Source organism: Streptomyces incanus, assembly GCF_042656345.1.
GTDB lineage: Bacteria > Actinomycetota > Actinomycetes > Streptomycetales > Streptomycetaceae > Streptomyces > Streptomyces incanus.
Genome location: NZ_JBHSPC010000047.1, coordinates 35,191 through 91,627, shown reverse-complemented (window position 1 = coordinate 91,627; position 56,437 = coordinate 35,191). Strand labels below are relative to the sequence as shown.

Here is a 56,437-nt window from a genome sequence, read left to right as displayed (position 1 = left end):
GGCGGCGGACCGGAGCGCCGCCTCGTACAGCTGCTGCTTGCCGCCCGGGAAGTACCGGTACACCAGGGGCCGCGACACCCCGGCGGCCTCCGCCACGTCGTCCAGCGACACCTCGTCGGGCGCGCGGTGGGCGAAGAGGGACAGCGCGGCGTCGAGCAGCTGTCTGCGCCGCTCCTCGACGCCGAGGCGCCGGTAGGCGGGGGTGGGGGCCGGCGGGGTCATGCCCCGCAGCGTAACCGCCCGCCCTCGGCGGCTGCCCGGGCGCCCGCCCCCCGACGCCGGCCGGTGCCCTACGCCGGCAGCCCGGACGACTTCCACAACCGTGGTCCGGTTCCGTGCGGTGCGTTGATGTTGTTCAGGCTGTGTCGGTGTGCGGTTTCGCCGGGTGGCGGTGAGTCGCTCGGTGGGTGCCGGGGGGCGGTGTCCAGGCCAGTAGGCCGGACGACTTCCACAGCCGTCGTCCGGCCCCGCGCAGCACACCGATGTCGTCCAGGAAGTCCGTGAGCCGCTTCGAGCCCTGCTGCATCACGTCCCGCCGGTGCGCGCCGGCCCTGACCTGGGCGACGGCCTCGCGCTTGTCCAGCCCGACGTTCGTGTAGACGTCCGGGTTGATGAACGCCACCGAGAAGACGCGGGCGAACTCACCGGAGGTGACCCGGGTGAACTCCTGCGACCACCTCGGCGCGGTCACCATCTGGCGTCGCAGCTCCTCACGGGCGTAGCGCACATGCCGGGCCTCCTCGACGACGTGGATGCGCGTGACGCCCCGGATCAGCGGCTGGACCCGCTCGTCCGGGAAGGTCAGCCGCTGCATCCAGTCCAGGACCTCCTCGCCGAGCAGGGTCGCCGTGAAGGAACCGGGCGTGGTGGAGACGGTCTTGAACAGCCGTCCGAGGCGCTGGTGCGCCGGGCCCACCGGGTACCACGGGGTGCCGCCGCGGGTGATCAGCCGGGCGAACATCTTGGAGTGCCGGCACTCGTCCTCGATCTCGGTGAGCGCGTACCGCACATGCGCGCTCGTGGCCGCCTTGTCGTAGATGTGCCGCACGAGCAGCTGCATCAGGATCAGCTCGAACCAGATGCCGAGCGAGGCGAGCGCCGCCGCCTCGTGCCGCGACAGCCGGATGCGCTGTTCCTCGCTCATCCGCTTCCACAGCGGGGTGCCGTACAGCGAGACCAGCTCCGGCGGCCAGAACCACAGGCCCTCCTCGAAGGGCGCGTCCCAGTCCAGCTCCTCGTCCGGGTCGAAGGAGTGCTCGGCGGAGGCGTCGAGCAGCCGCTGGGCCACCTGCTCCCGGTCCTTGAGCAGGCCGAGCGCGTCGCGCAGCCCGTCGAGGGCGTCGGTATCCGTCAGAGGCTGGGTCGTCATGGCGGTCTCACCTCAGGGTGCTGCGGGACGGTGTGGGACGGTCCGGTCGGGCGGCGTCAGAGGAACGCACCTGTGTTACCGGCGGTACACCGTTTTATGAGACTGCTTGTCAGCAAGCTCGTCAATCCCCTGCGCGGAACCTGTCGCAGGACGGTCCGCCCGGGGTGGGCGTCAACGACGCGCCCTCCGGATCACCTCATGGAGCGGCGAATCGGTGTGCACCCTGGGTAGGCTGATGGTGCCGGTCGGACTCCAGCACACGAGAGCAATCATGAGCGCCGCACGTGACTCCGAACCGGACGACGACTACGAGTGGCCCCGTCCGCCGCAGGACGGCTGGACGGCGGACGACCTCGACACGCTTCCCAACCTGCCTCCGCACACGGAGCTGACCGACGGGAGCCTCCGTGCCGACAGGTTCAGCATCAGCCACGCATCGCCGAAGACGGCCGCATCGGTGGCGTCCCCCTCCTCGTCCCGCAGTCCGTTCCGGAGCCGCCGGACGAAGCCGTCGGCGGTCTCGGCGTCCGCGTTCACCGGGCGATGTCTACGACGTCAGCACCGCCTCCATCACCGCCCGCGCGATCGGAGCCGCCGTGCCGCCGCCGCTGATCTCCCGGCGGCCGGCCACCGCTTCCTCCACCACGACCGCCACCGCGACCTTCGCCTCCGCGTCCCCGTCACCCTGCGCCCAGGACACGAACCAGGCATATGGCGTACCGGAGTTGCCGATGCCGTGCTGGGCGGTGCCGGTCTTGCCGCCGACCACGGCACCGCGGATCGCGGCGTTCGTGCCCGTGCCCTCCTCCACCACCCCACGCATCAGCTCCCGCATCCGCAGCGCCGTCGACGGGTACATGGCCCGCCGGGACTGCCCCGGGCCGGCCGCCGACACCGTGCCGCCGCCCGCCCGGGTCGTCCGCTCCACCAGATACGGCTCCCGTACGTACCCGTTGTTGGCGACGGCCGCCGCGACCATCGCCATCTGCAGGGGAGTGGCCCGCGTGTTGTACTGACCGATCGACGACAGCGCGAGCTGCGCCCGGTCCATCGTGGTGTCGAAGGTGCTGCGCGCCACCGGGAACGGCACCCGCAGCCCCTCCTCGTTGAAACCGAAGCCCTCCGCCGTGGCCGTCAGGTTCGCCAGGCCCGTGGTCACCCCCAGCTTGGCGAACACGGTGTTGCAGGACCAGATGAACGCCTCCCGCACCGAGGCGTCCGCGCAGCCCCGGGACTCGTTCGTCAGCCGCGTCGTCGTCCCCGGCAGGGTGTAGGGCGCGGGGGAGTCCGTCGGCGCGTCCAGGTCGGTGACCACGCCCGCGTCCAGCGCCGCCGCCGCGGTGACCACCTTGAACGTCGAACCCGGCGGATACGTCTGCCGCACGGCCCGGTTCAGCATCGGTTTGTCCGGATCGGTGTTCAGCCGGGCCCAGGCCTGCCGCGCCGCCGCCCCGTTCCCGGACAGCAGCTCCGGCTCGTACGACGGGACGGACACCAGCGCCAGGATCCGCCCGGTCGACGGCTCCACCGCCGCCACCGCGCCCTTGCGCGAGCGCAGCCCCTCGTACGCGGCCCGCTGGGCGGCCGGGCGGATCGTCGTGACGACGTCGCCGCCCGCGTTGCGGGAGCGGGTGAAGTCGTTCCACAGCGGCAGCGGCTGGAGCAGCGGGTCGGTGCCCGCCAGCAGTCCGTCCTCCGTGTGCTCCAGCAGGGTCGTCCCGTACTCCTGTGAGGCGAAGCCGGTCACCGGCGCGTACAACGGGCCGTCGGTGTAGGTCCGTTCGTAGCGCAGATGCTCCCCGGTGTCCCGCGAGCCGGTGACCGGGCGGCCGTCGACCAGGATGTCGCCGCGCGGCTGGTGGTAACGGGCGATGGTGTCACGACGGTTGGCCGGGTTGTCGTCGTAGGCATCGGCATGCAGCACCTGGACGCGGGTGGCGTTCACCAGCAGGGCGAACAGCAGCAGCGCGCAGAACACGGCGGCACGCCGGATGTACCGCGTCATGAACCCGTACCTCCGTTCGTCCCGCCGGGCAGCGGACGTCCGCCCCCCTGGCGCCATGCCGAATCGCTCAGCCGGACCAGCAGCGCCACGATCGCCCAGTTGGTGACGACCGACGAACCCCCCTGCGCCAGGAACGGCATCGCCATCCCGGTCAGCGGGATCAGTCCCGTCACCCCGCCCGCGATCACGAACACCTGGAGGGCCACGATCGCGGCCAGCCCCACGGCGAGCAGTCGGCCGAACGGGTCGCGCAGCGCGAGGCCGGTCCGGTAGCCGCGCTCCACCAGCAGCCCGTACAGCAGGAAGATTGCGGAGAGCCCGACGAGACCCAGCTCCTCACCGGCCGTGGCCAGGATGAAGTCGGACTTGACCGCGAAGCCGATGAGCACGGAATGCCCGAGCCCCAGCCCCGTGCCGAGCAGCCCGCCCTCCGCGAAGGCGAACAGCGACTGCGCCAGCTGGTTCGGGCCCTCGCCCGCCTCGATCGAGGCGAACGGATTCAGCCAGGTCTCGATCCTGCTGTGCACATGAGGTTCCAGCCGGCCCACGGCCACCGCGCCCAGCGACGCCAGCAGCAGGCCGACGGCGAGCCAGCCGGTACGGCCGGTGGCGACGTACAGCACGACGACGAACAGGCCGAAGAACAGCATCGACGTGCCGAGGTCCCGTTCCAGGACCAGCACGCCCACGCTCACCAGCCACACGGCGACGATCGGTCCGAGCACCCGCCCGGTGGGCAGTTGCAGCCGCCAGAACCGGCGGCCGGCATAGGTGAGCGCGCCGCGGTTCTCCGCCAGGTACGCCGCGAAGAACACCGCGAGCAGCACCTTCGCGAACTCTCCCGGCTGGATGGAGAACCCGGCGACCCGGATCCAGATACGGGCCCCGTTCACCGCGGGGAAGAGGATCGGCGCCGTGAGCAGGGCGAGCGCCGAGGCGGCGCACACGCGGGTGAAGCACCGCAGCACCCGGTGGTCGCGCAGTAGCAGGACGACCGCGATGAACAGCGCCACGCCCAGCGTCGACCACACCAACTGGGTCGGGGCGGCCTCGTCGCCCGGTGTCTCCAGGTCGAGCCGGTAGATCAGCACCAGGCCGAGCCCGTTGAGCAGGACGGCGATGGGGAGCAGGAGCGGGTCGGCCCCGGGTGCCCTGAAGCGCACCGCCAGATGCGCGACCAGCGCGAGCACGCCGAGCCCGGCGCCGTAACCGGCGGCGCCGGGCGGGACGGAGCCGTTCCTGGCGTAGCCGACGGCGCAGTAGCCGTACACCGACAGCAGGACGGCCAGGACGAGGAGGGAGAGTTCGACGCCACGGCGCGGGGGGAGGGGAGCGGTGGGCGTGGGCGGATCAGCCGTCGCCAGGGAGATTCCGGCCTTGCTCATGTTCGGAACCTACCTATATATGACCCTTTGCGTGCTGCGCCCGTCAGCACCAGCGTGGCGCGGGCCCGATGTTGTCGACGTGGCGGGCGGCGCCCCGGGCCCGGGTTCCGCCGTCGGTGACCAGGTACCAGGGCGGGTTGCCCTGGACGCCGTCCCCGCCGACCTTGCGGTGGATCGAGACGACATCGCCTTTGCGGGCGTACCGGATGACCCGTGAACCGCGGTCCGGCGAGGTGCGCAGGGCGAGCGAGGGCGCCGTGATGGCACCCTTGTGCCGGCCGTGGTCGCCGTGGTTGCCGTTGCCGCCTCCGCTGTTGCCGCCGCCACCGTTGTCGCCGTTGCCCCAGTCGCCGCCGCCGTTGCCGCCCTGCCGGCTCCAGCCCGGCTCGTCGTCATCGCCCAGTGTGTCGCTCGCGATGGCGGGGGCGACGGCCGCGAGGGCCAGGGTGCCGGCAGCCGGCGTCATCGGCAGGCGGCGGAGAGGACGGGGACGCGAGGCGAGCAGTGCGTGCCGTGGCATGAAATGCCCCCATATGAGGGCGAAAGGTTGCAAGGTGAATAATCGCCCCATCAGGAGCAGCCCTCCGCCCGCCCGCCTTGGCGCGCCCTCGGAGACGGTCGTCCGGATCACCCCGCGTCGTCGCTGGTGACAGCCCCGTGCTGAGGAAGCGTCAGGACGGCCGACGCGCACACCCCACGGCGTCCCCCCTACTCCGTCAGCTCCTCCAGCAGCCGGGCCGTCGTCAGCCCGGCCCGCAGGTAGTCGACGAACAGGTCGTTGTGCAGGGCCCAGCCCGAGCGGCGGGCCCGGATCAGCCGGATCGCCTCCTCGGCGGAGCTGCCCCGGCGCATCAGCGCGTGCGCGACGACCAGTCCTGAGCGGTTGTACCCGTGATAGCAGCGCACCAGGACCTTGCGTTCTTCGTCCAGCGCCTCGCACGCCGCCTCGGCGAGCCGGATGACCCCCAGGAGCTGGGTCCCGTCGAGCGGCCCGTCCGGGATCGGCCACACATGGTGCTCGACCCCGGGGTCCGGTCCGTGCCCCGGCAGCCGCAGCAGCGTCTGCACAAGATCGAACTCCTGGCGCACGGATGCGAACTCCAGCCGCCCGGTCCGGGCCCTGAACTGGTGCCCGCCCATCCACAGACCGGGCACGATCTCGTCCCACGGAGTGTCCGGTGCCGGTACGTCGGGTTGCTTCCCGCGGGTATGCAACGGCGCCTCCCCAGCATCACGGCCCAATGGCTCTCAAAGGTAGCCGGGTTCTTGCCCCTGGAGCACCCGCCTGTTCCCATGGAAGGTGGGGTGATGGTGCATGAACGGTCTGCGCGTCGTACCGGCCTGGCGGCACGGTCAGGAGCGGCTGTACGTCTGCCTCCCGGACGGCGGGAACATCGCCTGGTACGACCGTGACGCGGCCAGGGTAAACCTGCTCGACGAGGACCGCGAGGCGGAGGTGCTCGAAGCGCTCGGCCCCTTCCTCACCGGCCCGGTCGTGGTCGGCCCGCCCCCGGTCCCCACCCCCGCCGAGCTGGCACGACTCACCCTCCACCCCGACGACGACCTCGCCCCGAACCGTCCCGGCGAGGCCCTCCTGGTCGCGCTCGACCGCGACCCCGGCCCGGCCCACCGCCTTCGCACCGACCCGCGTCACCGGGCACTCGAGGCGGAGCGGACGGTGGGCGAGGCCCTGGACCGCATGGACGGCCTGGGGGTACGCGCCCTGCACTCGATCCCGCTCCCCGGCGGCGACCGCGTCCACCACCTGGTGATCGGCCCCGGCGGGCTGTACGCCGTACACGCCGTGTACGCCCGCAGGCAGCGGGTGACGGTCGCCGACCCGCTGGTCGCCCTCGGCCACCGCGAGCCGCACCCCGTGCTGCGCCGTGTCCGCGCCGACGCCGACCGGGTCTCGTACGCCCTGACCGCGGAGGTCCACCCGGTGCTCGTCCTGGTCGGAGCGGCGCACGTGACGGTGAGGACCCCGCCGCGCGAGGTGCGCGTCCTGACGGACGGCGAGGTGGAGCACTTGGGCGACCTGGGGGGCGTACTGAAACCGGCCGACGTGGAGGCCCTGCACGCGATGGCACGGGACCGGAACACCTGGGTCCGGCTCTGAGCGGGGCGGGATCGGCCGACCGGGCGGGCTGACCGGGCGGGTGGAGCGCGGGCCGGGCGGAGCCGACGGGGCATGCCGAACAGGCCGGGCGGGCTGAGTCGACCGAACGGGGTGGGGCGGGCCGGCCGGGGCGGCCAGGTCCTGGACCCGACGGCGGCCCTGGAGAGCAGCGTCCGCGCCGCCCACGCGTCACGGAGCGGGGAAGCAGGGCGGGGACAAGGGCCGGGGGCGGTGAGTCCGGCGGGGAGATCGAGGTCGCATCTCTCCGGCAGCGCAGGTCCGCCCACCGGACACCCGAGCAGACCGGCGGCAAGAAGTCGACGTCCCCGGCCTCGACGGCGCGCAGAACCCCGGCCAAGAAGACCACCCCGCGCAAACGGTCGGCCTGACCCGGCATCGGGCGACCGCCGGCGCTCGTGGGCGGTTGCCGACGGTCGCCCGCGGTCGCCCGCGGCTGCGGGACAGGGAAACGGCGTTCACCCGTACGGCGGTTGATGGATCCCGGGGCCCGTGTTCCGCGTCTTCCTCCAGGGCTGTGCTTCCATGTGCGTGATCTGTCGGACCTGTGTGCATGTCAGGGACGGCCGGTCGTACGCACATTCACGGACACCGGTGGAGGGCATGACCGAGGACGATTTCGACGCTTTCTACGCGGCCGCGTTCCCCCGTCTGACCGGTCAGCTCTTCGCCTTCACGGGGGACCTGGGCGAGGCTCAGGACGTGGTCCAGGAGGCGTTCGTACGGGCCTGGGACCGGCGCCACAAGCTTCAGGCCGACGGGGCGCCCGAGGCATGGGTACGCACGGTCGCCATGCGTCTCGCGGTCAGCCGCTGGCGCCGCGCGCGACGCTGGCTGGAGCTGGTGCGCCATTCCGCGCTGCCGGAAACGACCCCCGGCCCCGGTCCCGAACGTGCCGCGCTGGTCGCCGCGTTGCGTGAACTGCCCGAGCACCAGCGCATGGCGGTCGTCCTTCACCATCTGTGCGACCTCAGCGTCGAACAGGTAGCCTCCGAGACCGGTGCACCCGTGGGAACGGTCAAGGCCAGGCTGTCCCGGGGGCGGGCGGCACTGGCCAAACAGCTGGCGGTGGACGAGGCCGAGGAGCCGGCCTGGAGGGAGGGTGGCCGTGTCGGATGAACTCGCCGCAGCGTTGCGCGAGTTGGCGGAGGCGCACGAGGTCCCGTCGCCCGTACCGGCCGCCGAGGTCCGCACCCGGGCGCGACGCCGCTCCCGCCGTCGCCGGACCACCCTCCGCCTCGGCCTGGCGACGTCGGTGGCCGGCATGCTGGCGACGATCGGACTCACCGTGCACGCCGAGGAGTCCGGCGAGGACCCGCACACCCCGGCCACCTCGTCCGGCACCGAGGCGATCGGCACGTCGACGTCCAGCCCCCGGGCACCCGAGGCGGCGACCAACCGGTCGGCCGGCACCGAGGAGGCCGTCCTCGACCTGGGCCGCCACACCCTCACGTTCGACGGCCGTGTCATGCGCGTCGACTCGCACTTCTTCGCCACGCTGCTGCCGCCGGACCGCGAACTGACCGTGCGGGCCAAGCACGAGACCATGCTGCTGCGGGGCGACGCGAGGGCCGAGAACCGCTACGAGGCCAAGGTCCCGTACGTGGTGGAACTGCGCACCGGTGACCGGCCGCCGGTCTACGCGGGCGCCCTCGCCTTCGACACCAGATCCCTGGGCGCCCTCGACGCCAGGACGTACTGGCTGGGCCTGAGCGTCAGCGACGCGCGATGGTTCTACACCCGCGTCCGGCAGGGCGAACACGTCGAGATCACCTCCATGGCCGCCCCGACCCCGCCCGCACCGACGCCGAACCCGACCGACGGGGCGAACCCCGAACCCGAAACCGCAACCTCCCGACCACGGACCTGACTGATCACGGACCTGACTGATCACGGACCTGACCGACCGCAGGGCAGGGTCAGCGGATCAGCTGCCGGAGGAACGAGCTCAGAGCGGTGGTGAGTTCGGCGGGTGCGTCGTCGAGGGGCCCGCCTTCCCGGTGCCGTCAGGGGTGGTGACCGGATTTTTCGGTCCCAGCGGTGCCGGGAAGTCGGCCACCCTGCGGATGATGCTCGGCCGCACCGGCCCGGACGCCGGATCTCTCCTCGCGAAGCCGCATGCCCGCGATCACGCCCCACCGGTCGTCATCGCCTGCGAGAGCGGCCCTGCGAACGCGGAATGCCCGCCTGACGAGCGAGGAACACCCGTCCGGCGAACACGGTCCGGCCCACGGCCACGAGGGATCGCGGGCCGGCCTCCGGAACGGGCCGGCTCACTACCCCTTGACCGCACCCGACGTCAGCCCCCGGATGAACGAGCGCTGGAGGGCCAGGAAGGCGAGTACCGACGGCAGCATGGCCAGGAACGCGCCCACGAGCAGCACGCCGATGCCCACCTGGTCGTCCGAGCGCATGGAGCGCAGGGCCAGCGGCAGGGTGTACTGGGCCGGGTCCGTGGCGACCAGCAGGGGGAGCATGTACTGGTCCCAGATCATGGTGAAACCGAAGATGCCGATGACGCCCAGGGCGGGGCGGCACAGGGGCAGCACGACCTGCCAGAAGATGCGGAACTCGCCCGCGCCGTCCAGCTTCGCCGACTCCTCCAGCTCCTTGGGGATCTCCTTCATGAACTCGGTCATGACCAGGATGGAGAAGCCCCACGCCGCCACCGGCACGATCATGCCGGCCAGCGAACCGACCAGGCTGATGTGCAGCACCGGCAGATCCGCCAGCAGGACCGACAGCGGTACGGCCAGCACCTCCTCCGGCAGCATCATCGTCGCCAGGACGACCACCAGCACCGCCGCCGAACCGCGGAAGCGCTTACGGGCCAGGGCGTAGCCGGCTAAGACGCTGACCAGGACCTGCAGGGCCAGGCCACCGCCGACCACGATGAAGGAGTTGAGGAGGTAGTCCAGGACGCCCCGGTCGATCGCCCGTTCCAGGTTGTCGAGCGACAGCCGGTCGGGGAACAGGGTGAACTGCGTCGGGTCCACGGTCGGCGTGAAGGCGCCGATCATCAGTGCCAGCAGCGGCCCCGCGAAGATCGCGAAAAGGACGGTGTACAGGGCGAACCGGGCAACCCGGGCCCATGGTCCGCGTGCCTCCTGCAGGCCGAGCGCGGTCTCGTTCCTCATCGGGCCTTCCTCCTGCGCAGTCGCGCCGCGACGGTCAGCACCAGCAGAACCAGGAACAGCAGGACGGTCCCGGCCGCCGCCACGCCCAGCTCGTTGCGTTCGAGTCCGAGCTTGTACGTGAGCGTCAGCAGCACCTCCGTCGAGCCGTCCGGCCCGCCGTTGGTGAGCAGGAACACCTCGGTGAAGATCCGCAGGCCCCGGATCGCCGCCAGGGTCAGCAGGATCGCGAACACCGGCCGCAGGCCGGGCAGCGTGACGTGCCAGATCCGGCGGAAGCGCGAGGCGCCGTCGACCGCCGACGCCTCGTACAGCACCCGGTCCACGCCGGCCAGCCCCGCCAGGAAGATCATCATGTCGTAGGGGGCGCCCCGCCAGATGCCGACGAAGGCGATGGACGCCAGTGAGCTGTCCGGTGAGTTGAGGAACTCGCTCGGCCCCAGGCCGAAGACGGACAGCACCGAGTTCAGCGCCCCGCCCTCGGCCGGGTAGTACATGACCCGCCACACCTCGGCCACCACCGCCATGGCCGTGACCACCGGCAGGAAGACCGCCGACCGGATGAACCACAGGCTCCGGGTCTGTCCCTCCAGCAGCAGCGCCAGCGCGAGACCGAGCACGATCGACCCGGCGGTGGTCGCCACGGCCAGGACCACGGTGTGCCACACCGCCGCACCGAAGTCGGAACTCCCCGAGATCTCCGCGTAGTTCGCGCCGCCGACGTAGGTGTTGCCGAGGAACGGACGGACCTCCTCGAAGCTCATCCGCACGGCCTGGGCCATGGGGATGAACTTGAAGTACAGGAAGAGCAGCAGGGCCGGGGCCAGGAAGAGCCACGGTGTCGCGGCCCGTCGCAGCCGCACTTTCGCCGGCGGGCCCGCGCGGAGCGGGCGCCGGGTGTCCGGACCCGGTGACGTCCGTGCCTCGGTCACCGTCATTCGTCCTTGGCCCCCTGCTTCTCGAGCTCGGCGTCCAGCGCGTCCGCCAGTTCGCCCATCGCCTTGCCCACGTCGCGCGAGCATGTGGAGACGACGCCGTTCAGGCCCTCGGACGACATCTGCCGGATGGTGGACCAGTTGGGCAGGGCCGGCGCGTTGCGGCCGGACTTGTTGTAGACCTCCTGGAAGGTTTCCCAGCGCGGGTCCTTGCGCTCGGCGGCCCCGTCGACCGTCGTGTTGACCGGCAGCCGGACGATGATGCCGCCGTTGTCGACGCCGAGACCGATCTTCTGGCCGGCCGGGGAGGCGGCGAACTCGGCGTATTCCTGCTGGCCCTTCTCGTTGTCGGAGCCGGCCATCATGTAGACGTTCTCGCCCTCCGCCAGGACGGCCTCGCCGCCGGCGCCCGGCGGCGGCGCGATCACCTCGTACTTGTCCTTGCCGAGTGACCCGTCGAAGCGCGGCAGCATGTAGGGGCCGGTCAGGTAGATGCCGCCCTTGCCGCTCTCGAAGAAGGTGTGCGTGGTCGAGGAGTCGGCGGTACTGGCGCCGGGCTGCGCGACCTTGGAGTCGCAGAACATCGCCTGGAGCTTCTCGACCGCCTCGACCGAAGCGGGCTCGTCGATCGCGGATGCGTAGCCCTTGCCCTGTTCCCTGACGAAGTCGCCGCCCTCGGACCACAGCATGGTCGAGAACCACCAGGTCAGATAGCCACGGGTGGTGCTCCCGGGTATGACCATGCCGGCGGTGTCGTTCTTGCCGTTGCCGTCCGGGTCGTCGTCGGTGAACTTCACGGCCAGTTCGGTGAGTTCGTCCCAGGTCTTGGGAACGTCGGCGCCCACGGCCTCCCGCCAGTCCTTGCGCACCAGCAGCGCGAAGGCCTGCGAGTTGAAGGGCACGCCGTAGTACTTGCCGTCGTAGCCCTGGGCGGCCTCCCAGGCGCGGTCGGCGAGATCGGCGCTCCCGGCCACACCGTCGCGGTCGACCTCGCGGACCAGCCCCTGGGTCACCAAGTTGCCCAGCTGGCCTGTGTCGTTGATGACGATGTCCGGCAGGTTCCTCTGCGCGGTGCGCTGCTGGAGCTTGGTCTCGAAGTCCGTCACACCGACGGCGACCAGCTTCGCCTCGATGCCGCTCTCCTTGGTGAAGGCCTTGGTGAGGGCCTCGGCCGACTCCGCGGAGGGACTCCCCGCGTCCTGCCGGATCCAGACCTCCAAGGGCTGGGAGCCGTCCTGCTGGGCTGTGCCCCCCGAGGAACAAGCGGTGGCGGTGGCAGCGGTCACGGCGAGAACGGCGGCGAGAACGCCGGCTTGCCGCCCTCCTCTTGGCTTGCGGAGTTGCTTGGACACGAGTGGCTCCGTCCAGTGCGTACGGGCGAGGTGACCGGACTCTATGTACAGACGGCCCACTCCATCAAGACAGTGAACAGCATTTATGTACATGAACCGTGAGGGTGTGATCGGTGAGCAATCCGTCATGCGGACGGGGTGCGGGCGGAGGTGCGAGCAGGGGGCCATCGGGACGGCACGGTCCGATCGAAGGCCCGGTACGACACCCACCGTCACGTGGCCGGATATGCCGTAGAACCCGAAAGCCCCGAAGGTCTCGAGGGCCTCCGGGGCCGTCGTGCGGCAGCGGGGCGGATCAAGGCCGGGCCAGGCCAGGCCAGGCCGGTTCAGGCCGGTTCAGGACGCCCCGGCCGCCAAGTGGGCCCGCCGGCCGCCGAGAAGGGTGACGGCGGTACCGGCACCGGCCATCAGGTGACGCCGCGGCCGCGGGCGTGCTGGAAGCGGGTCAGCCCGTCGGCGAGGTCGATCAGCGGGGCGGGGTAGCCGAGGGCGGCGCGCCGGTCCTCCGGCAGTCGCCAGGGTTCGTGCACGGTCCGGTCGTCCAGGTCCTTCAACTCGGGCACCCAGCGACGTACGTAGGCGCCGCTCGGATCGTAACGCCGGCCCTGGCGCACGGGGTTGAGGACGCGGTTCGGGCGGGTGTCGGTGCCGGTCCCGGCGGCCCACTGCCAGTTGAGCTGGTTGTTGACGAGGTCGCCGTCCACCAGCAGGTCCAGGAAGTGCCGGGCGCCGACCCGCCAGTCCACGTACAGCGTCTTGGCCAGGAAGCTCGCCGCCAGCAGCCGTGCCCGGTTGTGCATCCAGCCTTCGTGGAGCAGTTGGCGCATCGCCGCGTCGACGACCGGATAGCCGGTACGGCCCTCCCGCCACGCGGCGATGTCCTCGGCCGCCTCGTCCTCGGTCCGCCACTGGTCGTGCCGGGGGCGGTAGTCCCGCCGGGACGCCTCGGGCCGCGCCGCCAGCACCTGGTGGTGGAAGTCGCGCCAGCACAACTGGCGCACGAAGGCCTCCGCCCCTGCTCCACCCCGCGAGCGGGCCCGTTGGACGAGTTCCACCGGCGAGAGGGCCCCGAAGTGGAGGTAGGGCGAGAGCCGGGAGGTCGCGTCGCCCGCCAGATCGTCGTGCCCCTCCTCGTACTCGGCCAGCCGGGACCGGGCCCATCGCGCGAACCGCTCGCGCCCCGGTGTCTCGCCCCCGGTGGGGAGGCCGGGCGAGAGGCCGGACAGTTCGCCACGGGAGGGCAGCGGCTCGCCGCGCACCGCGTCGGGGACCCGCACGGTGCGCGGCGCCGGACAGGTTCCCCGCAGCCGCTCCCGCGACCAGCGGCGGAAGTAGGGGGTGAACACGGCGTAGTGGTCGGATCCGGCGGGCGTCACGGCCCCGGCGGCGACCGCGGTGATCACGGCGTCGTGCACCCGCAGCACCACCCCGCGCCGGCCGAGGGCCTCCCGCAGCCGCTCCTCCCGCCGCTGGGCGTAGCCGCTGACGCCCGCCGCCATGTGCACCTCCGCGGCCCCGCACTCCACGGCGACCGCGTCGACCTCCCGGACAACCGGCCCCGTACGCACGACGAGCCGGCCGCCGCGCCGGCGCAGCGAGGCGTCGAGATCCCGCAGACAGTCGGCGAGGAAGGCGGCGCGGTTCGGCGCGTCGAAGCCGGCCGCGTGGACACCGGGGTCGCGTACGAACAGCGGCACCACCTCGTCGGCCGCCGCGAGCGCGGCGCGCAGCGGCGGATGGTCGTGCAGACGCAGATCCGAGGTGAACAGGACGACCGCGACGGTCATGGGGCTACTCCTGGTCGTGCATGAGGCCTTGCTTGCTTTCTCGCCGTCTCTTCGGGCTGTCCCCGGCCCGCGGATGCGGAGCCGGGCACGCTGCCGCCGGGCAGGCCACCGACGGACGCGTCACCCGCGGCGCAGGCGCCGTGCGCGCCGTGCGTTCCGTACGTGCCGTGCGGGCTCATGGCTTTCGCGACGGCCCGTGCGTGCATCGGCCCCGTGCGCGCTCATGCCCTTCGCGGCGGCCTGGGTGATGTTGCGGGCCATGCCGCCGAAGACGACGGCGTGGAACGGGGCGACGGACCACCAGTAGGCATGGCCCGGCAGCCCGCGAGGGTGGAACAGGGCGCGTTGCCGGTAACAAGTGCGGCCTTCGTCGTCCGTGTCAGCGTACATCTCCAGCCATGCGAGGCCCGGCAGCCGCATCTCGGCCCGCAGTCGCAGCAGCCGGCCGGGCTCGATCTCCTCGACCCGCCAGAAGTCCAGCGAGTCACCGATCCGCAGCCGCTCGGCGTCCCGCCGCCCGCGCCGCAGGCCGACACCGCCGACGAACCGGTCCAGCCAGCCCCGTACCGCCCAGGCCAGCGGGAAGGAGTACCAGCCGTTGTCCCCGCCGATGCCCTCGATCACCTTCCACAGCGACTCCACGGACGCGTCGACCGGCATCTGCCGCTCGTCGTGGTAGAGGCTCCCGCCGGCCCAGTCGGGGTCGGTGGGCAGCGGATCGCTGGGCGTGCCCGGCGGGCTCGCGGACGACCAGCGCGTGGCGACCTGCGCCTCCCGCACCCTCCGCAGCGCGAGGGCCAGTGCTTCGTCGAACGGCAGCGGACTCCCCGGTGCGTCGGGCACGTACCGGGCGATGTCGTGTTCGTGGCAGACGACCTCGTGGCGCAGCGATTCCGTCAACGGCCGGGCCAGGGAGGCGGGTACGGGGGTGACGAGCCCGATCCAGTGGCTGGACAGCCCCGGCGTGAGCACCGGCACCGACATGACGAGCCGCCGCCGCAGTCCGGCCACGACGGCGTACCGCCGCATCATCTCGAGGTAGGTGAGGACGTCCGGCCCGCCGACGTCGAACGCCCGGTCGACATCGGCGGGCATGCCGGCCGAGCCGACGAGGTACCGCAGCACATCGCGTACGGCGACCGGCTGGATCCGGGTGTGCACCCAACTGGGGGTCACCATGACCGGCAGCCGCTCGGTGAGATAGCGCAGCATCTCGAACGACGCCGACCCCGAACCGATGACGACCGCGGCCCGCAGCACGGTGGCGGGCACCGGCCCGTCGAGGAAGATCCGCCCGACCTCGGCGCGGGAGCGCAGATGCGGGGACAGGGACCGCTCCGGGACACCGCGCGGGGTCAGCCCGCCCAGGTAGACGATGCGCCGTACGCCGGCGGCCCGGGCCTCTTCGGCGAAGGTCCGGGCCGCCTGCCGGTCCGTCTCCTCGAACCCGGAGCCGGTCCCGAGGGCGTGCACCAGGTAGTAGGCGACGTCGATCCCGCGCAGGGCCGCGGCGACCGAACCCGGGTCGGTGACGTCACCCCGGACCGTCTCGGCGTCACCCGCCCAGGGATGGTCGCGGAGCTTGCCGGGGGAGCGGGCGAGGCACCGCACCCGGTGGCCCGCCCGCAGCAGCTCCGGTACGAGGCGCCCGCCGATGTACCCGGAGGCGCCGGTGACCAGGCAGTGCAGCCGCTCGGCGGCGCCCCCGTCCCGCTGTCCGTCCGGGCCCGCGTCCCGCTGTCCGTCCGGGCCCGTGTCCATCCCCGCGTCGGTACCCATGTCCGTCTCCTCCGTGCTCGCCCGGGGCAGCTTTCCTCTTCCTCTCGTCCGATCATGGCGGCAGTGCGGTGCCCGCGCCCGTTCAGCCGGGCTGGGAACCGGATCCGGCGGCGGAGGCGGAAACGGCGCCGGTCCCGGAGTCGGCACCGGCCCCCGCATCGCCCTTGCGGGCCAGGACGCTCGGCCACCACGCCCGCGGACCGATGTCGATCACGAGCGCGGGTACCAGGAGCGAGCGGACCACGAGGGTGTCGAGCAGGACGCCGAAGGCCACGATGAACGCGATCTGGACCAGGAAGGCCAGGGGAATCACCATCAGGGCCGCGAACGTCGCCGCGAGGACGACACCGGCCGAGGTGATGACCCCGCCGGTCGTGGTGAGCCCGCGCAGTACGCCCTGCCGGCTGCCGTGCGCGAGCGCCTCCTCCCGGACCCGGGACATCAGGAAGATGTTGTAGTCGACGCCCAGCGCCACCAGGAACACGAACCCGTACAGCGGTACCGACGCGTCCGTGCCCGAGAAGCCGAGGAGATGCTCGAAGACGAGTGCCGAGACCCCGAGCGTCGCCAGGAAGTTGAGTCCCACGGTCGCCACCAGCAGCACCGGTACGAGCAGCGAGCGCAGCAACAGGACGAGGATCAGCAGGATGATGCACAGGACGATGGGCACGATCACCGTACGGTCCCGGGCGGCGGTCTCCTGGGTGTCGTATTGCTGCGCCGTGTAGCCGCCGACCAAGGCGTCGGCCCCGGAGACCGCGTGCACGTTCTCGCGGAGCCGTTCGACGGTCTCCTTGGCGGCGTCGCTGTCGGCCCCGTCCTCGAGGGTGGCGGAGACCTGGACGCGGCCGTCGGCGACGATCGGCTCACCCTCGGGACGCCCCGAGGCGGAGATCGTGCCGGCCGACGCCACGCCCTCGGTCTTCTCGGCCGCGGCCGTCACCTGAGCGGCACGGTCGGCGTCGGCGACGATGACGGCGGGGTTGCCGGAGCCGCCGGGAAAGTGCTCGCCGAGCGTCTTTTGGGCGGAGACCGAGGAGGCCTCGCCGACGAAGATCTCGTCGAGCGGCACGCCCTTCGAGGAGAGGGCCGGGGAGAAGGCCGCGAAGACGGCGAGCACCAACGCGGTCACCGCCCACGTCGCGCGCGGCCGCCGGTCCACGGTCGCGGCGATCCGCTGCCACACACCACGCCCCTCCACGGAGTCGTCCGAGCCGTCCGTGGAACCGTCCGCGGAGCGCGCGCTCCCGGTCTCCTTCGGCCGGGAGGGCCAGAAGGCGCCGCGCCCCAGCAGGGCCAGTACGGCCGGCAGGAAGGTGAGCGTGGAGAGCACGGCGCACACGATGCCGATGGCGCCGACCGGCCCGAGAGCGCGGTTGTTCGTCAGGTCACTGGCGAGCAGGGCCAGCAGGCCGAGCGCCACGGTCGCGGCACTGGCCGTGATCGCCCCGAACGAGCGCCGCACCGCGGCCGCCGCGGCCGCGACCCGGTCCCCGCGCGCGGCGAGTTCCTCCCGGAAGCGCGCGGTCAGCAGCAGCGCGTAGTCCGTGGCGGCGCCGATCACGAGGATGGAGAGAATGCCCTGCACCTGGCCGTCCACCCGGACGACGTCCCGGTCGGCCAGCGCGTACACGACCGCGCACGCGAGGGCGAGGGCGAAGACGGACCCGAGGATGATCAGGAACGGCAGCAGGACGCTCCGGTAGACCAGCAGAAGGATCACCAGCACCGCGGCGAGCGCCACGCCCAGCAGCAGTCCGTCGATCCCGGCGAACGCGTCCGACAGGTCGGCCTGGCTCGCCGCCGGTCCCGCGATCTGCGCCGTGGTCCCCGGCACGCTCTTCGCCGTCTGCCGGATCTCGTCCAGGATCTTGGACAAGTCGTCGCCGAGGCCGGGCCTCAGCGGGACGACGGCCTGCATGGCCTGCTTGTCGTCGGAGACGAGGGCGGGCGACGGAGCACCGACGACCCCGGGCCGCCCGGCGAGCCCGGCGAGCCCGCCGACCGCCCGGGCGGCCTCCTCCTGCTGCGCCTTGGTGACCGTGCCGTCCCCGCCCTTGCCGACCGTCCACACCACAATGGCGGGAACCGTCCGCGACGCCCCGGCCCGCTCGAACGCCTCACCCGCTTCGAGCACCTTGGTCGACTCGGCACTCTGCGGCAGGAACGCGGCCTGGTCGTTGGTGGAGACCTCGCCCAGCTTGCCCGCGTAGGGGCCGAGCAGGCCGCCCACACCCAGCCAGACGACCAGCAGGACGAGCGGCACGAGCCACCGGCCCCAGCGCGGTGCGGTTCTCATCGAATCCCCAAGCGACAACGGAACGGAACGGAACAGGAAAGCAAGCCTCAATCATCAAGTATCTCAATGACTGAACCAATATATACTGACCGCATGTCCGGCACCGAAAGCCCTTCCTCATCCCTTCCGGGGAACGACCCCACGGGGATGCAGGCGTTCGCGGTGCTGTTGCGCCGGATGAACACCGAGTTCAATCGCATCGCCCACGAGTTCGCCCAGGCGCAGGGTCTCCATCTCACCGATGTGCAGGCCCTGGTCGCGATCCTGGATGCCGACACGGCCGACGGCCCCATGACCCCCGGCCGGCTGCGCGACCAACTCGACCTCACCTCGGGCGCGGTGACGGCCTGCATCGACCGCCTGGAGCGGGCGGGCCACATCCGCCGCGTACGGGCCCTGGGCGACCGCCGCGTGGTCCACCTGCACTACGAGGAGGCGGCCAGGGCCATCGCCGGCGAATTCTTCCGCCCCCTGGCCCGGAGTACCGACACCGTCCGCTCCCGCTTCACCCGCGAGGAACTGACGACAGTGACCCGTTTCCTCACCGAACTGAACCGGGAACTCGCCCTCCTGGGCCGCCACACCTCTTGACGGGACGGCACGCGGATGCCGGGCCTCGTCGTGGAGGTCGGGAGCTGCCATGGCCGCGCGCCGTCCGCCCCGTGGACTCGAACGCGGGCGAAGGAAAGGGCGTACGGCGCACGCCGTACCCCTCTCCATGGGGAGGACGGCCCGGCTCCGGGCCTCGCCCGTACGAGAGGGAATGGTGGAGACGAGCACGCAGGCCGACGCCCCCGCACAGCCCCGCACCCCCTTGAACAGGGAATGGATTCTGGGCACCGCCCACTGAGCCGCCTGCGCCGAACGCTCACCCCGACGGGAACCCTGGTGGCCAACGGGGGAGGCTCGCCCGGCCGCGTGTTCGGAGCCGTCGGCTCCCTGCTGCACGTGAGCGCGGTCAACGCGTTCGTCCGGCAGCGGCTGCGCCCGATCCTCCCGGCGGCTCCGGCCGGGCCGACCCGGGAGGACCTGCTCGCCGTCACCGCGCTCATCGAGGCCGGCACGCTCACCCCGGTGGTCGACCGGAATTACCCCCTGGCCGACGCAGCCGAGGGCGTGCGCCCTGTGGAGCGGGGCCACGCCCGCGGCAAAGCCGTGGTCACTGTGGCCCGAGCGCGTTCACCCGTCTCGCGCCGACCGCCGGGCCGCGTGCGCGCACCGCCGGTTCCCGGGAGGCAACGCCCTGAGATCAGGAGGAGGCAATGCCCTGCCGTGACGGCCCGACAGGGCCGTCGCCCCGCTCGGCGAGTCCGGCGTGCAGGAGAAGCAGGCGGGCCAGGGCGCGCGCCTCGTCGGCGGTGAGCGCCGCCCACGTCCCCGGCTCGCCTCCCCGGTCCTGGCCGACGTCCAGGGTGACCCTGCTGATGGGCCGGTCCGCGGGTACGAGCCGCAGACACCGCACCGCGATCCTGCGCCCGCAGGCTGTCACGAGCGAGGGGTTCTCGGTCGCGGTAGGCAGGTCACGCCCTGTCGTCGTCATCCGTCTCACACTCCTTCACGCCGGCCGGCCCGTAACTCCGGCTGGTGTCCTGTCCGCTGTGCCCGGTGGGTGTGTCCTGTCCGTGATGTCCGGCGGGACATCACGGTCAGCGCGGCGCGGAGCCGAAATGTTCCCCGCCGGCGTGTTCCCCGCCGGACCGTGCGCTGCGGAAGGCGCGGCGGTAGGTGTCCGGAGGGACCCCGACGGCGCGGTGGAAGTGCCGGCGCGGCGTCGTCGCGGTGCCCATGCCGGTGGCTGCCGCGATGACGTCGACGCTGCCGCCGGTGGCCTCCAGCAACTCCTGGGCCCGTTTGATTCGTTGGGTCAGCGGTCACTGCAGCGGGCTGGTGCCGGTCACCGTCCTGAACCGGCGGCCCAGATGGCGTGAGCTCATGGAGGCCCGCGCCCGGCCCGCGCCCCTGCCCGGGGCGCCGAGCATGGCGTCGACGGCGTCCCTGTGACCGTGGAGACCGCAGTCCGCGAGAATCCGCCGTGTCCGTGGCACGAGTCCGCAGGCCACGATCCGGGTGCTTGCTCGCCCCTACCGGGCCGAGGGTGCCTTGCCGGTCGTCGCGGTACGCCGGCGGACCAGCACGCGAGTGGTGCTGCCGTCATCCTCTTCGATGTCCCGGACATGCTTGAAACCGATTCTGTCCAGCAGCATCAGAGAGGGCTCGTTCGGTGCGGCCACAGTGGCGTGCACCTCGGTCAGTCCGAGGGTGTCGAAGCCGTGGGCGACGATCGCTTCCGCCACCTCGGTCCCCAGGCCGGACCCCCATGCCGTGGGCGCCAGAGCGTAGACGATCTCGTGGCCGCCGACGGCGTCGGTCGGCTTGATCTCGGCATGCCCGACCAGGAGCCCGTTGCGGCGAACGGCCCAGACATCGAACAGATCCCGCGCGTACACGTCCGTGAAGATCCGCCCGAACAGGGCCCGGTCCGCAGCTTCGGAAGCAGGGCCGTCACCCATCCACTGCGACACCCTCGTGTCCTGGAACAGGGCGACGAAGTCCTCTTCGTCCTCGGGTACGTACGGCTCCAGGAGCAGCCGCTCGGTGCGCAGAGCAGGAGTCACGGACAGCGACGCTACCCACGCGACTTCCTGGCCGGCAACCCACTTTCATCCGTGCGGGCAGCGCCCCGTTTCCTCCCCTGCCGCAAAGAACGCATACCCCATGGAAGTCGGAGAGGCCAGGGACCACGGCCCGGGCGGCACCGGGGAACCCGTGGCGGCCCTGCTGAGGCCGGGCGACACCGGCTCGAACACCGTCGCCTGGGTACTCGAACAAGGTGGGTGACGCTTCCCATGGGAAAACCGGTGGACCGTTGAACAGGTGAACCGTTGAACTGTCGAATTGGTGGCCAGGCTATGACTACGAAAACCACGGGGAAGGCCGGTAAAAAGACGACCGGCGCGACGGACGAAGCAGTGGCGCGCGCACTGCTCGACCGACAGCGGCGCACCTATGCGGCGCAGGCGGGCATCCGATTGCGCAACACCCCCGCGCCGCTGTACCAGACGCTCGTGCTCGCGGTACTCCTCAGCGCCCCCATCAGGTCCGGCACCGCTGTGGCGGCGGCCAGGGCGCTGTTCGACGCCGGAATGCGCACCCCGCGGGCGATGGCGGACGCGTCCTGGCAACAGCGCGTCGACGCACTCGGCGAGGGCGGCTATCGGCGTTACGACGAGCGGACCTCCACGATGCTGGGCAAGGGAGCCGAACTGCTGTTGGAGCGCTACGGCGGCGATCTGCGCCGACTGCGTGAGGAACCCGACCCGAAGAAGGCCCTGTTGGACATCCCCGGGATCGGGCCCACCGGGGCCGACATCTTCCTGCGTGATGTGCAGGGCGTGTGGCCGGAGTACGCGCCGTACATCGACCGCAAAGCCCTGGACGGCGCCCGACGGCTCGGGCTGCCGGCCTCACCCGACAGGCTGAGCGGTCTCGTCCCCGCCCGCGAGATACCGCGGCTGGCGGACGGCCTGGTCCACGCGGCCCTCGACAAGCCGCTGGCGGACGAGGTGCTCACCGCCGCCGGGGCGGCCTGACGGACCTCTCCGCAGGGCACAGGGCACAGGGCGCGGCGTCCGGAGCGGTTCAGGTGCCCGGACCCGCCTGTCCACGTTCCTCGTCGGCGCCTTCTACGGTGCTGCGCATCGTCTTACGGGCGTCCGTCGTCTCCGACGTCCCCATGGTCACCCTCGTCGCCGTCATGGTCGTGGTCATGGTGCCGGCGGCCACCTTCGACCGGCACTCCATCCGGCCCAAGCCCCTCAAGCGCATGCCGCTGGGCGGGACCGTCGTCATGGCGAGCACCGTGATCGTCGTGGTCGCCACCCCCACATGTTCAGCGACGTGATCGTTCCGGCCGTCCGGCACCACCCGGCACGGCGACCGGGCGACACATCACCACGGGGCGGACGTCGCCTGACGCGGCACTGGTCAGCACCGGTGACTTCCAGTCAACTTCGTCGGGTCGGCGGCCGATCGGTGCGCACGGGTGGCGGCGGCGAAGATTCCCGTCAACCCATTACCAAGCGTTTAGTGAGCAGATACCTTTCTCCTTGCCGGTGGCAGGGGGCAGAGCGATCCGGCCATCCCTGCCTGCCCGGAGTACCGCTGCACGTTGTTCGGCCTGTTTTCGGTTTTTACGCCCATCTCTCATGGACCGCCGAAAGGAAGCGCTTTGAACGCTCGGAACCGCCGTACCACGGTAGTCGCCGTATCCGTCGCAGGGCTCATAACGCCGCTGCTGCTGATCGGATCGGGCACCGCCTCCGCCCACAGTGACCCTGCCAAGGAGGCTGCCAAGCTCGCGAAGAAGCTCGTCAAGAAGAGCGACGCCAAGGATGCCTACGAGCATCTGAAGCAGTTCCAGCGGATCGCCGACAAGAACGGGAACACCCGGGTGGCCGGGTCGGAGGGGCACCGGAAGTCGGCCGAGTACGTCGAAGGCCTGCTGCGGAAGGCCGGGTATTCGGTGACCCGGAACGCGTTCGACTTCCCGTTCACCGAGACGCTGGCGCAGAGTCTGCGGGTGGTGTCGCCGCAGCAGCAGGACGTCCCGGTGACCGCCATGACGTACTCCGCCAACAGTCCGGTCGGCGGCATCACCGCCCCGGTCGCGGTGGTGCCGGTCGACGACACCACCGGCTGCGAGCCGGAGGACTACGCCTCCGGGACGTTCACCGGCAAGATCGCGCTGATCAAGCGCGGCGGCTGCACCTTCGCGGAGAAGCAGGAGACCGCCGCCGGTGCGGGCGCGGTCGGCGCGATCATCTACAACAACACCGAGGGCGCGCTCAACGGCACCCTGGGAGACCCGTCCGTCGCCAAGATACCGGCCGGCGGCGTCACGCAGGCGGACGGCGAGACGCTCGCGGCCAAGGCCGCCGCCGGCGCAGTGACCGTCAACCTGGAGATCCGCACCTTCTCGGAGATCCGGCGCACCTACAACGTGATCGCCGAGACCAAGGGCGGCGCCGCCGACAACGTGGTGATGTTCGGCGCCCACCTGGACTCGGTGGCGGACGGCCCGGGCATCAACGACAACGGCTCCGGCTCCGCCGGCATCCTCGACGTGGCCCTGAACCTCGCCCACGAGAAGACCAAGAACAAGGTGCGCTTCGGCTGGTGGTCGGCTGAGGAGTTCGGCCTGCTGGGCTCGGAGGCGTACGTCAACAGCCTCTCGGCGGCGGACCTTGCGAAGGTCAAGCTGTACCTGAACTTCGACATGATCGCCTCGCCGAACTACGCCCAGTTCGTCTACGACGGCGACGACTCCGACCAGGTCGGTGCCGGCCCCGGCCCGGAGGGCTCGGCGCAGCTGGAGCGGCAGATCACCGACTACCTGGACAGCCGGCGCACCCCGCACGAGGGCACCGACTTCACCGGCCGGTCGGACTACGGGCCGTTCATCGAGGTGGGCATCCCCTCGGGCGGCACCTTCACCGGCGCCGAGGGCGTCAAGACGGCCGGGCAGACAAAGGTGTACGGCGGTAAGACCGGCGTCGCGTACGACGCCTGCTACCACGCCGCCTGCGACAACCTGAAGAACATCAACATGAAGGCGTTCGACGTCAACATCGACGTCATCGCCAACGCGGCGGGCCAGTACGCCTGGGACACCAGCCTTCTGAGCAGGCCGGTGGCGCCGCAGAACACCAAGGGTTCGGCGGGCAGCGGCGGTGGCCTGCACGAGGGCCACGACCACGAGGTCACCGAGTAACTCCCGGCACACACAGGGGGAGGGCCGGACCGTCCGGCCCTCCCTTCGCCACTGCGGCCCCTTGCGGAGGGAGCCCCCGGCCGGGTGCCCCGCCCTGACGCCGACGTCAGACCTTGATGACGGTGATGCGGGAGCCGCACAGGGCGGTGAGATCCTCGGGGGTCGAGGTGAGAACCGTCGCCGGGCCCGGGGCGGCGAGGGCGGTGGCGCCGAGCATGGCGTCGATGGCGTTCTCGGTGTGAGCCACTGCCCAGGATGGCGTCCCGCCGGGTGGTGGGGGGATCTTTGCGGTTCCTGTGCTGCGGGGCGGGGGACGGGTGCCGTGCCGAAAATCGTGAGCAGTCGACGGGTATGTGCCACTTAAGCGCTCAAATGAGCGACATTAGGGCAGTGGCGGCCAAAGTGCTCACGGCTTCGGGACGGTGTGTCCTCTCCGTGGCATGGGAGAGTGTCCCGGAATCGCCGACGTCAAGGCCGCCGTCCCACCGGGCGGTCGCGGAAAACCACCCGCCCGAGCAGCCGACCACCCCGGCAAGGCCCGATGCACCATCACTCGATCTGCTTTGACAGAGAGGGAAGGGCATAACGGCGGCAGGACTGGAGAAGGACGGGTCGGAAGCGCAGGGCCTCACCGAGTGTCGGCAGCGTGCGAAGTGGCGCCGACGGTTTGATCTCGCCGTCGTTTGCCGACACCTGCGCCGGAACATCAGGCTGTTGCGCCGCGATCGTGCAGGGCGGCATAGCGGGCGGGCGGGACGCTCAGGTGGCGGGTGAAGTGCCGGTTCAAGTGTGCCTGGTCGTAGAAGCCCACCATCGTGGCGACCTCGGCCGGCCGCCGACCGGCGAGCAGGAGTCGGCGTGCCCGGTCGATACGTCTGCCGGTGAGGTAGGCGTGCGGAGGCAGTCCGTATGTCTGCTTGAAACAGCGGATCAGATGGGTGGGGTGTGCGTGCAGGATCGAGGCCGCCTCGTTCAGGGACACCCCGGTGGATATGCGTGAATCCAGCAGCTCGCGCAGGGCGGCAGCCATTCGCCCGGGTTCGCGCTCCGGATTCCTGACGTGCACGGCACCGAGATGGAGGAGCAGCCGTTCGCGGACGAGGGCCAGTCGAGACTCTGCCTCGAACTCGTCCCCCGGGTCGGCGAGGGCTCCGTGTAACCGGCGGATGCGATGGCGCAGCAGTCCGTCGCCGTGAACCGGACCGTCGACCGCAGCCCCTGCCCATCGTTCCGGAAGAACACGAGTGTCGAGGTAGAGCACGCGCTTACGGAATCCCGACGGGTTGACCGTCTTCCCGTCGTGAGGGACGCCGGGCGGCAGCAGAACGACCGCGCCCCCGCCGGCGGCTCCATGCCGATGGCGATCGACGGCGAAGTCCACCGATCCGTTATCGAGGATCATCAAGGCCCACGTGTCGTGGGTGTGGGCCGGGTAGGCGTGATCGGTGAAGTGAGCGTGGAGGACCTCGGTGATCCCTGAAACCGAAGGCCGCCAGGCACTGGTCCGCGTTCGGGGCTGGTCGCCGGTCATGCCAGGAACGTACAAGACCAGAGGCGGCCGGCGGCGGCACGCTCCTCACATGACCACATCCCATGCACCCGTGAACCTGGCACGCAAGCTCTCGCAGTTCGACGAGCTCTGGGCACAGAAGAAAGTGGCCGATCTCAACGACTACGAGGTCAAGCTGGCCAAGCTGAAGGGCGAGTTCGTCTGGCACACCCACGAGGACACCGACGAACTGTTCCTCGTCATCAGCGGTCGGCTCACCATCCAGCTCAGGGACGGCGACGTCACGCTCGAACCGGGCGAGCTGTTCGTGGTGCCCCGCGGTGTCGAACACCGCCCCGTGGCCGACGAGGAGACCGCCATCCTGCTGCTGGAACCGGCAGGAGTCCTCAACACAGGCGACGCGGGTGGACCACTGACCAAAGCCGCCGAAGCCTTGCACTGACTTCACGGCGCCCGGACACTTTCAGGGCAGGGAGGCGCTCCATCCTCGAGTTCTTGGACCCTTCCTGTTCCATGTCTGCTCGACCGGCACGCTGACGCCCCGGGTGTCAGCGATCGGCAGGTCGCCGCCCTCCACGAAGTGGCCCTGGCCGTACGCATGCGTCGCTCACGCTACGAGAGGAGCGAAGGGTTGAACTCCCAGCAGGCCCCCCGTGATGTGCAGGCCCTCGCCAAGGCAGGCATCCTCACCGCGGTCGGTCGGACCAACGGTCCGGAGAAGCGGCATCGGTGCATCTCATGTCGGAGCCGGCGGGTGTGGTGCGGCCGCGATCAAGTATGGGGTTCGGGGAGGGGCTTTGGGAGCGAAAACGGGTCTGCTCGCGTACGTCGGTAACGACGTGCCGGACCTGACGCGGACGACAGGTCGGAGCAGAGCCTGTCGTCGCTGTGTGACGGCTGTTTCGGTCCGCGTGCGGCTCATCGCGGTAGCGGCCACGTCCTTGCTGGCGGCAGGTTGCGGCATGCTGGAGGATCCGGTCAAGGACCGCTGGGAGTCCAGAAGCGAGTTTTCACGTTGTGGCGAAGTGAGCTCGGCTCAGGGTGAGGAGATACAGAAGCAGGCGGTGCGTGAAATCGTCTGTCTCCGGCGAGCCCTGAAGAGTGGCGAGAGCGCAGAACTGAAGGTGACTCATCCGACTGTGGAGGGTGACCTGATCCGCGAGTACTACCGCTTGACGCCGCAAGGCAGGCTTGAGGTGTACACCGACAGCACGGACGACCGCTACTCGGACCGGAAGTGGTCGTTTGCCGAGTGCTACACCCCAGAGTGGCTGGCTGAGATTTCCTGTGATCAATGACCAGGCCAACACCATGAGGTCTCGTCCATGGCCTCCTGGCATGGGTGTTCGGTCGGCGCCGTTCTCGTGTCCGGCTGCTGCGACTGCCCGGTGTTCCCCGTGGTTTCCCGCTCGATCGGGCACGCAGGGGGCACGTGTGCCTGTCTGCCGGGCTGCTGGCAGTGAGGCGCCGTCCGCGTCGGTACCTCTTTTGTGTCACTCGTCTGCACCGTCGGGGGCGACGGCGAGCAATCGCCCGCTGAGGCTGGGACCTGACAGAAGCGCGGCGCGCAGCCTGTTCAGGAGGAGCCGACCGCGCAGATGGGATCGCGGCGCGGCAGGCACACGCTGCTGAAGAAGGGCGAAGGTACCTCCGCATGCCACACCACGCCGCGACGGTGCCGGGGACTACCTGGATGGCCAGGTGGGCGGGAGCTCTGCTGTGCCTCGCGGTGGCCGCCCTCCACGTCGTGGACCAGGGCGGCATCACGGCGACGAGGGACCCCTATTACATCGGGATCGCCTACCACGTCCTGGAGATCGCGGCAGTGGTCGCCGCAGTGCTGCTCCTCATCGGCCTTGTTCGACTGGGATGGTTGCTGGCAGCCATGGTCGCCGTCGGGCCTTTGCTGGGCTACATCCTCTCCAGGGGTCCGGGGCTGCCCTACTACAGCGACGACGTCGGCAACTGGACGGAACCGCTCGGGCTGGTCAGCCTGGCTGTCGAAGGAGCCCTGCTCCTGCTGTCGGTGCCGCTCTTCGTGAGGAACCTGCGCCGCAGGACCTACTGAAGCTGCGCCAAGTAGCTTGTACACGCTGGTGTACAGACTGCGTACGGTTGTATCCCGGCCTGGGGGTATGTCTCGGTGGTGACTTGGGCCACACGTATACCGCGACCCATCACTCACCCCTGCTCCCATCCCGTCCGCCGTCGACCCACACACTGTGGAGCGGGCGTGGTTCAGGGCGTCCAGGTGGAGCGCGCCACTGTACGAACGACCTGGACGCCCTGGGCCGCGTCTGCTCGGCTCTGCCTGGGTCGACGGTGGACGGGATGGGAGCACCCCGCACACGCCACTACGGGCCTGCACTCGGCAACGGCGCCCCCCATCCCGGCTCCTCGCGCTCCCGCCGGCCGTCGCGGCCTCGCCCCTCGCGAGTCGGCCGTATGACTTTCGGCACTCGGCGTTGTCGACGTGGCTCAACGCCGGTGTCGACCCGACCGAGGTGGCTGAGCGCGCCGGCAACAGCGTCGAGGTTCTGCTGACCCGCTACGCGAAGTGCCTCGACGGGCGGCAGGACGTCGCCAACCGGCGCATCGAGGACCTGCTGCGCGAGTACGAGTGACGTCACCGGCCTCGAAACCGGAGCCCCTGGAGTCTTCTCCAGGGGCTCCGGTGTCACCTGGGGCCGTCCGTGGGGGACGGATGCGGTCTCATCAGCCCCACCGGGTGGTGATGGCTTCCTCGACGCTGAAGACCGTGTCGCACTCGGCGCACTGTGCGTCACCGAAGACATAGGTCACCTTGTGTGCGATGTCGGGGTGGCCATCCGCGAGCGCGCGCGAGTAAAGGGTTCGGGCCAGCCCGTCCAAGGCTTCGGAGGACCGGGGCTGCAACGGTACCTTTCTCGCCCCGGGTTGCTCCATGTACATGCTGTCTGTGGTGGAGAAGAAGCCGTCCTCTCCGAGGACTATGAAGTTCTCCGAGGCGCATGCAGGACAGGAGACCTCGTACTCCCCAACGTGCAATCCGTCGAGCTGCTCGCCCCAGACCTCGACACCCTGAAAACTCAAAAGCGTGGCCAGCAAATCGATGTAAGTCCCCGGGGCGTCAGCGAGTGTGGGGTCCTGAAGGGCTTCCTCGGTCAGTCGGATCAGCTCGGATATCTCCGAGGCGTAGGCCACCCGGGGATCTTTCCAGTCGTGAGGTCGGTCCGTGCTGACCATGATCGAGCCGGCCAGATACAGCGGCGCCTGACGATCCGGGGTCGACCATTGCCGCGCCATCCGGGTCAGAGCAGGCAAGGCTGCGTAGCTCGCCGAGTAGACAGTGTCCTGATGGCACAGCCGGGACCACAGTTCGTCCCAGGCGGGGCTCTGTGGGTCCGTACTCGCTCCATCGAGCAGGCCGGGGATGTCTTCTGCCGTGCCATAGGCGTGGTGGAGCCGAGACCAGTCAGTCATGCCGCTGATCTAAGCAGTCGACTGCCGTGTGACGGCGTGGTGGCCGGGGATACAGGATCGGCAGGCGCACCGCTGCAACGAGCATCGGCTGATCGTCCGCCGAAAGCGCCAGTCACCTGCGGCGATGCTCCAAGATCCCGTCCACGCCTCGTCCACAGACCCCGGCATATGGCCGCTCAGGGCGGCATCCGCCTGCACATACGCGAAGACCCCGGCCTCAGCGTTTCCGCTGGTGACGGGGTCTTTGGGCACCTCATGCAGGGTGCCCCCGGCAGGATTCGAACCTGCGCACACGGCTCCGGAGGCCGTTGCTCTATCCCCTGAGCTACGGGGGCGTGTCGGTTGCGGTGATCGCTTCGACGGGTAGAACAGTACCAGTTCTGGTGGGGTGGTCAGGAACCCGTTTTCCGTGGCGTGAGGGGAGGTGGGTGTCACCCTGGGTGTTCGAGGCGGTACCCCTGGGGGTGGAAGTGGGGAAAACGCGGACGCGGTGGCCGGTCTCGGCCTACTCTCGAGTTGTGCCAGGGGCGTCGCGCCGGGTGCTTGTTGTGGACGACAACAAGGTCATCCGGCAGTTGATCAGGGTCAACCTCGAGCTTGAGGGCATCGAGGTCGTGACCGCGGCCGATGGTGCCGAGTGTCTGGAAGTCGTCCATCAGGTGCGGCCCGACCTGATCACCCTCGATGTCGCCATGCCGCGGCTCGACGGGCTCAGGACCGCGGCCCGGCTGCGTTCCGATCCCCGGACCCGTGACCTTCCGCTCGCCATCATCAGTGCCTGTACCCAGTACGAGGTCGAGAGCGGGCTTGATGTCGGCGTTGATGTTTTCCTCGCCAAGCCCTTCGAGCCCACTGAACTCGTGCGGGTCGTCTGGCAGTTGATCGAGCGGCGGCGGCGGGGGAGCGGCGGTGGGAGCAGTGGGAGTGGTGGTGGGGTGAGTGGTGGCAGTGGCCTTGGCGGTGCCGAGCGGGCCGCCGGGCACGCTCCGGGGTAGCCGGGCCGGGTCTGTCCATCCAGGCGTCCATATGGCGGGATCCCCGCCGAATCGACTCGCTTCCCTACCCCTCTCCTCCCCTACCCTTGTCCCGTGACCCCCGTCGAGCTCTCCCGTACCGTGCTGCACGCGGTGCGCTGTGCTGTCGACGACGGGGAGCTGCGGGTGCCCGTGCCCGAGAGGGTCGTCGTCGCTCCGCCGGGGCCCGGGGGGTGCGGGGAGTACGCCACCAACGTCGCCCTCCAGCTGGCCCGCCCGGCCGGGCGGACGCCGCAGCACGTTGCCGAGGTTCTCCGGGCCCGCCTCCTTCACGCCGACGGCATCGGCGATGTCGTCATCACCGGACCCGGGTTCATCAACATCAGCCTGCACGGGTCCGCCGTTCCCCCCGCCCTCGTGGAGGAGATCCTCAGCGCGGGCGACACCCCTTACGGGCATCTGCCGGAGGGGGGCGGGGAGTGTGTGCTGTTGCATGGGGCGGCTGAGATGCGTGCCTTCGTTCACCTCGACGTGCTTGTTCGGATTCTGCGGTCCCAGGGATGCCTGGTGCGGGCCGGCTGCGATGCCGCCCCCCCGTCCGAGTGGATCGCCGTGCTCGGCGGCGGCGTCGATCACCAGCCCGCCGGTGCCCCCGACCTCCCCCGTACCGACGTCCGCCCCGTGCCCGCCCCCGCCGACCCGCTGCCGCTCGGCCGGGATGCCGCGCGGTGGGCGTTGCTGCGGCCCGCGGCGCACGACCGGCCGCGGATCGGCGCGGAGCACCTGGCCCAGCGGGAGAGCAACCCCCTCTTCCGGGTGCGGTACGTCCACGCCCGCACCCGTGCCCTCGCACGCAACGCCGCCGACCTCGGGTTCCACGCCGAGCCCGGCCCCGTCGGCGCGAACGGAACCAGGCCGCTGCTCGCCGCCCTCGCCGACCACCCCCGCGTTCTCGCGGCCGCCGCGCGGCACCGCGCTCCCGACCGGCTCGCCCGGCATCTCGTCACCGTCGCCGATGCCACGCAGCCCCTGCTCCCCGCCGTGCTGCCGCTCGGCGCGGAGAAACCCTCGGCCGTCCACCGCGCCCGGCTCGCGCTCGCCGAAGCCGCCGGGACGGTGCTGGCCGACGGCCTGTCCCTGCTCGGCATCGACGCACCCCACCACCTTTGAGAGAGCACGCGAAGAATGAGCCGTTCCGCACATCCCGCCGGGCCCCGTCACGCCGACGTCCTTCCCGAGGGGCACTACTCCGCACCGCCCACCGACCTCAACGCCCTCGACCCGAAGGTGTGGGCGCGGACCGTCAGCCGTGACGAGGCCGGCGCGCTCACCGTCGGCGGGGTTCCCGTCACACGGCTCGCCGAGGAGTTCGGCACCCCCGCCTACATCCTCGACGAGACCGACTTCCGGGCCCGCGCGCAGGCCTGGCGCACCGCCTTCGGGGACGACGCCGACGTGTTCTACGCCGGCAAGGCGTTCCTCTCCCGGGCCGTCGTGCGATGGCTCCACGAGGAAGGGCTGAACCTCGACGTCTGCTCCGGCGGGGAGCTGGCCACCGCCCTGTCCGCGGGTATGCCCGCCGACCGGATCGCCTTCCACGGCAACAACAAGTCCGTGGCCGAGATCCGCCGGGCCGTCGAGGCCGGGGTCGGCCGGATCGTGCTCGACTCCTTCCAGGAGATCGTCCGGGTCGCGCACATCGCGCAGTCGCTCGGCAGGCGGCAGCGGGTGCAGATCCGCATCACCGTCGGCGTCGAGGCGCACACGCACGAGTTCATCGCCACCGCGCACGAGGACCAGAAGTTCGGGATCCCGCTCGCCGGCGGGCAGGCCGCCGAGGCCGTGCGGCGGGCGCTCCGGCTGGACGGGCTGGAGGTCATCGGAATCCACTCGCACATCGGGTCGCAGATCTTCGACATGTCCGGGTTCGAGGTCGCCGCCCACCGGGTCGTCGGACTGCTCAAGGAGATCCGGGACGAGCACGGGGTCGAACTGCCCGAGATCGACCTCGGCGGCGGCCTCGGCATCGCCTACACCAGCGACGACGACCCCCGCGAGCCGCACGAGATCGCCAAGGCGCTGACCGAGATCGTCACCCGCGAGTGCGAGGGCGCCCGCCTCGCCACCCCGCGTATCTCCGTCGAGCCCGGGCGGGCCATCGTCGGGCCGACCGCCTTCACGGTGTACGAGGTCGGCACCATCAAGCCGCTCGAGGGGCTGCGCACGTACGTCTCCGTCGACGGCGGGATGTCGGACAACATCCGCACCGCGCTGTACGACGCCGAGTACAGCGTCGCCCTCGTCTCCCGCACCTCCGACGCCGAGCCGATGCTCTGCCGGGTCGTCGGCAAGCACTGCGAGAGTGGTGACATCGTGGTGCGTGACGCCTTCCTGCCGGGGGACCTGGCGCCGGGCGACCTGATCGCCGTACCGGCCACCGGCGCGTACTGCCGGTCGATGGCGAGCAACTACAACCATGTGCTCCGCCCGCCCGTCGTCGCCGTCGCGGACGGTGAGGCGCGGGTCATCGTCCGGCGCGAGACGGAGGACGACCTCCTCCGTCTCGACGTCGGGTGAGGAGCGAAGAGAACAGCAGCGGAAGCAACAGAAACAACAGAAGTAACAGAAGCAGGAGGGCGGAAGATCTTCGGATCTTCCGGCTTCCCGATGAAATTACTGTCTCACGATTCGGACAAAGGGAAGAAACTTCCGTCCGGTGAGTGAGACTGGTGCAACCTAGACGGTAATCAGGAAACGAGGTCGGATGATGCGTACGCGTCCGCTGAAGGTGGCGCTGCTGGGCTGTGGAGTGGTCGGCTCAGAGGTGGCGCGCATCATGACGACGCAGGCCGCCGACCTCGCCGCCCGCATCGGGGCCCCGGTGGAGCTCGCCGGGGTCGCCGTGCGGCGCCCGGACAGGGTGCGCGAGGGCATCGCCCCGGAGCTGGTCACCACCGACGCCACCGCCCTGGTCAAACGCGGCGACCTCGATGTCGTCGTCGAGGTCATCGGCGGGATCGAGCCCGCGCGGACGCTGATCACCACCGCCTTCGCACACGGCGCGTCCGTCGTCTCCGCGAACAAGGCGCTGCTCGCCCAGGACGGCGCCGCGCTGCACGCCGCCGCCGAGGAGCACGGCAAGGACCTCTACTACGAGGCCGCCGTCGCCGGCGCCATCCCGCTGATCCGGCCGCTGCGCGAGTCGCTCGCCGGTGACAAGGTCAACCGGGTGCTCGGCATCGTCAACGGCACCACCAACTTCATCCTCGACAAGATGGACTCCACCGGCGCCGGCTACCAGGAGGCGCTCGACGAGGCCACCGCCCTCGGGTATGCGGAAGCCGACCCGACCGCTGACGTCGAGGGCTTCGACGCCGCCGCCAAGGCCGCCATCCTCGCCGGGATCGCCTTCCATACGCGCGTGCGGCTCGACGACGTGCACCGCGAGGGCATGACCGAGGTCACCGCCGCCGACTTCGCCTCGGCGCGGGAGATGGGCTGCACCATCAAGCTGCTGGCCATCTGCGAGCGGGCCGCGGACGGTGGATCCGTCACCGCGCGGGTGCATCCGGCGATGATCCCCCTCATCCACCCGCTGGCCTCGGTCCGCGGCGCGTACAACGCCGTGTTCGTGGAGTCGGACGCCGCGGGACAGCTGATGTTCTACGGGCCCGGCGCCGGCGGGGCGCCCACCGCCTCCGCCGTGCTCGGCGACCTCGTCGCCGTCTGCCGCAACCGGCTCAGTCAGACGACCGGACCGGGCGAGTCCGCCTACGCGGCGCTGCCCGTCTCCCCGATGGGCGAGGTCGTCACGCGCTACCACATCAGCCTCGATGTGGCCGACAAACCGGGCGTTCTCGCCCAGGTCGCGACCGTGTTCGCCGAGCGCGGTGTCTCGATCGATACGGTTCGCCAGCAGGGCAAGGACGGGGAGGCCTCCCTCGTCGTCGTCACCCACCGTGCGTCCGACGCGGCCCTCGACGGCACCGTCGACGCCTTGCGCAAGCTCGACACCGTGCGCGGTGTCGCCAGCATCATGCGGGTTGAAGGAGAGTAAGCAGCAATGACCCACCAGTGGCGCGGAATCATCGAGGAGTACCGGGACCGGCTGCCGGTCGCCGACACCACGCCGGTCGTTACGCTCCGTGAGGGCGGTACGCCGCTCGTGCCCGCGCAGGTACTCTCCGAGCGCACGGGCTGCGAGGTCCACCTCAAGGTCGAGGGCGCGAACCCGACCGGGTCCTTCAAGGACCGGGGCATGACCATGGCCATCTCCAAGGCCAAGGAGGAGGGCGCGCAGGCCGTCATCTGCGCTTCCACCGGCAACACCTCCGCGTCCGCCGCCGCCTACGCGGTGCGCGCCGGGATGGTCTCCGCGGTGCTCGTGCCGCAGGGCAAGATCGCGCTCGGCAAGATGGGCCAGGCCCTGGTGCACGGCGCCAAGATCCTCCAGGTCGACGGCAACTTCGACGACTGCCTCACCCTCGCCCGCGCGCTCAGCGACAACTACCCCGTGGCGCTGGTCAATTCGGTCAACCCGGTGCGTATCGAGGGACAGAAGACGGCCGCGTTCGAGATCGTGGACATGCTGGGCGACGCCCCCGACATCCATGTCCTGCCGGTGGGCAACGCGGGCAACATCACCGCCTATTGGAGGGGCTACCGGGAGTACGCCGCCGACGGCATCTCCACCCGGGCCCCCCGGATGTGGGGCTACCAGGCGTCCGGCAGCGCCCCGATCGTGCGCGGCGAGGTCGTCAAGGACCCGGCGACGATCGCCACCGCCATCCGGATCGGCAACCCCGCCTCGTGGCAGTACGCGCTCGCGGCGCGGGACGAGTCCGGCGGCCTCATCGACGAGGTGACGGACCGTGAGATCCTGCGCGCCTACCGGCTGTTGGCCGCGCAGGAGGGCGTCTTCGTCGAGCCCGCCTCCGCCGCGTCGGTCGCCGGTCTGCTGAAGGCCGCCGAGCAGGGCAAGGTCGACCCGGGCCAGCGCATCGTGTGCACCGTCACGGGCAACGGCCTGAAGGACCCGGACTGGGCCGTCGCCGGAGCGCCGCAGCCGGTCACCGTCCCCGTGGACGCCGCGACGGCCGCAGAGCGGCTCGGACTGGCCTGACCGCCGGTACCGGAAGGCCCGGGGCAGCGCGCCCCGGGCCTTTTGACCGCCGCGGCCCCGGCCGTTCCCCGCCCGGCGGCGGCAGCACGCGTCGGCGGCAGCACGCGCCGGCAGGACGGGCGTAAGAAGGCGCTCGCCCGGGAAAGTTCCCCCCACAGGGGGCACAGGGGGCTTACGACACGCATCGTGCGCCTCCCGTGCGCCCTATGTCGACACAGAACCTTCCTTCGATAGGCTGTACTCAACCCACCGCCGCATATGCCGCGGTCCCGCGTCGTCTCCGTGGTCCGGACCATGGCCCGGAGAGGCTCGGAGGGGTTAGGGAAGCGGCCGGCCACCCTGGTCGGCGGCGATCCCAGGGGTTTTGCACGTCATCGAATGTCATTCGACAGTCTTCGACAGCCACCGTCACAGTCCTCAGCTCAAGGAGAGTCATCGAGCGATGGCCGGTCCCGCCTTCCGCGCCGCCGCCGTCCGGGTGCGCGTCCCCGCCACCAGCGCCAATCTCGGTCCGGGCTTCGACGCCCTCGGCCTCGCGCTGGGCCTGTACGACGACATCGTCGTCCGGGTGGCCGACGCCGGGCTGCACATCGACATCGCCGGCGAGGGCGGTGAAACCCTCCCCCGCGACGAGAACCATCTGCTCGTACGCTCCCTGCGTACCGCCTTCGACCTGCTCGGCGGACAGCCGCGCGGCCTGGAGATCGTCTGCGCCAACCGCATTCCGCACGGCCGTGGCCTGGGCTCCTCCTCCGCCGCCATCTGCGCCGGAATCGTCGCCGCCCGCGCCGTGACCATAGGCGCCGAGGCCAGGCTCGACGACACCGCGCTGCTCGAACTCGCCACCGAGATCGAGGGCCACCCCGACAATGTCGCGGCCTGTCTGCTGGGCGGCTTCACCCTCTCCTGGATGGAGAGCGGCGCGGCCCGCGCGATCAGGATGGAGCCCGCCGAATCCGTCGTGCCGGTGGTGTTCGTACCCGGCAAACCCGTTCTCACCGAGACCGCGCGCGGCCTGCTGCCGCGCACCGTGCCGCATGTCGACGCCGCCGCCAACGCGGGCCGTGCCGCCCTGCTCGTAGAGGCTCTGACCAGGCGTCCCGAACTGCTGCTGCCCGCCACCGAGGACCGTCTGCACCAGGAGTACCGCGCCCCCGCCATGCCCGAGAGCGCGGCGCTGGTCGAGCGGCTGCGCGCGGACGGCGTCCCCGCGGTGATCTCCGGCGCCGGACCCACCGTCATGGCGCTGGCCGACGCGGACACCGCCGACAAGGTCGAAGCGCTGGCCGGCAACGACTGGGCCGCCAACCGGCTCAGCCTCGATCTGCGGGGAGCGAGCGTGCTCCCGCTCGCCGCCTGACACACGGTTGCCGGACAAGGAGAGGGGGAATGTTTGTTGGATCCGGTAGTGTTAACCTCAAGTCTGCACCCGACCCCACCATGGCGAGGTGCCTCGTGTCCCCGCTCGGGACAGACATTCTTCCGGGAGCCCCCCAAGCCCAACTGTGTTCTCTGCTTCGTACGCGAGCAGTACGTCGTACGCGGACACTGAACGGCCCGCCGGGCACGCTCCGGAACCGGTGCGACCACGCCACGTGACACTGGATGCCACGGCTCGGGGAAGCGCCATCACCAGATATTTCTTCCGCCGTCGAGGCGGACCACCGCCCCGGCACGGTTCGCACAGCAAGAACCGAAGCCGGACAGCACAACCGGTCGCCGAGCCAGACAGGCCGACGTCCGCTCCAGGGAAGGACCCTTCGTGAGCGACACCACCGATCTGATGGGCGCACGTGTCGAGGAGACCGCTGCCGCGCCCGCCACGGACGCCTCCGCGCCTGCCAGCGGTGCCGGCTCCCGGCGGCGCCGGGGCACCGGCCTCGAGGGCATGGTGCTGGCCGAGCTTCAGCAGGTCGCATCCGGCCTCGGCATCAGGGGCACCGCGCGTATGCGCAAGAGCCAGCTGATCGAGGTCATCAAGGAGGCGCAGGCGTCGGGCGGCTCCGCCGCGCCGAAGAGCGAGGCCCCGGCCGAGGCGGTGGAGACCAAGCCCAAGCGTCGCGCCACCTCCCGGACCCGTACGGGCGACACCGCCGAGAAGAAGTCCGCCGCCGAGGCCCCCGCCGAACAGGCCACCGCCCAGCAGCAGATCGACATTCCCGGCCAGCCCTCCCCGAAGGCCTCCGCCCCGGCCGAGACGGCTCCGGCCGAGCAGGCCCCCGCCACGCGTCGCCGTCGAGCCACCGCGGACGCGGGCGCTCCGGTCGCCGCGGCCGAGCAGGCTCCCGCCGAGGCGAAGAGCGACGCGAAGGCCGAGGGCCAGGCGCAGTCGCAGCAGTCCCCGTCGCAGGACGACACCAAGTCCGACCACGACGGCGGTGACGCCCGCCGCCGTGACCGCCGCGAGCGCGGCCGTGACCGCACCGACCGTGGTGACCGCACCGACCGTGGTGAGCGCGGCGACCGTGGCGACCGCAACGACCGTGGTGAGCGCGGCGATCGGGGCGACCGCGGGGACCGTCGAGGCAAGAGCGACGACCAGCAGCAGAGCCAGGGCGGCCAGGGCCGTCAGCAGAGCCAGCAGCAGGGCGGCGGCCGCCAGGACGACGGTTACGACGACGACGGAAGCGGCCGGCGCGGCCGGCGCGGACGCTACCGCGACCGTCGCGGCCGGCGCGGTCGTGACGAGGTGCAGGAGCCGCAGATCGCCGAGGACGACGTCCTGATCCCGGTCGCGGGCATCCTCGACATCCTCGACAACTACGCGTTCATCCGGACCTCCGGCTACCTGCCCGGCCCGAACGACGTGTACGTCTCCCTCGCCCAGGTCCGCAAGAACGGCCTGCGCAAGGGCGACCACCTCACCGGCGCGGTGCGGCAGCCGAAGGAGGGCGAGCGGCGCGAGAAGTTCAACGCGCTGGTCCGCCTCGACTCCGTCAACGGCATGGCGCCCGAACACGGCCGCGGCCGCCCGGAGTTCAACAAGCTCACCCCGCTGTACCCGCAGGACCGCCTCCGTCTGGAGACCGACCCCGGTGTCCTCACCACGCGGATCATCGACCTCGTGTCGCCGATCGGCAAGGGCCAGCGCGGTCTGATCGTGGCCCCGCCGAAGACCGGCAAGACCATGATCATGCAGGCGGTCGCCAACGCGATCACGCACAACAACCCCGAGTGCCACCTGATGGTCGTTCTCGTCGACGAGCGTCCGGAAGAGGTCACCGACATGCAGCGGTCGGTGAAGGGCGAGGTCATCTCCTCGACCTTCGACCGCCCGGCCGAGGACCACACCACGGTCGCCGAGCTCGCCATCGAGCGCGCCAAGCGTCTGGTGGAGCTGGGCCACGACGTCGTCGTGCTGCTCGACTCGATCACGCGTCTGGGCCGTGCGTACAACCTCGCCGCCCCGGCCTCCGGCCGCATCCTGTCCGGTGGTGTCGACTCGACGGCGCTGTACCCGCCGAAGCGCTTCTTCGGTGCGGCCCGCAACATCGAGGACGGCGGTTCGCTGACCATCCTCGCCACCGCCCTGGTGGACACCGGGTCCCGCATGGACGAGGTGATCTTCGAGGAGTTCAAGGGCACCGGCAACATGGAGCTCAAGCTCGACCGGAAGCTCGCCGACAAGCGCATCTTCCCCGCGGTGGACGTCGACGCGTCCGGCACCCGCAAGGAGGAGATCCTGCTCGGCAGCGACGAGCTGGCCGTCACCTGGAAGCTCCGCCGGGTGCTGCACGCGCTCGACTCCCAGCAGGCGATCGAGCTGCTTCTCGACAAGATGAAGCAGACGAAGTCGAACGGCGAGTTCCTGCTGCAGATCCAGAAGACGACGCCGACGCCGGGCAACGGCGACTGACGTTCGTCCTGCCCGTCTCACCACAAGGGCCGCTTCCCGGACGTCCGGGAAGCGGCCCTTGTGGTCCGGCACGTGGTTTCGGGGCCGGAGGGGGTACCCGGGCGGACGGGAGCTGAGAAGCCTATGTCTGCCGAGAGCGCACACCGGACCGGACGTCCCCGGGCCGGGGACGGCCGCCGAAGGTGGCGGCGGGGCACGAAGGTCGTGGCCTGGACAGCGGCCGCCCTTGTCGCCCTCGGCGGTGCCGGCATCGGGTACGTGTACGTCACGCTCAACGGCAACCTCAGGAGCGTCGACATCGACCGGATACTCGGCTCCGACCGGCCCGAGAAGGCCGACGACGGCTCCGAGAACATCCTCGTCCTCGGTTCCGACACCCGCTCCGGCCGCAACAAGGAGCTCGGCGGTGGCACCGACGACGGCACGGCCCGCTCCGACACCGCGATGATCGTGCACGTCCACGAGGGACGGGACGAGGCCTCCGTGGTGTCCGTTCCGCGTGACACCCTCGTCGACCGCCCCGAGTGCACCGACACCGAGGGGGGTGCCCACCCCGCCGCGAACGGCGTGATGTTCAACTCCGCGTACACCACGGGCGGGGCCGCCTGCGCCGTGAAGACCGTCGAGTCGATGACCGACCTGCGCATGGACCACTACCTGGAGGTCGACTTCAGCGGCTTCCGGGAGCTCGTCGACAAGCTGGGCGGCGTCGAGATCACCACCACCAAGGACATCGACGACCCCGACAGCCACCTGGAGCTCGCCGCCGGCACCCACCGGCTCGACGGCGTACAGTCCCTCGGCCTGGTCCGCACCCGGCACGGCGTCGGTGACGGCTCCGACCTCGGCCGCATCCAGCTCCAGCAGGCCTTCGTCAGGGCCCTGGCCCGGCAGGTGAGCGACATCGGCCTGCTCACCGACCCCAAGAAGCTCTACGACATCGCCGACACGGCCACCAGGGCCCTCACCACCGACTCCAGTCTGGGCTCGGTGAACTCCCTGATGGCCTTCGCGGGCGGCCTGAGGGACATCGGCCCCGCCGGCCTGCACATGGTGACCATGCCGGTACGGTACGACCCCGCCGACCCCAACCGGGTCGTTCCCGAGCCGGGGAAGGCGCGGCTGGTCTGGGACGCCCTGAGGAACGACGAGCCGATCCCGGGGGCGGTCACGGACCACACGGCCACCGGTGATGCCAAGGGCGTCGTCAGCGCCCCGTGAGCACCGTCCCGAGAGTCGCCCCCGCAAGCCCGCCGCCCCCGGAGAGCCGCAGTCACCGCCCTGGAGAGCCGCCGTCACCGCCCCGGGAACAAATGACGGCAGCCCTCGGTTTTGGGGGATGGCACCAGTCCTGGCAGACTGGTACGTCGGTTCCGGTTCACGCTCCCGCATCCCGCGGCTGCGACCCGGCGCCCTCCCGAACCTAGGAGTCACCTTGAAGCGCGACATCCACCCCGCGTACGTCGAGACGCAGGTCAGCTGCACCTGCGGTGCGCAGTTCACCACCCGCAGCACCATCGAGTCCGGCACCGTCCGGGCCGAGGTCTGCTCCGAGTGCCACCCGTTCTACACGGGCAAGCAGAAGATCCTCGACACCGGTGGCCGTGTGGCCCGCTTCGAGGCCCGCTTCGGCAAGGCCGCCGGCTCCAAGAAGTAGCGAGCCCCATTTCGCCGGTCCACGGCCGCGACTCCTCTCCCCGCGCAGGTGGGAGGGGCCGCGTGCCGGGACCGGCGTTTTTGGTCGCCCCTCTTCCCCTTTCCCACGCAGTAGCAGGAGCCCAAGATGTTCGAGGCCGTCGAGGAACTCGTCACCGAGCACGCCGACCTGGAGACGAAGCTCGCCGACCCGTCGGTCCACGCCGACCAGGCCAACGCGCGCAGGCTGAACAAGCGCTACGCCGAACTCACCCCGATCGTCACCACGTACCGCTCCTTCAAGCAGACGGGTGACGACATCGAGACCGCGCGTGAACTGGCCGCCGACGACCCGGACTTCGCCGCCGAGCTCAAGGACCTGGAGAAGCAGCGCGAGGAGCTCACCGAGAAGCTCCGCCTGCTGCTGGTCCCGCGCGACCCCAGCGACGACAAGGACGTCATCCTCGAGGTCAAGGCGGGCGCGGGCGGCGACGAGTCCGCCCTGTTCGCCGGTGACCTGCTGCGCATGTACCTGCGGTACGCCGAGCGCGTGGGCTGGAAGACCGAGATCATCGATGCCACCGAGTCCGAGCTGGGCGGCTACAAGGACGTCCAGGTCGCCGTGAAGACCAAGGGCGGCCAGGGTGCCACCGAGCCCGGCCAGGGCGTGTGGGCCCGGCTGAAGTACGAGGGCGGCGTGCACCGCGTGCAGCGGGTGCCGGCCACCGAGTCCCAGGGCCGCATCCACACCTCCGCGGCGGGTGTCCTGGTGACGCCCGAGGCGGAGGAGATCGACGTCGAGATCAACCCGAACGACCTGCGGATCGACGTCTACCGCTCCTCCGGCCCCGGCGGGCAGTCCGTCAACACCACCGACTCCGCCGTGCGCATCACGCACCTCCCGACCGGAGTCGTCGCCTCCTGCCAGAACGAGAAGAGCCAGCTGCAGAACAAGGAGCAGGCGCTGCGTATCCTGCGCTCCAGGCTGCTCGCGGCGGCACAGGAGGAGGCGGAGAAGGAGGCCGCGGACGCCCGGCGCAGCCAGGTCCGCACCGTCGACCGCTCCGAGAAGATCCGCACCTACAACTTCCCGGAGAACCGCATCTCGGACCATCGCGTCGGGTTCAAGGCGTACAACCTGGACCAGGTCCTGGACGGCGACCTGAACGCGGTGATCCAGGCCTGTGTCGACGCGGACTCGGCCGCCAAACTCGCCGCAGCATGACGCCGGCCCACCGGGCCTGAGTACCGGGCCCGGACACCGGGCCGCCGCACCGGCCGTACGAGAACTTCGGAGGATGAGCGTGCAGCAACATCGTGGGGGGCGACCCCCGAGCCCCCGCAGCGTGCTGCTCGCGGAGGTGGCCCAGGCCACCCAGCGGCTCGCCGACGCCGGCGTGCCCTCGCCGCGCACCGACGCGGAGGAGCTCGCCGCGTTCGTGCACGACGTCAAGCGCGGCGCACTGCACACGGTGCGGGACGCCGACTTCGACGCCCGCTACTGGGAGGTCGTCGCCCGCCGCGAGGCGCGCGAACCGCTCCAGCACATCACCGGGCACGCCTACTTCCGCTACCTCGAACTCCAGGTGGGGCCCGGGGTGTTCGTGCCGCGCCCGGAGACCGAGTCGGTCGTCGGCTGGGCCATAGACGCGGTACGGGCCATGGACGTCGTCGAGCCGTGCGTCGTCGACCTGTGCACCGGTTCGGGCGCCATCGCGCTCGCCCTCGCGCAGGAGGTGCCGCGATCCCGCGTGTACGCCGTGGAGCTGTCCGAGGACGCCCTCGTGTGGACCCGCAAGAACGTGGAGGGCTCGCGCGTCGAGCTGCGCCAGGGAGACGCCCTGACGGCCTTCCCGGACCTCGACGGCCAGGTCGACCTGGTGATCTCCAACCCGCCGTACATCCCGCTCACCGAATGGGAGTACGTCGCCCCCGAGGCGCGCGACCACGACCCCGAGCTGGCCCTGTTCTCCGGCGAGGACGGCCTTCAGCTCATCCGGGGCCTGGAACGCACCGCGCACCGCCTGCTGCGTCCCGGTGGCGTGGTCGTCGTCGAGCACGCCGACACCCAGGGCGGCCAGGTGCCGTGGATCTTCGCCGAGGACCGCGGCTGGACCGACGCCGCCGACCACCCCGACCTGAACAACCGGCCCCGGTTCGCCACCGCCCGCAAGGCGCTGCCGTGAACGTCCGGCAGACTTCAACCACCCCAGCCGCATGTGTACGAGGAGGCCCGCCAGATGGCTCGGCGATACGACACCAACGACGCGACCGATCGCGCGACCGGTCTGCGTGAAGCCGCGTCCGCCGTCCGTCGCGGCGAGCTCGTGGTGCTGCCGACGGACACCGTCTACGGCATCGGCGCCGACGCGTTCACCGGGGAGGCCGTCGCCGACCTCCTGGAGGCCAAGGGGCGCGGCCGCAACATGCCCACTCCCGTGCTCATCGGCTCCCCGAACACCCTGCACGGCCTCGTCACGGACTTCTCCGAGCAGGCCTGGGAACTGGTCGACGCGTTCTGGCCGGGTGCGCTGACCCTGGTCGCCCGGCACCAGCCGTCCCTCCAGTGGGACCTCGGGGACACCCGCGGCACGGTCGCCGTACGGATGCCGCTGCACCCGGTCGCCATCGAGCTGCTCACCGAGGTCGGCCCGATGGCCGTCTCCTCGGCCAATCTGACGGGTCACCCCGCGCCGGAGAACTGCGACGCGGCGCAGGAGATGCTCGGCGACTCCGTCTCGGTCTACCTCGACGGCGGGCCCACCCCGGGCATCGTCCCCTCGTCGATCGTCGACGTCACGCGCCCCGTGCCCGTGCTGCTGCGCGAAGGCGCCCTCTCGCCGGAGGAGCTGCGCAAAGTGGTACCCGACCTCGAGGTGGCGAATTGACGGCCCCCGAGTCGGGGCGTGGCATAGGCAACGGGGTACGCGGCGCGGAGGAGACGACGACCTTCGGGTTTCCGCGCGACACCTTCCGCATCCTCCATGTCAGCACCGGAAACGTCTGCCGCTCGCCCATCACCGAGCGGCTGACCCGGCATTTCGTCAGCCAGCGGCTGGGCATCCTGGGCGGCGGGCTGATCGTGGAGAGCGCGGGCACCTGGGGTCACGAGGGCGCGCCGATGGAGTCCCACGCGGAGACCGTGCTGGCCGACTTCGGTGCGGACGCCTCCGGATTCGTCGGCCGTGAACTGCTGGACGATCATGTGATCCGCGCCGACCTGGTGCTGACCGCGACCCGTGACCACCGCGCCCAGGTCATCTCCATGGGCCACTCGGCGGGCCTGCGCACCTTCACGCTGAAGGAGTTCACCCGCCTGGTGAACGCGATCGACCCGGCGACCCTGCCCCCGCTGGACGAGGGCCTGGTCATGCGCGCCCGCGCCCTGGTCCGCGCCGCCGCCGCACTACGCGGGTGGCTGCTGGCCCCGACCGCCGAGGCGGACGAGGTCTACGACCCGTACGGGGCGCCCCTGCCGTTCTTCCGCTCCATCGGCGACGAGATACATCAGGCCCTGGACCCGGTCGTCACCGCCCTCACCGGCGTCCCCACCCGCGCCTGACCGCCCTGCTCGGGGCGCCCGACCGTCCTGCTCGGGCCACCGGCGTGCCCCGCACGAGCCGTCAGGGACGTCCCGGGCGTGAGCGGGTCGTGAGGACGCTGTCCCCCGGGTGGTGTGTCCTGGGTTCCCCGGGAGGGTGTGGCAGCCGAGCGCAGTGAGGGTGGCGGGCCTACATTGGTCGTACGTCAGCGTCGACGTCCGGGAGCCCACCATGACGGTCACCCATGCCCCCGAGGCCGATGTCCTGCGCCGGCAGGACCCCGAACTCGCCGGGATCCTGCACGCCGAGCGCGAGCGGCAGGCGACCACACTCCAACTGATCGCCGCCGAGAACTTCACCTCGCCCGCCGTGCTGGCCGCCCTCGGCTCACCGCTCGCCAACAAGTACGCCGAGGGATACCCGGGCGCCCGGCACCACGGTGGCTGCGAGATCGTCGACGTCGCCGAACGCCTCGCCGTCGAGCGGGCCAAGGCACTCTTCGGCGCCGACCACGCCAACGTCCAGGCCCACTCCGGATCGTCGGCCGTGCTGGCCGCCTATGCCGCCCTGCTGCGCCCCGGGGACACCGTCCTCGCCCTCGGCCTGGCCCACGGCGGCCACCTCACCCACGGCTCGCCCGCGAACTTCTCCGGCCGCTGGTTCGACTTCGTCGGCTACGGCGTGGACGCCGAGACCGGCCTGATGGACCACGCGCAGGTCCGCGCCCTCGCCCGTACCCACCGCCCCAAGGCGATCGTCTGCGGCTCCATCGCCTACCCCCGCCATGTCGACCACGCCTTCTTCCGCGAGGTCGCCGACGAGGTGGGCGCCTACCTCATCGCGGACGCCGCGCACCCCATCGGCCTCGTCGCCGGGGGAGCCGCCCCCAGCCCGGTCCCGTACGCGGACATCGTCTGCGCGACCACGCACAAGGTGCTGCGCGGGCCGCGCGGCGGCATGCTCCTGTGCGGCGCGGAGCTGGCCGAACGGGTCGACCGCGCGGTCTTCCCCTTCACCCAGGGCGGGGCCCAGATGCACACCGTCGCCGCCAAGGCGGTCGCCTTCGGGGAGGCGGCGACCCCGGCCTTCGCCGCGTACGCCCACCAGGTGGTCGCCAACGCGCGGGCCCTCGCCGGAAGCCTGGCCGACGAGGGACTGGTCGTCACCACCGGCGGCACGGACACCCACCTGATCACCGCCGACCCGGCCCCGCTCGGCGTCGGCGGGCGCGATGCCCGCGGCCGGCTCGCGGCGGCCGGACTCGTCCTGGACTGCTGCGCCCTGCCGCACGCCGACGACCGCGGACTGCGCCTGGGCACCGCGGCGGTGACCACGCAGGGCATGGGGGAGCCGGAGATGACGCTGATCGCCGGGCTGCTGGCGAGCGTCCTGCGGGGCGGCACCGATCCGGCGCGGGCCCGCGCGGACGTACGCGAACTGACCGCGGCCTTCCCGCCCTATCCGTATCCCGGCTGAGACCGGCTGAGACCGGCTGGGACCGACTGGGACGTCCCCGGCCGTCCGCGGTTTCGTACCGTATCGGTGCCGATGCGGGGTAGGCGCACCGCGTGCCCGGGCGTCCGCACAGCCGCACGTGCAACCATCGTCGCTACCCGGAAGTCCTCACCCGTATGCATCCCTCGCTAGGGTGTGAAGCTGTGATGGCCAGCGAGACCTGTGGGGAAGCCCGTGCGTGAATACCTGCTGACGCTCTGCATCACGGCCGCGGTGACGTACCTGCTGACCGGGCCGGTACGGAAATTCGCGATCGTGGCGGGGGCGATGCCGGAGATCCGGGCACGTGACGTGCACCGGGAACCCACTCCGCGGCTCGGCGGGATCGCCATGTTCTTCGGACTGTGCGCGGGACTGCTGGTCGCCGACCACCTCACCAACCTCAGCCAGCTCTTCGACGAGTCCAACGAGCCGCGGGCGCTGCTCTCCGGGGCGGCGCTGATCTGGCTGATCGGTGTGCTGGACGACAAGTTCGAGATCGACGCCCTGATCAAGCTGGGCGGGCAGATGATCGCCGCCGGTGTGATGGTCATGCAGGGTCTGACGATCCTGTGGCTGCCCATCCCCGGTGTCGGCTCGGTCGCGCTCACCCAGTGGCAGGGCACGCTGCTCACCGTCGCCCTGGTCGTCATCACCATCAACGCGGTCAACTTCGTCGACGGCCTGGACGGTCTCGCGGCCGGCATGGTGTGCATCGCGGGGGCGGCGTTCTTCCTGTACGCGTACCGCATCTGGTACTCGTACGGCATCGAGGCGGCCGCCCCGGCGACGCTGTTCTCGGCGATCCTGATGGGCATGTGCCTGGGCTTCCTGCCCCACAACATGCATCCCGCGCGGATCTTCATGGGCGACTCCGGCTCCATGCTGATCGGTCTCGTCCTCGCCGCCGGTGCGATCTCCATCACAGGCCAGGTCGACCCGGACGCGCTGAACCTGTACGCGGGCGGGGAGAAGGAGGCCGTGCACCAGACGGTGCCGGTCTACATCCCGCTGCTGCTGCCACTGACGATCATCGCGGTGCCGGCCGCCGACCTGATCCTGGCCATCGTGCGGCGCACCTGGCACGGCCAGTCGCCGTTCGCGGCGGACCGGGGCCATCTGCACCACCGCCTGCTGGAGATCGGCCACTCGCACAGCAGGGCCGTGATGATCATGTACTTCTGGTCGGCGCTGATCGGCTTCGGAGCGCTCGCCTACTCGGTCAACTCGGCTTCCATGTGGATCGTGTTGAGCGTGGTCATCCTGAGCGCCCTCGGTCTGCTGCTGCTCCTGCTGCCCCGGTTCACCCCGCGCGCCCCGATGTGGGCGCAGCGCATCGTGCCGCCGCGCTACCGGCGACGCCGGGCCGCCGTGCTCGCCCCGCGGGCGTCCGGGGGGACGGACCCGGGAGCGGCGGCAGGCACGGAGCAGCCCGATGCGGACGAGGACGAGGGCGACGGCGAGCGGACTGCCGCGGCCGGCCGGGGTGCCCCGGTGGCCGCCGGGATCTCCGGCGTCAACGGCGCGACCGCCCTGGGCCACCGCGCACGCCTGGACGACCGGGGGAAAGCCGGGAGCGCCCGCTGAGGGGGCGCGGAGGGAAGGCCACGACCGGAACCCGGTGAGGACCCCGGTACTGGCTCGGGCAGGGTCCGGCGCACAGCACGGCCAAGGTAAGAATCCGACTAGAGCATTGCCAAGTCGTGGGGCCGCGATGGGGTCCTCTTGGGGGTGCGAAGCGCCCCAATACCAGACATTTGCACCCCTCGCTCTCTCCGGCGCGCAGACTCACCCTCAGGTGTGACCTCCCACACGGTCATCAGGTAAAGACTGCATCAAATAGTTTGTGATACCGTTCACGAGTCTCGCCGGACAGAGCCGCTGGACCCTAGTGCGACGGTCCGTCGGTGGGAGGAATTCACCCTTCATCCGGGGATTACGCTCGTCCGTGACGACCCCCCTTTGCCCCCTGTTTTAAAGCGGAGTTGCCGCCATGCCGTCCCATGACGCCCGGAACCTTCTGCAGTGCGCTGTACCCACAGCCGCTGCCGGTGCGGTCACCGTTGCCGTCAGTGCCGCGGTGGCCGGAGGCAAGGGTGCGCTCGGGGCGGGAGTGGGGGCGTTGCTGGCCATCCTCTTCATGGGGGTCGGTCTGTACGTCCTGCAGTGGACGGCGAGGTCGCTCCCGCAGCTCTTCCAGGGCATGGGGTTGATGCTCTACGTCGCACAGCTCCTGCTGCTCCTGATCTTCGTCTCCCTCTTCCGGGACACCTCCCTCTTCAACCCGAGGACGTTCGCGGCCGGACTCGTCGTCGCGACCGTCGTGTGGATGGCCGCACAGGCCCGTGCGCACATGAAGGCCAAGATCTTCTACGTCGATCCGGACTCGGAGAAGAGTGACAAGTCCAAGAAGTCCGGCCCGTCGTCGTGACGAGTAGGGGTGCGATAAACGCCGTGCGGAAGTCCTGCTATCGTCCGGTGCCAACTGCGGCGTCGCGGGCGTGGGCGTCTGAGCTGACGCCGGCACCATCGCGAGGCTCGATGCCCCACAGCCGCCCCCACATCCGTAACACCTGTCCGGTGCCGCCCCGCGGCTGCGCGCCGCGCCGACACAACGAGGTTGCCGTACCTATGCGTCACGCCGAAGGAGTCCGTGGTGAGTGCTGACCAGACCCAGCTCGCCTTTGACTGGAGCTGTCGGATCATGGCCGACAACGGGTGTGGTTTTCCTGCTCCGGGCCTGCACTCGTTCCTCTTCCAGCCGATTGCGACTGTCGGAGGGTTCGAGTTCAACAAGGTGATGCTGCTCGCGCTCATCACCACCGTCCTCGTCGTCGGCTTCTTCTGGGCGGCCTTCGGCAAGGCGAAGGTGGTGCCGGGCAAGCTGCAGATGGTCGGTGAGGCCGGCTACGACTTCGTCCGCCGCGGCATCGTCTACGAGACGCTCGGCAAGAAGGAGGGCGAGAAGTACGTCCCCCTGATGGTCTCGCTGTTCTTCTTCATCTGGATCATGAACATCTGGTCCGTGATCCCGCTGGCGCAGTTCCCGGTGTCGTCGATCATCGCCTTCCCCGCGGTGCTCGCCGTGATCGTCTACCTGGTGTGGCTGAGCATCACGTTCAAGAAGCACGGCTTCGCCGGCGGCTTCAAGAACCTCACCGGCTACGACAAGTCGCTCGGCCCGGTGCTGCCGCTCGTCGTGGTCATCGAGTTCTTCTCGAACGTCCTCGTCCGGCCCTTCACCCACGCGGTCCGGCTGTTCGCCAACATGTTCGCCGGTCACCTGCTGCTCGTGATGTTCACCGTCGCCAGCTGGTACCTGCTGAACAGCTACATGATCCCGGCAGCGGGAGTCTCGTTCCTCATGACCATCGTCATGATCCTCTTCGAGCTCTTCGTGCAGGCCGTCCAGGCATACGTCTTCGTACTCCTTGCCTGCTCCTACGTTCAGGGCGCTCTCGCCGAGCAGCACTGAGCCACCCCTCACCACCCCCAGTCGTCCGGTGGCCAACCCCCACCGGTTCGTTACAGAGAAGGAAGATCCAGCATGGCTGCCACTGAGACCCTTGCCGCTGTCTCCGGTTCTGTCGGTTCCATCGGTTACGGCCTCGCGGCCATCGGCCCCGGCATCGGCATCGGCATCATCTTCGGCAACGGCACCCAGGCCATGGCCCGTCAGCCCGAGGCCGCCGGCCTGATCCGCGCCAACCAGATCCTCGGCTTCGCCTTCTGTGAGGCGCTCGCCCTCATCGGCATCGTCATGCCGTTCGTGTTCGGCCAGTAAGACTTCCTTACTCACCGGCACGTTAGAGACGAAAGGCACTGATGTGATCGCCAACCTGGTACAGCTGGCGGCCGGCGAGGAGCAGAACCCGCTCCTGCCGCCGGGCCCCGAGCTGCTCGTCGGCACCATCGCCTTCGCCATCGTGTTCTTCTTCTTCTGGAAGAAGCTGCTCCCGAACATCAACAAGGTTCTAGAGGAGCGCCGCACGGCGATCGAAGGCGGTATCGAAGAAGCCGAGGCCATGCAGACCGAGGCCCAGAGCGTGCTCGAGCAGTACAAGGCTCAGCTCGCCGAGGCCCGGCACGAGGCCGCGCGCCTGCGCCAGGAGGCGCAGGAGCAGGGCGCCACGCTCATCGCCGAGATGCGCGCGGAAGGCCAGCGGCAGCGCGAGGAGATCGTCGCCGCCGGTCACTCGCAGATCGAGGCCGACCGCAAGACCGCCGCGTCCGCGCTGCGCCAGGACGTCGGCAAGCTCGCCACCGACCTGGCCGGCAAGCTCGTCGGCGAGTCCCTCGAGGACCACGCCCGGCAGAGCCGTGTGATCGACCGCTTCCTCGACGACCTCGACCAGAAGGCCGAGGCCGCACGATGAACGGAGCGAGCCGCGAGGCCCTGGCCGCCGCACGCGAGCGTCTTGACGCGCTGACGGACTCCACCTCGGTGGACGCCGGCTCGCTGGCCGAAGAGCTGGCCTCCGTCACCGCGCTGCTCCACCGCGAGGTGTCGCTGCGCCGGGTCCTCACCGACCCGGCGCAGGACGGCGAGGCCAAGGCCGACCTGGCCCGGCGCCTGCTCGGCACCCAGCTCGGCGGCAGCGCCGTCGACCTGGTCTCCGGCATGGTGCGTTCCCGCTGGTCGCAGTCCCGCGACCTGGTGGACGCGCTGGAGGAGCTGGCCGACCTCGCCGACCTCACCGCCGCGCAGAGGGCGGGCACGCTCGACAGCGTCGAGGACGAGCTGTTCCGGTTCGGCCGGATCGTCTCCTCGAGCAACGAGCTGCGCGCCGCGCTGACCGACCGCAAGGCCACCACCGCCGCCAAGAGCGAGCTGATCAACAGCCTGCTCGGTCGCAGGGCGGACGCGACCACCGGGCGACTGGTGACGCGTCTGGTCACCGCGCCCCGGGGACGTAGCCTGGAATCGGGACTCCAGTCCCTGTCCAAGCTCGCCGCCGAGCGCCGCGACCGCATGGTGGCCGTCGTCACCTCCGCGGTGCCGCTGAGCGACACGCAGAAGCAGCGCCTCGGCGCCGGCCTCGCGAAGCTCTACGGCCGCCGCATGCACCTCAACCTCGACGTGGACCCTGAGGTCCTCGGCGGGATGCGGGTGCAGGTCGGTGACGAGATCATCAACGGCTCCCTCGCGGACCGGCTGGAGGACGCGAGCCGCCGACTGGCGAGCTAGCTCCGACGCGGCGGTCGCATCCACGCGACGGGCGCGGCAACTGAACACGTAGTACGTACCTACGGCCCTGGTTGGGCCGTGCAGAGGATTCACCTCTTTCCGGGGGGAGTCCCCGACTCGTGGAATACCCCCAAAGTGAAACTTCGGGCCCAACAAGGAGAGCAGGGAACTCAGATGGCGGAGCTCACGATCCGGCCGGAGGAGATCCGGGACGCGCTGGAGAACTTCGTCCAGTCGTACAAGCCGGACGCGGCCTCGCGCGAGGAAGTCGGCACGGTCACCGTCGCCGGCGACGGCATCGCCAAGATCGAGGGCCTTCCCTCGGCCATGGCGAACGAGCTGCTGAAGTTCGAGGACGGCACCCTCGGCCTCGCCCTCAACCTCGAGGAGCGCGAGATCGGTGCCGTCGTCCTCGGTGAGTTCAGCGGTATCGAGGAGGGCCAGCCGGTCTCCCGCACCGGCGAGGTCCTGTCCGTCGCCGTGGGCGAGGGCTACCTCGGCCGCGTGGTCGACCCGCTCGGCAACCCGATCGACGGCCTCGGCGAGATCGAGACCGAGGGCCGCCGCGCCCTCGAACTGCAGGCCCCCACGGTCATGGACCGCAAGTCGGTGCACGAGCCGATGGAGACGGGCTACAAGGCCGTCGACGCCATGACCCCGGTCGGCCGCGGCCAGCGTCAGCTGATCATCGGCGACCGCGGCACCGGCAAGACCGCGCTGGCCGTGGACACGATCATCAACCAGCGTGACAACTGGCGCACGGGCGACGTGAACAAGCAGGTCCGCTGCATCTACGTCGCCATCGGCCAGAAGGGCTCCACCATCGCGTCGGTCCGCCGCGCGCTGGAGGAGAACGGCGCCCTGGAGTACACGACCATCGTCGCCTCCCCGGCGTCCGACCCGGCCGGCTTCAAGTACCTGGCGCCGTACACCGGTTCGGCCATCGGCCAGCAGTGGATGTACGAGGGCAAGCACGTCCTGATCATCTTCGACGACCTGTCGAAGCAGGCCGACGCCTACCGCGCCGTGTCCCTGCTGCTGCGCCGCCCGCCGGGCCGTGAGGCCTACCCGGGCGACGTCTTCTACCTGCACTCCCGTCTGCTGGAGCGTTGCGCCAAGCTCTCCGACGAGATGGGTGCCGGCTCGATGACGGGTCTGCCGATCGTCGAGACCAAGGCGAACGACGTGTCGGCGTTCATCCCGACCAACGTCATCTCCATCACCGACGGCCAGTGCTTCCTGGAGTCCGACCTGTTCAACGCCGGTCAGCGTCCGGCCCTGAACGTCGGTATCTCGGTCTCCCGCGTCGGTGGCTCCGCCCAGCACAAGGCGATGAAGCAGGTCTCCGGCCGTCTGCGCCTGGACCTCGCCCAGTACCGTGAGCTGGAGGCGTTCGCCGCCTTCGGTTCCGACCTGGACGCCGCGTCGAAGGCGCAGCTGGAGCGCGGTCAGCGTCTGGTCGAGCTGCTGAAGCAGGACCAGTACCAGCCGCTGGCCACCGAGGACCAGGTCGTCTCCGTCTGGGCCGGTACCACCGGCAAGATGGACGAGGTGCCGGTCGCCGACATCCGCCGCTTCGAGAAGGAACTGCTCGCGTACCTGCACCGCAGCGAGCAGGGCCTCATGACCTCCATCCGCGAGGGCGGCAAGATGTCGGACGACACCCTCCAGGCCGTGGGCGACGCGGTCGCCGCTTTCAAGAAGCAGTTCGAGACGGGCGACGGCAAGCTGCTCGGCGAGGACGCTCCGGCCGCTGCCGCCAAGTGACGTTCAAGGAAGGGACCTGACTCATGGGAGCCCAGCTCCGGGTCTACAAGCGTCGCATCCGATCCGTCACCGCGACCAAGAAGATCACCAAGGCGATGGAGATGATCGCCGCCTCGCGCGTCGTCAAGGCGCAGCGCAAGGTGCGGTCCTCCACGCCGTACGCCGATGAACTGACCCGTGCGGTCACGGCGGTCGGCACCGGTTCGGACGCCAAGCATCCGCTGACGACGGAGGCGGAGAACCCGACGCGTGCCGCGGTCCTGCTCCTCACGAGCGACCGCGGCCTCGCCGGCGCCTTCAACGCCAACGCGATCAAGGCGGCGGAGCAGCTGACCGAGCGTCTCGAGCGTGAGGGCAAGGAGGTCGACACGTACATCGTCGGCCGCCGTGGTCTGGCGCACTACAACTTCCGCGAGCGCACGGTCGCGGAGTCGTTCGCCGGCTTCACCGACGAGCCCTCGTACGCGGACGCCAAGAAGGTCGCGGCGCCGCTGATCGAGGCCATCGAGAAGGAGACGGCGGACGGCGGTGTGGACGAACTCCACATCGTCTACACCGAGTTCGTCTCGATGATGACGCAGGCCGCAGTCGACTCCCGGATGCTTCCGCTCCGCCTCGAAGAGGTCGCGGAGGAGACGTCGTCCACCAAGGGCGAGATCCTTCCGCTGTACGACTTCGAGCCCTCGGCGGAGGACGTCCTCGACGCCCTGCTGCCGCGCTACGTGGAGAGCCGCATCTACAACGCGCTGCTCCAGTCGGCCGCTTCGAAGCACGCCGCCACGCGGCGCGCGATGAAGTCGGCCACCGACAACGCGGGCGAGCTGATCAACACGCTCTCCCGCCTTGCCAACGCGGCCCGCCAGGCCGAAATCACCCAGGAAATCAGCGAGATCGTCGGTGGCGCAGGCGCTCTGGCCGACGCAAACGCGGGGAGTGACAATTAATGACCACCACTGTTGAGACCGCGACGGCCACGGGCCGTGTCGCCCGGGTCATCGGCCCGGTCGTCGACGTGGAGTTCCCCGTCGACGCGATGCCGGAGATCTACAACGCCCTGCACGTCGAGGTCGCCGACCCGGCGAACGCGGGCGAGCTCAAGACGCTGACGCTCGAGGTGGCCCAGCACCTGGGCAGCGGCGTGGTGCGCACCGTCTCCATGCAGCCCACCGACGGCCTGGTCCGCCAGGCCCCGGTGACCGACACGGGCTCGGCCATCTCCGTCCCCGTCGGTGACTTCACCAAGGGCAAGGTGTTCAACACCCTCGGTGAGGTGCTGAACAGCGACGAGTCCTACACGGGCGAGCGCTGGCCGATCCACCGCAAGGCGCCGAACTTCGACGAGCTCGAGTCGAAGACCGAGATGTTCGAGACCGGCGTCAAGGTCATCGACCTGCTCACCCCGTACGTCAAGGGTGGAAAGATCGGCCTGTTCGGCGGTGCCGGTGTCGGCAAGACGGTGCTCATCCAGGAGATGATCTACCGCGTCGCCAACAACCACGACGGTGTGTCCGTGTTCGCCGGCGTCGGTGAGCGCACCCGTGAGGGCAACGACCTCATCGACGAGATGAGCGAGTCGGGCGTCATCGACAAGACCGCCCTGGTCTTCGGCCAGATGGACGAGCCCCCGGGCACCCGTCTGCGCGTCGCGCTGGCCGGCCTCACCATGGCCGAGTACTTCCGTGACGTCCAGAAGCAGGACGTGCTGTTCTTCATCGACAACATCTTCCGCTTCACGCAGGCCGGTTCCGAGGTCTCGACCCTGCTCGGCCGTATGCCCTCTGCGGTGGGCTACCAGCCGAACCTGGCCGACGAGATGGGTCTCCTCCAGGAGCGCATCACCTCGACCCGCGGTCACTCGATCACCTCGATGCAGGCGATCTACGTCCCCGCGGACGACCTGACCGACCCGGCCCCGGCCACCACCTTCGCCCACCTCGACGCGACGACGGTGCTCTCCCGTCCGATCTCCGAGAAGGGCATCTACCCGGCCGTGGACCCGCTGGACTCCACGTCCCGCATCCTGGACCCGCGCTACATCGCGCAGGACCACTACGACACGGCCATGCGGGTGAAGAACATCCTGCAGAAGTACAAGGACCTGCAGGACATCATCGCGATCCTCGGTATCGACGAGCTCGGCGAGGAGGACAAGCTCGCCGTCCACCGTGCCCGTCGCGTGGAGCGCTTCCTGTCCCAGAACACCCACGTCGCCAAGCAGTTCACCGGCGTGGACGGTTCGGACGTGTCGCTGGACGAGTCGATCACCGCGTTCAACGCGATCTGCGACGGTGAGTACGACCACTTCCCGGAGCAGGCGTTCTTCCTGTGCGGTGGTATCGAGGACCTGAAGAAGAACGCGAAGGAGCTGGGCGTCTCCTGAGCCCCGTGCTCGAGTGAGAGGGGGGCGGGCACCGTCCCGCCCCCCGATCCACGCCCATTAGACTTGTAACCAACACCCGGCGGATCTGCCGGGTGGTGACCCGAGGAGCCATCTTGGCTGCTGAGCTGCACGTCGCGCTGGTCGCGGCCGACCGAGAGGTCTGGTCCGGCGAGGCCACCCTGGTCGTCGCGCGCACCACGTCCGGCGACATCGGCGTCATGCCCGGTCACCAGCCGCTGCTCGGTGTGCTGGAGTCGGGCCCGGTGACCATCCGCACCAGCGGCGGTGGCACGGTCATCGCCGCGGTGCACGGCGGTTTCATCTCGTTCGCGGACGACAAGCTGTCGCTGCTGGCGGAGATCGCCGAGCTGTCGGAGGAGATCGACGTCCAGCGCGCGGAGCAGGCGCGCGAGCGCGCGAAGTCGGAGGACGACGCTTCGGCGGAGCGCCGCGCGGACGTGCGACTGCGTGCGGCGACGGAGCGCTGAACGACCGAGGTACCTTCCGGGCCGTCTAGGCTCTGGGGGAGCCGTACGATGACGTCACTCAGCCGCGGCTGGGACCGGAGCGATCCGGACCCGGTCGCGGCTGAGGCAGATCTGGATGATTTTTCCGTTCCGTTACCTAGGAGACGAGGAGGTCGGTGTCGATGGTCCTCGCTCTGACTGTGTGCGGAAGTGTCGTGGCTCTCGTGGTGGCGGGCCTCTTCGTCTTCGGTCTGCGCCGCCGCCTCATCCAGCGTTCCGGCGGGACCTTCGACTGCAGCCTGCGCTGGGACGCCCCGCAGCCGGGCGACTCCGACGGCAAGGGCTGGGCGTACGGGGTGGCCCGCTACAACGGCGACCGGGTGGAGTGGTTCCGCGTCTTCTCCTATGCCCTGCGCCCGCGCCGCGTCCTGGAGCGTTCGGCGATCGAGGTGGCCGGCCGCCGGCTGCCCGAGGGCGAGGAGGAACTGGCGCTGCTGTCGGACGCGGTGATCCTCGCCTGTCTGCACCGGGGCAGGCGGCTGGAGCTCGCGATGAGCGACGACGCGCTGACCGGTTTCCTCGCCTGGCTGGAGGCGGCCCCGCCCGGCCAGCGGGTGAACGTCGCGTAGAGCGACGTTCGGGGTCCCGCCGGGTGGGGGTGCCCCCGGCAGCGGAGCTGTTGGGGGAGGGTGAACGTCGCGTAGAGCGACGTTCGGGGTCCCGCTGGGTGGGGGTGCCCCCGGCAGCGGAGCTGTTGGGGGAGGGTGAACGTGGCGTAGCCGGGCGCACATACGCGGGTGCTCCCCCGGACGAGGTCCGGGGGAGCACCGTTGTCACGGACCTGCCGGTTACCTCAGGCCGCTGTCGATGGCGGTGGCCAGCTCACCGTTCGCGGTGTCACCGCTGAACTCCCAGAAGAACGCTCCGCCCAGGCCCTGGTTCTTGGCCCAGGCCATCTTGCTGTTGATGGTGGCGGGGGTGTCGTAGGACCACCAGTTGTTGCCGCAGTGGGCGTACGCCGTGCCGGCGATGGTGCCGGTGGCCGGGCAGCTGTTCTTGAGGATCTTGTAGTCCTCGATGCCGGCCTC

Annotated in this window: 51 protein-coding genes, 1 tRNA gene and 8 pseudogenes (1 of these 60 cut by a window edge); 40 read left to right on the top strand and 20 right to left on the bottom strand. The window is 70.5% G+C overall.

Going from position 1 to position 56,437, the window contains the following annotated elements:
• Both ACFP2V_RS18360 and ACFP2V_RS18355 read right to left on the bottom strand, forming a co-directional pair.
• Nucleotides 1-222 carry the 5' end (the start) of a TetR/AcrR family transcriptional regulator gene (locus ACFP2V_RS18360; RefSeq protein ID WP_381213092.1) on the bottom strand. 432 nt of this gene lie to the left of the window's left edge, so only the first 222 of its 654 coding nucleotides appear in the window; it begins with the start codon at nt 220-222; the stop codon falls past the left edge of the window.
• 205 nt (nt 223-427) lie between these two features.
• Nucleotides 428-1,369: pseudogene (locus ACFP2V_RS18355) on the bottom strand (AurF N-oxygenase family protein); the annotation flags it as partial.
• A 271-nt stretch (nt 1,370-1,640) separates the two neighbouring features.
• On the opposite strand from ACFP2V_RS18355, the pseudogene ACFP2V_RS18350 reads away from it, so the two are divergent.
• Nucleotides 1,641-1,775, top strand: a pseudogene (locus tag ACFP2V_RS18350) (Uma2 family endonuclease); the annotation flags it as partial.
• Between the two features lie 141 nt (nt 1,776-1,916).
• On the opposite strand, the gene ACFP2V_RS18345 reads toward ACFP2V_RS18350, so the two are convergent.
• The 4 genes from ACFP2V_RS18345 to ACFP2V_RS18330 all read right to left on the bottom strand — a co-directional run bounded on the left by ACFP2V_RS18345 (nt 1,917) and on the right by ACFP2V_RS18330 (nt 5,974).
• Complete coding sequence (locus tag ACFP2V_RS18345; RefSeq protein WP_381213089.1) at nt 1,917-3,374, bottom strand: penicillin-binding transpeptidase domain-containing protein; 1,458 nt, start codon at nt 3,372-3,374, stop codon at nt 1,917-1,919.
• Entirely contained in the window at nt 3,371-4,759 is a 1,389-nt protein-coding gene (locus ACFP2V_RS18340) for an FtsW/RodA/SpoVE family cell cycle protein (RefSeq protein ID WP_381213086.1), read from the bottom strand. Before ACFP2V_RS18340 ends, ACFP2V_RS18345 begins: the two co-directional genes overlap by 4 nt.
• A 43-nt stretch (nt 4,760-4,802) precedes the next feature.
• Entirely contained in the window at nt 4,803-5,279 is a 477-nt protein-coding gene (locus ACFP2V_RS18335; protein WP_381213083.1) for an SH3 domain-containing protein, read from the bottom strand.
• Nucleotides 5,280-5,467: 188 nt separating this feature from the next.
• A complete protein-coding gene (locus ACFP2V_RS18330) occupies nt 5,468-5,974 on the bottom strand; it encodes a protein-tyrosine phosphatase family protein (RefSeq protein ID WP_381213080.1) in 507 nt (168 codons plus the stop codon).
• A 100-nt stretch (nt 5,975-6,074) separates the two neighbouring features.
• Here ACFP2V_RS18330 and ACFP2V_RS18325 point away from each other — a divergent pair, with 100 nt between their 5' ends.
• The 4 genes and pseudogenes from ACFP2V_RS18325 to ACFP2V_RS18310 form a co-directional block, all read left to right on the top strand.
• On the top strand, nt 6,075-6,878 hold the full coding sequence (locus ACFP2V_RS18325; RefSeq protein WP_381213077.1) for a nuclease-related domain-containing protein: 804 nt from the start codon (nt 6,075-6,077) through the stop codon (nt 6,876-6,878).
• A gap of 621 nt (nt 6,879-7,499) precedes the next feature.
• Entirely contained in the window at nt 7,500-8,015 is a 516-nt protein-coding gene (locus ACFP2V_RS18320) for a SigE family RNA polymerase sigma factor (protein ID WP_381213074.1), read from the top strand.
• Nucleotides 8,005-8,766: a hypothetical protein gene (locus ACFP2V_RS18315; protein ID WP_381213071.1), complete on the top strand. Its 762-nt coding sequence runs from the start codon at nt 8,005-8,007 to the stop codon at nt 8,764-8,766. The genes ACFP2V_RS18320 and ACFP2V_RS18315 overlap by 11 nt, the downstream gene beginning before the upstream one ends.
• A gap of 130 nt (nt 8,767-8,896) precedes the next feature.
• A pseudogene (locus tag ACFP2V_RS18310) lies at nt 8,897-9,001 on the top strand (ATP-binding cassette domain-containing protein); the annotation flags it as partial.
• 171 nt (nt 9,002-9,172) lie between these two features.
• Here the strand turns inward: ACFP2V_RS18310 and ACFP2V_RS18305 are convergent.
• The 6 genes from ACFP2V_RS18305 to ACFP2V_RS18280 all read right to left on the bottom strand — a co-directional run bounded on the left by ACFP2V_RS18305 (nt 9,173) and on the right by ACFP2V_RS18280 (nt 18,182).
• The gene (locus tag ACFP2V_RS18305; RefSeq protein ID WP_381213068.1) at nt 9,173-10,033 is read right to left on the bottom strand and encodes a carbohydrate ABC transporter permease; all 861 of its coding nucleotides are present in this window, start codon (nt 10,031-10,033) and stop codon (nt 9,173-9,175) included.
• Entirely contained in the window at nt 10,030-10,968 is a 939-nt protein-coding gene (locus ACFP2V_RS18300) for a carbohydrate ABC transporter permease (RefSeq protein ID WP_381213065.1), read from the bottom strand. Before ACFP2V_RS18300 ends, ACFP2V_RS18305 begins: the two co-directional genes overlap by 4 nt.
• On the bottom strand, nt 10,965-12,317 hold the full coding sequence (locus ACFP2V_RS18295; RefSeq protein ID WP_381213061.1) for an ABC transporter substrate-binding protein: 1,353 nt from the start codon (nt 12,315-12,317) through the stop codon (nt 10,965-10,967). The genes ACFP2V_RS18300 and ACFP2V_RS18295 overlap by 4 nt, the downstream gene beginning before the upstream one ends.
• A gap of 407 nt (nt 12,318-12,724) precedes the next feature.
• Nucleotides 12,725-14,104: a cryptochrome/photolyase family protein gene (locus ACFP2V_RS18290; RefSeq protein WP_381213058.1), complete on the bottom strand. Its 1,380-nt coding sequence runs from the start codon at nt 14,102-14,104 to the stop codon at nt 12,725-12,727.
• 120 nt (nt 14,105-14,224) lie between these two features.
• On the bottom strand, nt 14,225-15,865 hold the full coding sequence (locus ACFP2V_RS18285) for an SDR family oxidoreductase (RefSeq protein WP_381213190.1): 1,641 nt from the start codon (nt 15,863-15,865) through the stop codon (nt 14,225-14,227).
• A gap of 100 nt (nt 15,866-15,965) precedes the next feature.
• Nucleotides 15,966-18,182 (bottom strand): MMPL family transporter, encoded by a 2,217-nt coding sequence (locus ACFP2V_RS18280; RefSeq protein ID WP_381213055.1) that lies wholly within the window; start codon nt 18,180-18,182, stop codon nt 15,966-15,968.
• A 147-nt stretch (nt 18,183-18,329) separates the two neighbouring features.
• On the opposite strand from ACFP2V_RS18280, the gene ACFP2V_RS18275 reads away from it, so the two are divergent.
• Together ACFP2V_RS18275 and ACFP2V_RS18270 are read left to right on the top strand one after the other, a co-directional pair.
• Nucleotides 18,330-18,773 carry a MarR family winged helix-turn-helix transcriptional regulator gene (locus ACFP2V_RS18275; RefSeq protein WP_381213187.1) on the top strand — a complete coding sequence of 148 codons (444 nt, stop codon included), beginning with the start codon at nt 18,330-18,332 and terminating at the stop codon, nt 18,771-18,773.
• A gap of 243 nt (nt 18,774-19,016) precedes the next feature.
• Nucleotides 19,017-19,352 (top strand): annotated as a pseudogene (locus tag ACFP2V_RS18270) (zinc-binding dehydrogenase); the annotation flags it as partial.
• A gap of 79 nt (nt 19,353-19,431) precedes the next feature.
• On the opposite strand, the gene ACFP2V_RS18265 reads toward ACFP2V_RS18270, so the two are convergent.
• From ACFP2V_RS18265 to ACFP2V_RS18255, 3 genes and pseudogenes are all read right to left on the bottom strand, one after another.
• Nucleotides 19,432-19,722 carry a hypothetical protein gene (locus ACFP2V_RS18265; protein ID WP_381213053.1) on the bottom strand — a complete coding sequence of 97 codons (291 nt, stop codon included), beginning with the start codon at nt 19,720-19,722 and terminating at the stop codon, nt 19,432-19,434.
• A 106-nt stretch (nt 19,723-19,828) separates the two neighbouring features.
• Nucleotides 19,829-20,125 (bottom strand): annotated as a pseudogene (locus tag ACFP2V_RS18260) (helix-turn-helix domain-containing protein); the annotation flags it as partial.
• Nucleotides 20,126-20,263: 138 nt separating this feature from the next.
• Complete coding sequence (locus tag ACFP2V_RS18255; RefSeq protein WP_381213050.1) at nt 20,264-20,797, bottom strand: GNAT family N-acetyltransferase; 534 nt, start codon at nt 20,795-20,797, stop codon at nt 20,264-20,266.
• Between the two features lie 100 nt (nt 20,798-20,897).
• Here ACFP2V_RS18255 and ACFP2V_RS18250 point away from each other — a divergent pair, with 100 nt between their 5' ends.
• From ACFP2V_RS18250 to ACFP2V_RS18235, 4 genes and pseudogenes are all read left to right on the top strand, one after another.
• Nucleotides 20,898-21,020: a hypothetical protein gene (locus ACFP2V_RS18250; RefSeq protein WP_381213193.1), complete on the top strand. Its 123-nt coding sequence runs from the start codon at nt 20,898-20,900 to the stop codon at nt 21,018-21,020.
• Nucleotides 21,021-21,091: 71 nt separating this feature from the next.
• On the top strand, nt 21,092-21,772 hold the full coding sequence (locus ACFP2V_RS18245) for an HhH-GDP family DNA glycosylase (RefSeq protein WP_381213047.1): 681 nt from the start codon (nt 21,092-21,094) through the stop codon (nt 21,770-21,772).
• Nucleotides 21,773-21,821: 49 nt separating this feature from the next.
• A pseudogene (locus tag ACFP2V_RS18240) lies at nt 21,822-22,062 on the top strand (SulP family inorganic anion transporter); the annotation flags it as partial.
• Nucleotides 22,063-22,410: 348 nt separating this feature from the next.
• A complete protein-coding gene (locus ACFP2V_RS18235; protein ID WP_381213044.1) occupies nt 22,411-23,952 on the top strand; it encodes a M28 family metallopeptidase in 1,542 nt (513 codons plus the stop codon).
• A 106-nt stretch (nt 23,953-24,058) separates the two neighbouring features.
• Here ACFP2V_RS18235 and ACFP2V_RS18230 read toward each other — a convergent pair.
• Together ACFP2V_RS18230 and ACFP2V_RS18225 are read right to left on the bottom strand one after the other, a co-directional pair.
• A pseudogene (locus tag ACFP2V_RS18230) lies at nt 24,059-24,181 on the bottom strand (DNA-binding protein); the annotation flags it as partial.
• A 477-nt stretch (nt 24,182-24,658) separates the two neighbouring features.
• Nucleotides 24,659-25,483: a helix-turn-helix domain-containing protein gene (locus ACFP2V_RS18225; RefSeq protein WP_381213042.1), complete on the bottom strand. Its 825-nt coding sequence runs from the start codon at nt 25,481-25,483 to the stop codon at nt 24,659-24,661.
• Between the two features lie 49 nt (nt 25,484-25,532).
• Here ACFP2V_RS18225 and ACFP2V_RS18220 point away from each other — a divergent pair, with 49 nt between their 5' ends.
• The 4 genes and pseudogenes from ACFP2V_RS18220 to ACFP2V_RS18205 form a co-directional block, all read left to right on the top strand.
• Entirely contained in the window at nt 25,533-25,904 is a 372-nt protein-coding gene (locus ACFP2V_RS18220; RefSeq protein WP_381213039.1) for a cupin domain-containing protein, read from the top strand.
• Nucleotides 25,905-26,352: 448 nt separating this feature from the next.
• A complete protein-coding gene (locus ACFP2V_RS18215) occupies nt 26,353-26,760 on the top strand; it encodes a hypothetical protein (protein WP_381213036.1) in 408 nt (135 codons plus the stop codon).
• Between the two features lie 395 nt (nt 26,761-27,155).
• Entirely contained in the window at nt 27,156-27,530 is a 375-nt protein-coding gene (locus tag ACFP2V_RS18210) for a hypothetical protein (protein WP_381213034.1), read from the top strand.
• A gap of 319 nt (nt 27,531-27,849) precedes the next feature.
• Nucleotides 27,850-28,086: pseudogene (locus ACFP2V_RS18205) on the top strand (tyrosine-type recombinase/integrase); the annotation flags it as partial.
• A 91-nt stretch (nt 28,087-28,177) separates the two neighbouring features.
• Here ACFP2V_RS18205 and ACFP2V_RS18200 read toward each other — a convergent pair.
• Together ACFP2V_RS18200 and ACFP2V_RS18195 are read right to left on the bottom strand one after the other, a co-directional pair.
• A complete protein-coding gene (locus ACFP2V_RS18200) occupies nt 28,178-28,924 on the bottom strand; it encodes a hypothetical protein (protein ID WP_381213031.1) in 747 nt (248 codons plus the stop codon).
• Nucleotides 28,925-29,187: 263 nt separating this feature from the next.
• Nucleotides 29,188-29,259 (bottom strand) — tRNA-Arg (locus ACFP2V_RS18195).
• A 135-nt stretch (nt 29,260-29,394) separates the two neighbouring features.
• On the opposite strand from ACFP2V_RS18195, the gene ACFP2V_RS18190 reads away from it, so the two are divergent.
• From ACFP2V_RS18190 to ACFP2V_RS18070, 25 genes are all read left to right on the top strand, one after another.
• Nucleotides 29,395-29,919 (top strand): response regulator, encoded by a 525-nt coding sequence (locus ACFP2V_RS18190; protein WP_381213184.1) that lies wholly within the window; start codon nt 29,395-29,397, stop codon nt 29,917-29,919.
• Between the two features lie 93 nt (nt 29,920-30,012).
• Nucleotides 30,013-31,068, top strand: a complete 1,056-nt coding sequence (gene nrtL, locus ACFP2V_RS18185) for an ArgS-related anticodon-binding protein NrtL (protein WP_381213028.1) — start codon at nt 30,013-30,015, stop codon at nt 31,066-31,068.
• Between the two features lie 15 nt (nt 31,069-31,083).
• Nucleotides 31,084-32,475 (top strand): diaminopimelate decarboxylase, encoded by a 1,392-nt coding sequence (lysA, locus tag ACFP2V_RS18180; protein WP_381213025.1) that lies wholly within the window; start codon nt 31,084-31,086, stop codon nt 32,473-32,475.
• A gap of 187 nt (nt 32,476-32,662) precedes the next feature.
• Nucleotides 32,663-33,955, top strand: coding sequence for a homoserine dehydrogenase (locus tag ACFP2V_RS18175; RefSeq protein ID WP_381213022.1), 1,293 nt, complete (start codon nt 32,663-32,665; stop codon nt 33,953-33,955).
• 6 nt (nt 33,956-33,961) lie between these two features.
• Complete coding sequence (gene thrC, locus ACFP2V_RS18170; protein ID WP_381213019.1) at nt 33,962-35,020, top strand: threonine synthase; 1,059 nt, start codon at nt 33,962-33,964, stop codon at nt 35,018-35,020.
• Nucleotides 35,021-35,462: 442 nt separating this feature from the next.
• Nucleotides 35,463-36,380: a homoserine kinase gene (gene thrB, locus ACFP2V_RS18165; protein WP_381213016.1), complete on the top strand. Its 918-nt coding sequence runs from the start codon at nt 35,463-35,465 to the stop codon at nt 36,378-36,380.
• 402 nt (nt 36,381-36,782) lie between these two features.
• On the top strand, nt 36,783-38,876 hold the full coding sequence (rho, locus tag ACFP2V_RS18160) for a transcription termination factor Rho (RefSeq protein WP_381213013.1): 2,094 nt from the start codon (nt 36,783-36,785) through the stop codon (nt 38,874-38,876).
• Between the two features lie 123 nt (nt 38,877-38,999).
• Nucleotides 39,000-40,097: an LCP family protein gene (locus tag ACFP2V_RS18155; RefSeq protein WP_381213010.1), complete on the top strand. Its 1,098-nt coding sequence runs from the start codon at nt 39,000-39,002 to the stop codon at nt 40,095-40,097.
• 214 nt (nt 40,098-40,311) lie between these two features.
• Entirely contained in the window at nt 40,312-40,533 is a 222-nt protein-coding gene (rpmE, locus tag ACFP2V_RS18150) for a 50S ribosomal protein L31 (RefSeq protein ID WP_381213007.1), read from the top strand.
• A 126-nt stretch (nt 40,534-40,659) separates the two neighbouring features.
• The gene (gene prfA, locus ACFP2V_RS18145; protein WP_381213004.1) at nt 40,660-41,736 is read left to right on the top strand and encodes a peptide chain release factor 1; all 1,077 of its coding nucleotides are present in this window, start codon (nt 40,660-40,662) and stop codon (nt 41,734-41,736) included.
• A gap of 73 nt (nt 41,737-41,809) precedes the next feature.
• Nucleotides 41,810-42,697 (top strand): peptide chain release factor N(5)-glutamine methyltransferase, encoded by an 888-nt coding sequence (gene prmC / locus ACFP2V_RS18140; RefSeq protein ID WP_381213001.1) that lies wholly within the window; start codon nt 41,810-41,812, stop codon nt 42,695-42,697.
• A 54-nt stretch (nt 42,698-42,751) separates the two neighbouring features.
• A complete protein-coding gene (locus tag ACFP2V_RS18135) occupies nt 42,752-43,399 on the top strand; it encodes an L-threonylcarbamoyladenylate synthase (RefSeq protein WP_055606488.1) in 648 nt (215 codons plus the stop codon).
• Nucleotides 43,396-44,073 (top strand): arsenate reductase/protein-tyrosine-phosphatase family protein, encoded by a 678-nt coding sequence (locus ACFP2V_RS18130; protein ID WP_381212997.1) that lies wholly within the window; start codon nt 43,396-43,398, stop codon nt 44,071-44,073. The genes ACFP2V_RS18135 and ACFP2V_RS18130 overlap by 4 nt, the downstream gene beginning before the upstream one ends.
• Nucleotides 44,074-44,284: 211 nt before the next feature.
• Nucleotides 44,285-45,529 carry a serine hydroxymethyltransferase gene (locus ACFP2V_RS18125; protein ID WP_381212994.1) on the top strand — a complete coding sequence of 415 codons (1,245 nt, stop codon included), beginning with the start codon at nt 44,285-44,287 and terminating at the stop codon, nt 45,527-45,529.
• A gap of 213 nt (nt 45,530-45,742) precedes the next feature.
• Complete coding sequence (locus tag ACFP2V_RS18120) at nt 45,743-47,134, top strand: MraY family glycosyltransferase (RefSeq protein WP_381212991.1); 1,392 nt, start codon at nt 45,743-45,745, stop codon at nt 47,132-47,134.
• A gap of 406 nt (nt 47,135-47,540) precedes the next feature.
• Entirely contained in the window at nt 47,541-47,978 is a 438-nt protein-coding gene (locus tag ACFP2V_RS18115; RefSeq protein ID WP_381212988.1) for a hypothetical protein, read from the top strand.
• A gap of 273 nt (nt 47,979-48,251) precedes the next feature.
• On the top strand, nt 48,252-49,022 hold the full coding sequence (gene atpB, locus ACFP2V_RS18110) for a F0F1 ATP synthase subunit A (RefSeq protein ID WP_381213181.1): 771 nt from the start codon (nt 48,252-48,254) through the stop codon (nt 49,020-49,022).
• A gap of 72 nt (nt 49,023-49,094) precedes the next feature.
• Entirely contained in the window at nt 49,095-49,331 is a 237-nt protein-coding gene (gene atpE / locus ACFP2V_RS18105) for an ATP synthase F0 subunit C (protein ID WP_381212985.1), read from the top strand.
• 43 nt (nt 49,332-49,374) lie between these two features.
• Entirely contained in the window at nt 49,375-49,923 is a 549-nt protein-coding gene (locus ACFP2V_RS18100; RefSeq protein ID WP_381212982.1) for a F0F1 ATP synthase subunit B, read from the top strand.
• A complete protein-coding gene (locus ACFP2V_RS18095) occupies nt 49,920-50,735 on the top strand; it encodes a F0F1 ATP synthase subunit delta (protein ID WP_381212977.1) in 816 nt (271 codons plus the stop codon). Before ACFP2V_RS18100 ends, ACFP2V_RS18095 begins: the two co-directional genes overlap by 4 nt.
• Nucleotides 50,736-50,909: 174 nt before the next feature.
• Nucleotides 50,910-52,502 carry a F0F1 ATP synthase subunit alpha gene (gene atpA / locus ACFP2V_RS18090; protein ID WP_381212974.1) on the top strand — a complete coding sequence of 531 codons (1,593 nt, stop codon included), beginning with the start codon at nt 50,910-50,912 and terminating at the stop codon, nt 52,500-52,502.
• A 23-nt stretch (nt 52,503-52,525) separates the two neighbouring features.
• On the top strand, nt 52,526-53,446 hold the full coding sequence (locus tag ACFP2V_RS18085; RefSeq protein ID WP_381212971.1) for a F0F1 ATP synthase subunit gamma: 921 nt from the start codon (nt 52,526-52,528) through the stop codon (nt 53,444-53,446).
• Entirely contained in the window at nt 53,446-54,882 is a 1,437-nt protein-coding gene (gene atpD, locus ACFP2V_RS18080; RefSeq protein ID WP_381212968.1) for a F0F1 ATP synthase subunit beta, read from the top strand. The genes ACFP2V_RS18085 and atpD overlap by 1 nt, the downstream gene beginning before the upstream one ends.
• A 113-nt stretch (nt 54,883-54,995) precedes the next feature.
• The gene (locus ACFP2V_RS18075; protein ID WP_381212965.1) at nt 54,996-55,370 is read left to right on the top strand and encodes a F0F1 ATP synthase subunit epsilon; all 375 of its coding nucleotides are present in this window, start codon (nt 54,996-54,998) and stop codon (nt 55,368-55,370) included.
• 161 nt (nt 55,371-55,531) lie between these two features.
• Complete coding sequence (locus ACFP2V_RS18070; protein ID WP_381212962.1) at nt 55,532-55,978, top strand: DUF2550 domain-containing protein; 447 nt, start codon at nt 55,532-55,534, stop codon at nt 55,976-55,978.
• A 219-nt stretch (nt 55,979-56,197) separates the two neighbouring features.
• Here ACFP2V_RS18070 and ACFP2V_RS18065 read toward each other — a convergent pair.
• Nucleotides 56,198-56,437: glycosyl hydrolase family 18 protein (locus ACFP2V_RS18065; protein ID WP_381212959.1), on the bottom strand; the 240-nt coding region annotated here is incomplete at its 5' end.

Bases quoted from the DNA above. Each gene is read 5' to 3' on its own strand.
- ACFP2V_RS18345 (WP_381213089.1), bottom strand. From the start codon at position 3,374: ATGACGCGGTACATCCGGCGTGCCGCCGTGTTCTGCGCGCTGCTGCTG.
- ACFP2V_RS18340 (WP_381213086.1), bottom strand. From the start codon at position 4,759: ATGAGCAAGGCCGGAATCTCCCTGGCGACGGCTGATCCGCCCACGCCC.
- ACFP2V_RS18335 (WP_381213083.1), bottom strand. From the start codon at position 5,279: ATGCCACGGCACGCACTGCTCGCCTCGCGTCCCCGTCCTCTCCGCCGC.
- ACFP2V_RS18325 (WP_381213077.1), top strand. From the start codon at position 6,075: ATGAACGGTCTGCGCGTCGTACCGGCCTGGCGGCACGGTCAGGAGCGG.
- ACFP2V_RS18320 (WP_381213074.1), top strand. From the start codon at position 7,500: ATGACCGAGGACGATTTCGACGCTTTCTACGCGGCCGCGTTCCCCCGT.
- ACFP2V_RS18305 (WP_381213068.1), bottom strand. From the start codon at position 10,033: ATGAGGAACGAGACCGCGCTCGGCCTGCAGGAGGCACGCGGACCATGG.
- ACFP2V_RS18300 (WP_381213065.1), bottom strand. From the start codon at position 10,968: ATGACGGTGACCGAGGCACGGACGTCACCGGGTCCGGACACCCGGCGC.
- ACFP2V_RS18290 (WP_381213058.1), bottom strand. From the start codon at position 14,104: ATGACCGTCGCGGTCGTCCTGTTCACCTCGGATCTGCGTCTGCACGAC.
- ACFP2V_RS18285 (WP_381213190.1), bottom strand. From the start codon at position 15,865: ATGGACACGGGCCCGGACGGACAGCGGGACGCGGGCCCGGACGGACAG.
- ACFP2V_RS18280 (WP_381213055.1), bottom strand. From the start codon at position 18,182: ATGAGAACCGCACCGCGCTGGGGCCGGTGGCTCGTGCCGCTCGTCCTG.
- ACFP2V_RS18275 (WP_381213187.1), top strand. From the start codon at position 18,330: ATGCAGGCGTTCGCGGTGCTGTTGCGCCGGATGAACACCGAGTTCAAT.
- ACFP2V_RS18265 (WP_381213053.1), bottom strand. From the start codon at position 19,722: ATGACGACGACAGGGCGTGACCTGCCTACCGCGACCGAGAACCCCTCG.
- ACFP2V_RS18250 (WP_381213193.1), top strand. From the start codon at position 20,898: ATGGAAGTCGGAGAGGCCAGGGACCACGGCCCGGGCGGCACCGGGGAA.
- ACFP2V_RS18245 (WP_381213047.1), top strand. From the start codon at position 21,092: ATGACTACGAAAACCACGGGGAAGGCCGGTAAAAAGACGACCGGCGCG.
- ACFP2V_RS18225 (WP_381213042.1), bottom strand. From the start codon at position 25,483: ATGACCGGCGACCAGCCCCGAACGCGGACCAGTGCCTGGCGGCCTTCG.
- ACFP2V_RS18220 (WP_381213039.1), top strand. From the start codon at position 25,533: ATGACCACATCCCATGCACCCGTGAACCTGGCACGCAAGCTCTCGCAG.
- ACFP2V_RS18210 (WP_381213034.1), top strand. From the start codon at position 27,156: ATGGCCAGGTGGGCGGGAGCTCTGCTGTGCCTCGCGGTGGCCGCCCTC.
- ACFP2V_RS18200 (WP_381213031.1), bottom strand. From the start codon at position 28,924: ATGACTGACTGGTCTCGGCTCCACCACGCCTATGGCACGGCAGAAGAC.
- lysA (WP_381213025.1), top strand. From the start codon at position 31,084: ATGAGCCGTTCCGCACATCCCGCCGGGCCCCGTCACGCCGACGTCCTT.
- ACFP2V_RS18175 (WP_381213022.1), top strand. From the start codon at position 32,663: ATGATGCGTACGCGTCCGCTGAAGGTGGCGCTGCTGGGCTGTGGAGTG.
- thrC (WP_381213019.1), top strand. From the start codon at position 33,962: ATGACCCACCAGTGGCGCGGAATCATCGAGGAGTACCGGGACCGGCTG.
- thrB (WP_381213016.1), top strand. From the start codon at position 35,463: ATGGCCGGTCCCGCCTTCCGCGCCGCCGCCGTCCGGGTGCGCGTCCCC.
- ACFP2V_RS18155 (WP_381213010.1), top strand. From the start codon at position 39,000: ATGTCTGCCGAGAGCGCACACCGGACCGGACGTCCCCGGGCCGGGGAC.
- prfA (WP_381213004.1), top strand. From the start codon at position 40,660: ATGTTCGAGGCCGTCGAGGAACTCGTCACCGAGCACGCCGACCTGGAG.
- prmC (WP_381213001.1), top strand. From the start codon at position 41,810: ATGAGCGTGCAGCAACATCGTGGGGGGCGACCCCCGAGCCCCCGCAGC.
- ACFP2V_RS18135 (WP_055606488.1), top strand. From the start codon at position 42,752: ATGGCTCGGCGATACGACACCAACGACGCGACCGATCGCGCGACCGGT.
- ACFP2V_RS18125 (WP_381212994.1), top strand. From the start codon at position 44,285: ATGACGGTCACCCATGCCCCCGAGGCCGATGTCCTGCGCCGGCAGGAC.
- ACFP2V_RS18115 (WP_381212988.1), top strand. From the start codon at position 47,541: ATGCCGTCCCATGACGCCCGGAACCTTCTGCAGTGCGCTGTACCCACA.
- atpB (WP_381213181.1), top strand. From the start codon at position 48,252: ATGGCCGACAACGGGTGTGGTTTTCCTGCTCCGGGCCTGCACTCGTTC.
- atpE (WP_381212985.1), top strand. From the start codon at position 49,095: ATGGCTGCCACTGAGACCCTTGCCGCTGTCTCCGGTTCTGTCGGTTCC.
- ACFP2V_RS18095 (WP_381212977.1), top strand. From the start codon at position 49,920: ATGAACGGAGCGAGCCGCGAGGCCCTGGCCGCCGCACGCGAGCGTCTT.
- atpA (WP_381212974.1), top strand. From the start codon at position 50,910: ATGGCGGAGCTCACGATCCGGCCGGAGGAGATCCGGGACGCGCTGGAG.
- ACFP2V_RS18085 (WP_381212971.1), top strand. From the start codon at position 52,526: ATGGGAGCCCAGCTCCGGGTCTACAAGCGTCGCATCCGATCCGTCACC.
- atpD (WP_381212968.1), top strand. From the start codon at position 53,446: ATGACCACCACTGTTGAGACCGCGACGGCCACGGGCCGTGTCGCCCGG.
- ACFP2V_RS18070 (WP_381212962.1), top strand. From the start codon at position 55,532: ATGGTCCTCGCTCTGACTGTGTGCGGAAGTGTCGTGGCTCTCGTGGTG.